Source organism: Pedobacter sp. 05T44, from assembly GCF_056395985.1.
On record NZ_JBFTKO010000013.1, the window covers coordinates 1 to 56,375 of the forward strand.

The following is a 56,375-nucleotide window of genomic DNA, read 5'->3' on the forward strand; positions in this document are numbered from 1 at the left end:
GAGTTAGCACAGCTAGTAAATGTATCAAGGCAAACCATTAACACCATGGAATCAGGCAAATACATCCCTTCAACTGTGCTGGCTTTGAAGATTGCCGCCATCTTCGGAGTTTCTGTGGAACAGGTATTTGAATTGGAAGAAGGAGATTGAGATAGTCCTCACTTTCAAAATAGCGTTTAATATGAAATTTTTGTAGGTTGTGCAAAACCTCTTAATTAGAAAACAACAATGGTTAGGTTTAGGATAATGTTAATATTTTCTCTCGTATTATTTAGTACTCTTGGATGCATAAATAACAATAAACCATATGTGATAAGTAAGGAAGATAGTCTTTATAAAGCTTCCTTTAAAAAGCATGATGGGGCATTAGTTATTCCACCACGCGGAAAATATGGAAGAAATACCTTTTTGATAGATTCAAATTCATCAGTATATTATTATTCTTTTCAAGAACCTTCAATAGGCAAAGGGGTTTCGGATGATCGAGAGTCAGATACCATTGGTTTAATGCCAAATCATATTTTCAAAATCCCAGCAGGAATGGAACGCGCATTTTTCAAGAAGAATGTGCTAGATCAGGAAAGTAAACTTGGTTGGAAGTCTATAATTGTAGCTTCCTTTAAAGATTCTGTGACGAATGATTTTGTTCAATATCTGCTTAAGATGAGCAAAGATGAGCCAAAGAAAATATCATTTCGAATACGACTTGCACTGCCAGAGGAAAGAGAAGTTTTGAGATATAAATTGAATGGTGAACATTACGATCCTTTTATCAAATAGCATATTAGATATGCAGGTCTATTTTTATCTTTAACCTATTGCTCCAACATTACAATATCTTTTAAAGTATGCTTAGTCAAAAGTAAGCTAGCCTCGGGGCCAATGAAGGACTATGTTAGTCAATGGGGAATCAATTGGAGCATTGAAAAATATAAAAAAGGATTAGAAATGTAAATATCTAGAATAAAAACCTTATTCTTCTTCAGAGAACGTGATCCTATTACCAAAAGGATCATAAACAGTTACCGTAATGGCTTTGGGATTCCATTCGGGTACTTCCAAACCTGGGTGGTTATATTTATATCTCTTGTCGTTTAACTCTTTATGATAAGCACGAAGACCTTTAAAGTCCTCAATAGATACGTGTGAACCAGGACTTGCATCACCATGATGTTCTGACAGGTTTAAAGTAATGTCCCTTAATGTTACCTCCAGGTATATGGGGGCATCATGGTGATTCGGGTGCTCCCAATCGATTTTAAAACCAAGCCAGTTTACATAGAACTCGATGGCTTTATCATAATCAAATATTCTTAAAATTGGTTTAACTTTACTCATAATAGCTACAACGTTTATTTGAAAATAAAGTTTATAACAGGACATAAAATATTTTATGTCGATTGGCGAAAAGATGTTATTTTTTTGCTACGATTCTCATAAAGAGTTTAACGTCGTCCGAAATAATTCCATCACAAGACTTATCAAAGTACTTTTCTGAGGCATAATCGATACCCCAATCTGTTCGATCAATGATCAGCGTGCCATTCACCACAACAGTGCCGTCCATTCCGTCCTTAAAATACATTGTGGCCGGAAAAGTAACTGCCTTCGTGATCCCCTCAATGGTCAGGTTCCCGGTAACTTTTATAGTTGCAACACCTTCAATGGTCATGTTCCCGTTCCTGCCTTCAGTTTTTCCATCATTTACTGTTTCAACCTTCGTAATTGTGAATGTAGAAACGGGGAATTTTTTGACGTCAAAAAATGCAGGCAATTTATTGTGTGGACCTGGATGATCAAATTTTTGTTCAATTGTATTCATGTCGACTTCAACTGCACCGCCCTCCAGATGACGGTTTTCGATCACCAATTCACCTTTTAATATATCGACGTCGCCTGTACCAGAACCATCACCAAGAAACGTAGAACCTTCCCATGCACCAAGTAGCATAGAACCTTTCCATATTACAACACTTTGCTTCGTATCTATGATATATTTTTTCTGACCCTTTTTATTATAAAAGTCCGTGATGGTCTTTCCATCATAACGATACACTCCGGTCGCAGATCCAAACCAAATACTTCCATCGTTTGCTTCCAAAAGCCCAAAAAAAGCATCTCCTAACATAATTTCGGCTACCGTGGGCTTGTTACTATACAAGGAGTTTGCATCATAACGGGACAGTGCCCAGACCGCCACATGAGCAGTATTTACCGGACCAGTAGCCCAGATGTTTCCTTTTTTATCCTCGATTATAGCATAAACACCCTTCTGCGATACCCAAGTAAAGGTGCTGCCGTTATAGCGCCAAAGGCCATTGGTGACGTCACCAAGCCAAATATTGCCTTTTCTATCTTCGATTATACTCCAAACGTTTGTAAAAGTTTTTCCCTTATGGATTAAGGGGGTAAATGTTTTTCCGTCAAAAACGAAAGCATCGCCTCTTGTGCCAACCCATAATTTCCCGCTTTTATCTTCAATGATTGTAGTAATATCATTGTTCCAATTTCCTTCTTTATAAACACGCGAGGGGTTCGGATTTTTAAAATTTCGAAAAGATTTCCCATCGTAACGGCTTATTCCACCTCCGGTGCCGAACCAAATAATGCCGGCCTTATCTTCATAAACAGACATCACCCGATTATTGGCAAGTCCCTCTGTGGTAGTGAAATGTTGAATGGATTTCCCGTTGTAATAATAAACGCCTGAATCAGTAGAAGTGAACCAAATATTTCCTAGGCGATCTTCAAGGACATCCCAGAATCGATGCGAACCTATTTTACTTGTAAGATTAGTAAAATATTTTCCATCATATCGAAAAACATCACCAAATGATGAGTTGTTCGGGCCAGCAATCAAAATGGTGCCATTTTTGCCTTTTTTTATATTACGAACCATTAGGTTAGGCCCTATGTCTTTAACTTCGGTTTTGATGTTATCTTTTGGTACGTTTGTTTGGTTTTGTCCACAGGAAGTGAGAAAAACAGACATTACAAACAAAGCATATACGTGTATGTATTTCATACCTTTTTATTTATTGATCCAATTAGAATTGATTCAGCGAATCTACTTTGATGTTTTTCGGCGCGACGAATTTGGATTGTAAATAAAAATGTAAACTTTGTAAATAAAATCTTGACAGTTTAATTTGCTAGATCCATTATCGCTGCTACGGACAAGCAACTTTTCTTTATTGGTTGTGTCTTCTATGTAAACCAACCAAATTTATATGAAATTATTTTTTTACAAAGTCTGCATATTAAGTTTTCTTTTGCTTTTAAGTTTAATTTACGAAAGTTCTGCACAGACTGTTTCAGGCAGGGTAATAGAAACCGGAGGTAAGGGAGTTGAAAGTGCAACCATAACAGTTTTAAATGCTGCAGACTCAACCCTGGTAAAATATGAGGCAAGTAACAAAGAAGGCTATTTCGAGATCACTAATTTAAAAAACGGCGTATTTACCGTTAAGGTTTCGTGCATAGGTTACAACGGCCAGTTATTAAACAATATCAGATTTAACGGCTCTTCTGTTAAATTAACTGATGTTGTTCTCAACAAGCAATCGAAAGAGCTCAAGGAAGTCGCCATTGAAAGTAAGCACCCCGTTCTTGAACGAAAGGTGGATCGATGGATATTTAACTTGAACAACACTATAGCGGCAAATGGTTCTTCCCTCTTTGAGGCTTTGCAGGTGGCGCCTTTTTTAAAGGTATCTGACAATGGCGTTTCTATGGCGGGCAAAGGTAGTATGGGTGTTATGGTAAATGAGAAAATAGTCTATTTAAGCGGAACAGACTTAACTAATTATCTGAAAACACTCAGATCTGAAGGTGTGGAAAAAATCGAGATCATTACCAATCCGCCAGCAAAATATGATGCCCAGGGGGATGCCGGCCTGATTAACATTGTTTTAAAGAAAAACGAATCTTTGGGCTGGCGCGGTTCATTAAGTTCAACATATCGGCAGGGCTTCTACGCCTCCTACAACAACAATCTGGCTCTTTTTTTCCGTTCAAAAAAAATCAACAGTTCTTTTACATTTGGCCAATCACGTTATCACAATATGCAGAACAATTGGCTCAATATGATTGGAAACTCTAGTCAAATTCTCAGTAACGAGCAGCGTATATCAATTACTCCCGGTTTGCAGGCTGGTTTAAGTATAGACTATGAGTTAGATAGGCACAATAACATCGGGTTTATTTATAATATTTCACTGAGTAAAGAGAATAATGCCTTTGTTAATAGTTATAGCTATGGTAAGAGTAATACTGTAGACTCGGTATTGAACACTAACGGCGAAATGTACAGACCATTATTTGCACAAACCTTAAATGTATACCACGATTTAAAGATTGATTCGGCCGGAAAGAAATTAAGTAGTTCTGTTAATTTTTTCTCGAACAGACCTGAAATAAGAAATAATTTTGTTTCAGAATCTGAAAGCACCTATGCTGCAGTTCGCAATAATAACTCGTCAAAATACAATATCTGGTCTGTTCAATCAGATTTAACATTACCTTATAAATGGGCTAAAATAGAAACAGGTATTAAGTTCGCCAATTTTGATAACAATGCTGATGTGGAGTACTATAATTATGTCCACGAAAATTTCTTGCTGGACAAAACACGTAGCAATGAATTCAACTATACCGAAAAAAACCTGGCATCCTATTTCAGTATGTCATCTGAACTTTCAAAAAGATGGACGGCCAAGGCAGGATTGCGTTATGAGTACACGATGACGGATGGTTATTCGCCTACTTTAGACCAGCGCAATAAGCGTAATTATGGTGCCCTATTCCCTACTGCCTATATCGTTTACAAAGCTGACGCAAACAATGTTTTGTCTTTAAATTATTCGAGGCGGATTAACCGACCGGGCCTCAGTTCCTTAAATCCCTTTGCCTATTATACAAACATTTATACTTATTTTATTGGAAATCCTCTCCTCTTACCTTCATACAGTAACAATTTCGAACTTAACTACCTATATAAAAGCATGGTTTCTTTTACTGTATTTACACAACATGCAAGTGATGTAAATTCATTACTTACAACGATTGACGGGCCATTAGTGGTTTCAAGTGGAGGAAACTTTATAAGCCGGGATAACGTGGGAGCCTATGTTTCCATTAACCGGGCATTTTTTAAGTGGTGGGAAAATAGCAGCTCTGCGTCTTTTTTTTATTCATCCTCAAAATCCAAAATAAAAGCTATTTCCATCCAAAACGGAACCTCTGCATCGTTTAGTTTTAATAATAATTTCAAGGCAACTAAACAGTTAAATTTCTATCTGAACTACAGCCAGAGCCTTCCTTCAACCAGCGGGAATACATACACGTACAGTGTACGTGATTTCAGGGTGGGTGCCAGATTAAAGTTGCTTAAAGATAATTTGATCATCAACCCCTCCGGCTTTCTGGGTACTGTAAACAAATATGATGTACGTTTTAACGAATTTGTGCGGACGGAAAGAACGGACTATTATTATAAGAACTTCGGTCTTGGTATTACTTATTTATTTGGAAGGTCGAAGGTTTCCGGAAACAACAAGGATATATCTTTTGATGAGAAAAGAAGAGCTCAATAGCAACGCTTCGGCCTAATTAAATTTTTTGAATATTTCTAGCATGGTCTCCTTATCAAGGCTTTCCATATCTATCAATTTGAGCGATTTGACCATTTTAAGAGTAGTGGTTTTATAGTGCTGGAAATGGGGAGTTTTCAAGTGCGATTGGTAGGTAGCTTTATCTGCGTACATTTCGATGATGCGGATTTGGGTAGGGCTTTCCTTTTGGTACATTGGAAAAATGGCGATCACACCTGGTTCCAGTTTTACCGATGCCGAGGCCTCTTCCTTTAGGATAGTATTGTAATCTTTGAGATATTCGGGCAAGATTTCGATCTCCGAAATCCGGACCATTAAGTCAGGTTTTGTTGCAGGTATTAATGGTTCCCCAATTATTTTTCTTACCGTATTTGCCTGCATGATACTGATGTTTGTATGGATCAGTTCGGCAAGCTGTTCGAGTTGTTTGTCTGTGATTCCTGTATTTTTCCCGATATTAATATGAGATTGCAGTTGGCCTTCAACACCCGGCATTGATGCCAGAGCAGCAATGGTTATCAGTTCCCTTTGCTGATAGTTTAATACATCACTTACAAAAATATCGGCAAACAAATGTTCCTTTAAAAAAGTATCAATCCGTGGTGCAAATTCTCCGAAACCGGGTGCAGGTTTTGATTGTGCTGTTCTAGTTAATTCTTCCAAAACCTTTCTACCCAATTCATATTTGTCTTTTGCACCATTTTCTACAACAATTTCTTTTCCCGTTTTGTCGGTGATGCTGTTTTCTTTTCTCTCCTTGGCTACTGTCATAAAAGTATTAATGGCATTAAGGCTTCTTGGAAAGCCACAATAGGCATAAAGCTGAACCAATGCTTCTTTGATCTCATTCTCTGAAAGTCCTGAATCCAGTCCTTTATTCAGTTCCGCTTTCAATAGCGCTAAATTTCCCGTTGCGGTAAGTGCCGAAATAATGACCAAACTCTGCTCCTGAGCGGAAAGAGAGGTATTAACTGCTTTTTTTTCTTGTGCATCCATTTTAGTAATATTTATAGTGAGCACAAGAAATAGTGCCCATTTTAGAAATTTTCTGTTGCCCATGAGCTTTATACTTTATATGACAAATCTCGGGGTTGCAGGCGACATAAGGTTTATACAGGATACGGATTCATTTACCAGTTTTACTGATATTAGATTTAGTACATTGTCTTACAGCTGGTGGTTTATTAAGTTTGTAGTATGAAAGATATCGAAAGAATTGATACGGTAAGACAGTATAACGAATCTATGGGCGTAGATACGTTGCATCCACTGGTAAGCGTGGTTAATTTTGATGAGATCCCTACTTATCAATATTTCAGGAGGTATATGGGAGTTTATGCTATTTTTTTAAAGTATATAAAGTGCGGAAATATGCGTTATGGTTGTCAACCGTATGATTACGAAGATGGGACACTTGTATTTATATCGCCAGGTCAGGTATACGGTATTGACAGCAAAGGAGAAATTATTAAGCCTTCAGGAAAGGCTCTTGTATTTCATCCAGATCTAATTGTTGGTACGCATCTGGGAAAACACATCAAAGATTACTCTTTTTTTTCCTATGATGTGAACGAAGCACTTCATTTATCAAAAAAGGAAAGAGCAAATATTAATGATTGTTTTGAGAAGATTGCGTCTGAAATTGATATGAATATTGATAAACATAGTAAGACCTTGATTGTATCTAATATTGAGCTTTTCCTTAACTACTGCATGCGTTTTTATGACCGCCAATTTATCACCCGCACCAATATCAATCACGATATTTTGGTACGGTTTGAAAATCTATTGAATGATTACTTCAAATCAGATTTGACACAGAATTTAGGCTTGCCAAGTGTAGCCTGGTGCGCAGAACAATTGCATTTGTCGCCAAATTATTTTGGGGATTTAATAAAGAAAGAAACCGGAAATACTGCATTGGACTATATTCAATCGAAATTAATAGACGAAGCTAAGATTAAAATATTTGATCCTTTTAAATCTATAAGTAATATTGCAGATGAATTAGGATTTAAATACCAACAGCATTTTACACGTCTGTTTAAACAGCGGACCGGAATGACGCCCAATGAGTATAGGAAAAGATGTTAAACTATTTAAGACTCTGCTTAAAAAACAATTCCAGTTTATCAAAAGGAATGACATCAATTTTATCATATAAATCAACATGAACTGCATCTGGAATGATCATTAGTTCCTTAGGCTCTGCAGCCATTTTATAGATGTCCTCACTGAAATAGCGTGAATGTGCATTTGCTCCTGCTATCAGCAGAATTGGTCGCGGAGAGATCTCTTTAATGTAAGATAACAATGGCATGTTCATAAATGATAATGGATTGGTGACAAGCCATGCCCCATTTGAATTGACCGAATTAGGATGAAAGCCACGAGGAGTACGGTAGTAGTTAAAATAATCTACAACGAACTGAGGCTCATCTCCCTTCAATTTCTCTGGCAAATTACGAGGCCCATCAGCTGGCGCTCCTTTTTCGGCATCTTCCCAACGCTGTTGGCCAATTTTTTCAAGCATTTGGGTACGTTGTTCAATGGTCATCGAGTCATTGTAGCCTTTCGACATCACTCTGGTCATATCATACATACTAGTTGTGGCAACAGCCTTTACTCGTTTATCAACAGCCACCGCATTTAGTGCCATCCCGCCAAAACCACAGATTCCAATAATTCCTATTTTATTCCTGTCAATAAATGGCTGTAATCCAAGATAGTCAACTGCTGCGCTGAAATCTTCGGTATTAATGTCCGGTGAGGCTACGTTTCTTGGTTCGCCACCACTCTCGCCAGTGTAAGATGGGTCGAATGCGATTACAGCAAATCCACGTTCTGCCATGATGTTGGCATATAGACCTGAAGATTGCTGTTTAACTGCACCAAATGGTCCGCTAACGGCAAGCGCAGCTAATTTTTCGTTCCCGTGGTTTTTAGGTAGGTATAGATCGCCAGATAATGTAATTCCATACCGGTTTTTGAAGCTAACTTTTTGGCGAGTAACCTTATCGCTTAATTTGAATGTATAATGTTCAGATTGTTCTGTAGTGTTCATTTTCTTTAAATTGTTATTAGATGATATTTTTTGCGCAGTTTGTGCGGTTAGTTGAGTAACAGCTATCAGCACTGCAACCATTGTTAGTTTTAAATTTTTCATTGTCATCTATTGTTATTTAGGTCATTAAATTCTATTTGTTTGAGCATTTTTGCGGGAACACCACCTACTATGGTGTTAGCAGGAACATCTTTTGAAACTACAGCACCTGCAGCAACAATTGAATTTTCGCCGATGGTTACCCCAGGAAGTATAGTTGCGCCGGCACCTATCCATGCATTTTGTTTAATTAGGATGGGTTGACACAACATTCCGCGTCGTTCGCTTGGCAGTAAAGGATGGTTTTCAGTAACAAGGTTTACTCTAGGGCCTATAAGCACATGATCTTCAATTGTAATACCGCCCATATCTAAAAAAGAACAGGCATGATTGATAAAAACATGTTTGCCTATCTTAATGGATTGACCAAAGTTGGTATGAAAAGGAACAAACACAGTTGTGCTCTTATCCAATGGATGGCCAAAAATCTCACCAAGCTTCTCCCTGATCTTATCTGTACTTGTCGAATTGTTGAGTGAAGGAGATAGCGCTAACGTACGGTTGACTACTTCATCAACCCTGTAAAATTCTGGATCATGTAGATGTACAAGCTCACCGCTCCTTAGTCTGTGGAAGATATCTTTCATACCACAAAGTTCGGTAACTGCCGCCCATGCGGTTAAAGATTATCAAACCGATACTTAAGAATTTCAAACCAATGTTTCCCGAAAGGCAGATGGATTGGTTCCCGTCATCTTTTTAAAGAAGTTATTGAAATAAGTTGGGTATTCGAAACCCAGTGCGTAGGCAATTTCAGAAATGTTCCAAGTTGTGTGCTGTAGCAGGGCTTTTGCTTCTGAGATAATGCGCTCGGTAATGTGGGCAGTAGTTGGTTTGCCTGTAAATTCCTTAACCGCCCTATTGAGATAATTAGCGTGTACATTTAAAGCAAGGGCATAGTCTTGTGCCGTTTTGAATTGTAGTGGCCTATCGGTGGTTTCGACCGGAAATTGCCTTTCTAGCAGTTCAAAGAATACTGAGGTTAAACGGCCTGCCGCATTCTTGTGTTGATCGAAGTCGGCAGATGGTTGAATCTTTAGTGCTTCATGGATAATCAGGTTGATGTAATTTCTGATCAGATCATCTTTATAGGCATAATCGCTCTTTTGTTCCTCGATCATTTTAAGGAATATGGAATTCAAAAAATCTCTCTTACCTTCATCTATCTTTATTATGGGCGTACCTCCTATTTTGAATAAAGGAGAATGTTGTAAGCTCTCGCTCCGTTCCGAAGCGCTAAAAAAATCTTCCGAAAAAAGCACGGTATAACCTGCATAGGTTGTAGAAAGCGTCTCCCAGGAATATGGAACGTGTGGGTTGCCAAAGAACAGAATTGTACCCTCGTGCTCAAAGCTCCTGTCTGCATAATGGACAATGCTTTTTCCCGTTGTCAGGCAGATTTTATAGAAGTCCTTGCGGTTATAGATTCGTGTAGCATGGCTATCTGCCTCAAGTTGCCAAACATTAAAACCTTTAAGCTTTAGTTCAGTATTGAACTCTGATACCGGACGTTCGATTTTCGCACCCATTACACAAAGCTAAGAAATTCAAATCAACTCATCTAATCCAATATTCTCTTCTTTGTTGTAGTTTAACTCATGTTACTTCATAACCTTTAGGTAACTACTAATAAATTGTAACTATATATAGCATAATTTTGCTGGCAACAAAAACGAATAAATAATTAAACGAATTATAAACGACAATATACATGGGACTAGAACAAATAATAGATTCTTCGATACTGGACATTTTTCCACTTATGCCGTCAACAGGCGCCTGGCCATTTACAATGATCCGCATTGACCGCAATGAACTTTCAGATCTTGAGATGGATAAGCCCCTGTTTGCTCCTTTTCAGTTACTTGTGCTTAAAAGGACTGATTTTAATGATAAGGACCTACTTGATTACGCAATAAAATCTAAGGAATATCACACCATCCTCCCCCCTTTCAGATCTAATTTCCTTGAAAATTATAGCATCACGATAGGAAATGAAAAGGAATTACAGGAATGGGCGGATAAGACCACTAGTTTAGCAATTGGACTAGTGATTAACACCGCTCTGCTTAAGGGAATACAGTTTATTCCGATTGCAACAGACCTTTCTGCATTGGATTTGCGCATGGGACTTGTACAAAAAAAACTTAGGTCACACCAATTATTCGACGCCTACCAGATCGACCCGTCATTTCTGGTGTAGCGGAGACAGCATTTCAGCATTAGCGCACTCTCAAAAAATAAAAATTTTATACATAAAATTAAAAATCATGACATTAGAAATTTTAAAAAACAAAGAAGAATTAAGGGACTTAATAGATGCTTATGCTTATTTAAGTGATGAAAAAAAGATCTCGGAAGTTATGGGATTATTTACGCCAGATACCACATACAAAGTTTATATGGGTGACTTCTTAGCCGCAAATGTTTCCGGAATAGAATCCATGGAAAAAGAATTTAACGGACATGCATCGTTGGTAAAGACCTATTTTACTATGAACGGGCAGCATACGGTAAAAATTGATGGAGATACTGCGACAGGTGTTTCTTTTTCTCAACTTAAGATGGTAAGAGAGGTTGAAGGCAAAAATACAATAACTGATTATAGTGTTAAATACGATGACAAGTATGTGCGTCAAAATGGAAAATGGTTAATAAAGGAGCGTATCGGCTATTTTATAATTGTAGAGGATAGACCATTGAGTAACTAGGATTATCTTATTAAAGAATGGGATTTTGTAGTCCTGTTCTTTAATAAATATTTACTGCGGCTTAACCTTATGAAGGTTTAGATGACCTTTCACTTTTGATCTTTTCACGGTGCTGAATGCCCCATTCGGTCATGGCGGCCACAACCTTTTCAAGTGTATGGCTATAGGGAAGCAATTGATATTCGATTGTTACCGGATAACCCACAGCAACTTTTTTAATTATAAATCCGTTCATTTCCAGTTCCTTCAGTTCACTGGATAGCACCCTGGCAGAAATACCTTTGACCTGTCTCTGAAGTTCAGAAAATCTATTATTTCCTCTTGCCATAGCGATTATTATCATCAGCTTCCATTTGCCACCTACGGCATATAGCGCATCTGATACGGCATTGAGCACCTTGGTACATTCATCGGTAAACTCTTTATTTACTGGTTGCTTTTCTGTTTGTTCCATAAAACCATGTTGACATTATCTGATAACCTTTAAGTAACAGGTAATAAATTATTAGCAAATATAAAGTAATTTTGGCGATAGTATCCGGGCCTTAATATATATCTTCGTATCTATGAAAATATTACGCTACTCAATTTTGCTATTAGTTCTTTTTTCTGCACTGCCAGGCTGCAAAAAAAATGGAGTGAATTTAGACCCTTGTGCTGGTATCCTGAATGAAAGTCCACCATCAAAGGTTGTGATTGCCCTTACCGATAAGCAGACAGGAGACAACCTGATTCTTAAAAATGGTCTTACTGCGGCCGATTTAAAAATAACCTTGGCAGGAATAGCTACACCGCTTACGAACTGGCGCGTTGTTAATTCCCCTGGCTCACCTATGAATGGGATGCTGGAATTGGCTGTTTTTCATGAAAAGGCTGGTGAATTCCGATACAAGATTGAAGCGAAAGGGCTAGCCGATGTTGAGTTTTCTTATGCTGTTAAACAGGTAAAGAGTGATAGTCCGTGTAAGCTGTATTATTATCCATTAGAAGGGCTTAAGGCAACAAATCAGGATTATGTAAAGTTGGAAATTGGAGATAAAATCTATCCCAATGGGATCAAAGTGCTTTACTCTTTGGAGAGGTAAACACTATCATACCTGTCTTATTCTTTCTACCAGTAAATCCAATACTGCCTGAGAGGCAACCAAATTGAAGCTCCAAATATCGTCGGTAATAAAGATGTAATTGCCGCCAAAACTATAGATATAATCTCCTCCTTCAATTCCAATAATCCAATCTTCTTTTGTTAGGTCAGGATAAGTCCGTAATACCTGCCAACAATATTCTCTTACCTCTCGCTCATCACTGAAATCATCCAGCATTGGTAGAATACTAGGCGCATTAGTTAGCCCATATTTTAATAGCATTTCATCGATCATAATTTCTCGGAGTCTATTATAAGCGCATTACGAAATTACACCTTAGCGCATTTTTAATCACAGAATTACTAACAAGAGAAGATGTCCATTTTGGAAAGATAGAAAAATAAACGTTAAGTCATTTTACATTAGACGTATTTTACGGATTTGGCCACTATATTTTATTTTCTTTTTTGGCATGGTGTTACTTACCTCTGCTACTGATTTTTTTGGATCTGTTATTCCAGGACAAGCACAATTAGCATTCACGCTATTTTCTGGGAATTGGTATATAATATTTAAGGAGTGGCAATCTTATTGCATAAATCCTTTATGGAGTGTATCTGTAGAAGAACAACTTTATATTTTACTTCCATTAGTGTTGTTTTTTGCAGGGAAAAAAGGATTAAAGATTTTCTCATTTCTTTCAATAGTTATTGCTTACGCCACGATAATTTACTACGCTCAAAGACCAACAACTGGGTTTAGTGGCCAATGGACAAATAGCTTTGTACAATTTCAGTTTTTTGCTGCAGGAATACTGCTCTCTGCCTACTTAAAGGGCTGGGAACCTAAATGGAATGCAGTCCTCCGTATTGGTTTATTTATAACAGGTGTGATTTGCTGGTTGATTGCATCAATGGTTTGCGAAATTAATGTAGATGCTCCTCACCTAGCTACAATTCCACAATCAATTACTGGATGGTTTCTGATACTTATTGGTGTTATAGCAATGTTTTTATCTCTTTACGGGGCACCCGTAAAGTATATGCCTTCTAAATTAGCTTATCTTGGTCGTATTTCATATGGCATGTATGTTTTCCATATCACTATCTACTGGATCGTTTTTAATATTTTTAAAAATGAATTAGCAACCTTTAGCGAGAGTATAGGTCTATTGGAATGGAAAAACGGAATAGGATCTGTTACTGCTTTCATCTCGACGACATTATTAGCAATGTTGTCTTACAAATGTTTTGAAAAGCCTTTTTTAAAGTTGAAGAGCCGTTTTACTTTAATACCTTCAAGGGATTAGGAAAAGCAATTCGCATCTTCATTCAAAATTTTACACTTTGGCAAATGAGATTGCTTCTTTAAAGGAGTCGATAATTTGTTGGTTATCTCTTCTCAACAGTGTTGGATTTACTTTAATTTTTACAAAACCATCTTCTCTTGGCTGGCCGAAAATAATATTATGCTCTTCCCTCAACCTTTTATTTAGTTTAACCGGATCAATTCCATTGGCTATTGATACGTTAAATTGATTTGTACCATTAGGCACCTGATTAATTTTGAAGCCTTTAAGTTGGCTAAACTGACTAAAAAGACTAGCCGATTTTACTTTAATTTTTTCCATCACCTCATCAATAGTGTTTAAGTGATACAAAGCGATAGATGCGCTGGGCCAATTGGTAAAAATTCCACCACCATGGATTTTAATAAGATGATGCATTTGGTCAATCACAACTTTATCGCCACATAAAATAGCACCACCAGTTGCACCCAAATATTTATACAAACACATGTAAACTGTGTCGAAATACCTGGCATATTCTTTTACCGTTGCATTTGTAAATGCTGTTGCCATGTGAAGTCTGGCACCATCAAGGTGCATTTTATAGCCTTGTTCTTTACAATAAGCCGAAATCTTTTTTATCTCTTCTAATGGAAAAGCCTGGTTATCGCACCTTCTTACAGGTGTTTCTATAGATACAGCTCCAACTTCGCCAACAAACGCTTCGCCATCTTTATGGTATTTAATTGCTTTTTTGAGTTCATCTAAGGTGAAATGTGCCTTTCCTTCGGCCAGCGGAATTAATCTTTTGTTGAACAAGGTTTGTGCGGCATCTCCTTCGTCCCTATAAACATGACTGGTTTCTTGCACAAATGCTTTTGTATTATTTCCACATAAAAAACTAATTGCCAGCTGGTTAGCCAAGGTGCCTGTTGGCAAATAAACAGCAGCTTCTTTTCCTGTAATTTCTACAAATTTCTTTAAAAGCTTTTCTATGGTCCCACCATCGGCATAACTATCTCTTTCTATTGGATTAGCGGTATTTATCTCTTGTAGCTTATTTATAAAATCTTCTGGCTTATAAAAAATCCCATCGTTAATAAAATAAACTGCTTCGCTATCTTTTGATGGTATTGCTTTTTCTGATGCAAATGTATTTGCTGGCATAACAGCCGATGCGATAAGTGGCAGGGCCGATAAAGAAGAAAGTTTTAAGAAATCGCGACGTTTATATGCAGACATATTGAGTTTTTTGGTTGTTTCAGGATTTAATAAAAGTGGCTTTTTGTCAAAGATACTAAATGTAAAATCACAACTGCGTTATCCCGAGAACCAGGGGATCTCTCGTATCGTCGGGATGACGGGAGGTTTTAGAAAATCTGTTAGTTGTTTAGCACGTCGTATTTCCCCCCTTAATTTGTCATTATTGCACAGTTGAACGTGCAAGGCATTGCTGTATCTTTGAGTATAACTTAAATAAAAAAATAATGGCAACTCAAATTTTTGTAAACCTCCCTATTAAGGACCTTAACAGATCTGTGGAGTTTTTTACCAAACTTGGTTATACTTTTAACCCCAAATTTACCGATGAGAAAGCTACCTGCATGATCATTAGCGATACCATTTATATTATGCTGCTAACAGAACCTTTCTTTCAGACGTTCACTAAAAAAGAAATTGTGGATGCCCACAAAGCGGTAGAGTGCTCTATTTGCCTGTCTGCAGATAGTAAAGAGGGCGTTGACGAAATGGTAAATAAAGCACAGGCCGCAGGTGCCACCATACCTAATCCGGCCACTGACTACGGCTTTATGTACCAACACAGCTTTGAGGACCTAGATGGCCACCATTGGGAGTTTGTATGGATGGATCCTAAAGGCGCACCTGAACAGTAATAAATTTGAGGAGAAAAAACATGACAAAAAGTAAGATAGTAAGGATGGATAATGTTGGCATCGTTGTAGAATCGCTGGACAATGTGATCCCCTTTTTTATAGAATTAGGATTAAAGCTTGAAGGACGGGCTACAATTGAGGGTGAATGGGCTGGTCGTGTTACCGGACTGGGCGATCAGCATGTAGAGATTGCTATGATGGTTACCCCGGATGGCCACAGTCGTTTGGAACTGTCGCAATTTCTAAGGCCAACTGTTATTTCAGACCACCGTACGGCCCCCGTGAACTCGGTGGGGTATTTACGAGTAATGTTTACTGTTGAAGATATTGATGAGGTGGTATCAAGACTTAGCAAACATGGCGCTGAACTGGTTGGCGAAATGGTTCAGTATGAGAACTCCTATAAGTTGTGCTACATTCGCGGAGTGGAAGGGATTCTGATTGGCCTAGCAGAACAACTTGGTAATAAATAAGTTTATTACGGCTGTATAATCGTCAATAAAATAATTAATTTTCTCATTTTATGGGTTACCAACTCAATTTTATCCAGGCAATCATCATCTGCGGCCATAATTCAATTTTTAGGTAATCCATTACCCCTTTTTCATCACTTGTCAAAGTCACTATTTATATGGAGTTTGATAATATTTCAACATTTTACAAGTTTTTTTAAAAAAATATAGGGCTTATACCCTTCCAGTATAGGTCTATATGGCGTATATTCTTGTAAATCTGTGCCTTCGATTAACAATACAGAGTTTTTTTACTTAATCATTTAAGGTATATGGCTCCATTTTTGTATGGGTATATATACGGGCATGGGGTCTTCACCTTGGATATTTTTTTTTTACGATGTATTATTTTCTGATGGACTTAATACGGCACGCTTTCAATTAGATGGAGAATGTATACATATAATTATTTTATAAACGATAGCGAAAAGGTATTGCTGGACGACCTTTTTGTTGATGATGCGAATAAACAAATAATTACACGGTTAATCAGTGAACATCGTTATTTTAAACAATTAAACGAATATGGTTTGCCGATTGACAACAAGATGTTACTGAATGTGAGCCAGGGATGTGGCAAAACTTACACAGTTAAGGCTATTGCCTCTGGTTTGGAAAAAAATTTAATTGTATTAAATCTGAGTAATATCCTCTCAGGATCTATTAATGATATAACACACAGCATTAAAACTGTTTTTAATATAGCAGCTAAAGAAAAAGCCGTATTATTTATTGACGAGTTTGATGAGATAAGCAAAGTAAGAAGTGTTGATGTTAAAGATGGGGATGAAATGGGCAGACTAGTTAATACAATGATTCATCTGATTGATTATTATCCGGATAATGCATTACTGATCTGTGCTACGGATTATAGTGAGTTTATTGAACCGTCGTTGCTCCGTTGTTTTGACCTTAGCGTTACGATCCGCAAACCATCACCAGATCTTCTGGATGATTATTATGATAAACTATTGTCAAGTTTTCCCGCAAGTTTACGTTCAATTGAACGTATGTACAGTATATCCTTTGCTCAGGCAAAGGATCATGCTTTGGCCGCTGTAAAAAAGGCTATGATTGATCAAATTGAATCGCGTTAAGTAGCCATAACACAAGTTTAATAAAGTGTAAGAAGGGCTATTGTTGAAGAATCGTCTTCATTTTTTCTAAATACTCTGTATTATTTATAAAGTTGTTATGCCCCTCGCCTTTCAAAATAAACAATCTATCATCTTTCTTAAAAAATGAACTAAGTTTCTTCGAAGAGCCAATATATATAGCGTCGTCTGCGTCTCCATGAAAAACTGTTACAGGTGCTTTTATTTTCTGCAAAAATTCATAAGTCTTAAATTGATATTTCATATTGGAAGTATCAATATCCGGTGCAATGTTGGATATCCAATCTGGTAGGCTATAATATGGCGCTTGTAAGATAAGCGCTTTCGGATTATTGTTTGCTGTAAGGATAGCGGCAGGCCCTGTACCTATTGATTGGCCAATCACAATAATCTTCGATTCTGGATAGATCTTTTTTAAATTGTCATATACCATTTGAATGTCACTAGACAATTGAGGTTCGCTACTCACCTTACCTTCGCTCTTCCCATAACCTCGATAGTCAAGAATAAAGATATCATAATTAAGATTATTATAAAAAGGGGCAACTTTCCCCCAGGTATCAAGTCCGTCATTGCTGCCATGCAGATAAAATATCAATCCTTCCGTCTGCTTTGCCTTGAAGAGTAATCCATTTAATTTATAACCATCTTGTGTTAAGAAAGTTAATTCAGTAAAAGGGTTTGAAAATTCGAAATGAAAATCGTTTTGTAGTTGGGAACCTGGAAATAATTGTTGTTCTAACTCTTTTTGAACTTCTTCTTTTTTTAGACTGTCAACGTTTTGCCCATAAGCAAATTGAACAAATATTAGAAACGTGAGTAAAGAAATAAATAGCTTCATTAGGTAATATGTTTCGTTAGTATTTATCTGTAAATCATAATCATTTGGCCATTTCAATAGCTTTTTCTAAAATTTCATCTTTGGGTTAACCGTTTTCTGATCCTCATGTAAGCTTTTTCCGCAACCATTTGCGAACTGGCTCATCGTACCATTTCAATGCGGCATATGCCAAAATGATGCTACTTATTAAGATGATTAACGCATATGGCCATGCCTGCACTATCGTTAAACCTTTATTGTTGCTGATCCAGGCCACGTAAAAATAGACAATCGGATAATGTACCAGGTAAAGTGGATATGATATCTCACCTAAGAATTTGCAAACGCGGTTCTCTCTTTGGGTTTGCATCCGGCCACTTGCGCCAAGGTATACGATAAGTGGAAATACGATGATAATGCAAACAGAGTCATAAACTCCGTTCATCCAAAGATGCTCTGCACCACCAATGCGAGGCATATAGAGTACTATAGCTACTAAAAGGCTACACCATAGAAAGGCATTTTTAATACGGGTGTGCTTGGCAACACGGGAAAGTAACAGACCGGCAAAGAACGGATACATGACGCGCGTTAATCCAATGCGTACCTGCTCCACGTTCAGCGTCCATCCTCCACTAACGTCGCCGTTTGTGATCGCCAGGTGTACGAGTGCGATAGCAGCGATGCCAACTAAAATACTTAATGCCGTTTTGGAGAATTTTCTGATCCAGATTGCGTAAAGAATGTTGGCAATATATTCAAAGAACAATGACCATCCCACACTATTCAAGGGGTGCATCTCTTGCCAGCCACGTATATCAAGAGATAATGGCACGGGCAGGATCGTATAACCGATCAGCAGTACCAGCAGCATCTTCCAGATAGGAATAGTATGAATGAGCGGCCATAGTGTAGAATCTGTAAAATAGAATCCGATTGCGCCGAGGGTCATCCCCAAAACCACCATTGGCTGAAGGCGTACGATGCGGCGTTTGAAAAAGCTTCCTACTGTCATTTTATGCCAGCGATCGTCGTAGGCATAGCCCATCACGAAGCCTGATAATAAAAAGAAAAAGTCGACAGCCAGATAACCGTGATTAACGAATTTATCTAAATTACTTGTTGAGAATGGTTCAGCCAGGTGAAACGTTACAACGATTATGGCTGCGACACCGCGAAGGCCGTCTAATATGGGATAGTGCGGCTTGGTGGCCAACTCACTATTTAGGTTAGTTCTCATTCATTGTGTGTGAAATCGCAATTTGTAAAAAAAAGCCAACATTTCTTTGGCTTTAATTACGAATTTTTATGGTTGATAAGGCGCACGCTGGTGTTATTTTTGGGTTGTGCCAACTAATATTAAAATAGCGATTAGCTGATATCACAGCGCATTGTTGTAAGTAATTTCTTGAAACCTACTTTTTCATATGCCTTCACAGCCGCATCATTGTCGTGGTATACATCAAGACGCAGCTCAGTTATTCCTTTTGATAAAACCCATTGCTTAAGATCGTTTATCAATAGCTTATTAATCCCCTTTCCTCTAAATTCCGGACTTACAAACATGAAGCCCAGATAACCAAAGAGCTCATGACGTTCGTAAGCTTTTGCTGATCTAATTTGGGCATAACCACATCCAACGATTTCAGCATTAAACTCGATCACTAGGATTGCTGTTTGCTCATCCTCTATAAGTGTCTTAAGGTCGTAATAGAAGATTTCGCCATCCTTTAAAGTAGGATTAAAAGGACGTTCGGCCTCAACCAACATTTGTAAAAATTTGCCAAGCTTAGGCAAGTCGGCATGTGTAGCATATCTGGTAGATATATCTATCTTATTTATTTCCATCTTAAGTTTAATTTTTGGTTTGCATGTTTTTTAAAGCCCAGTCTTGAACAGCAGCAAGGACAGATGTCAATGAAATTCCTTTTTCACTTAATGCATACTCGACAGTTGGAGGAACTGTGGCATAAGCGGTCCTGGTCAGAACCCCTGTTTTTTCCAATTGTTTGAGCTCCTTAACCAACATACGTGTATTGATACCAGGGATTGATCTTTCCAATACCTTAAACCTCATTTTACCTGCCATCAGTGTATTGATGATTGTCATGGTCCATTTGCCCGACATCAGATCCATTGCTTCCTGAAATGGACAGGTGTCAATTTTATTTTGTTGCATTGAAAATTTAAAGCACTGTAAATCAATAAAACTTTACTTTTTGTTACTATTATACAAAGAGGTAACTACTTGCAAATGTAAAGTTAGCGGCAGACATTTACAATTTAACTGCAACCAGAATTGATTATGACCATAGAGGAAATTACTGCGTATATTTTATCAAATTTTAAAAATGTGAATATAACAGAAGCGAATGGTGACCTGTTCTTTATGTATGATCAGGAAAAGATGATGCCATTTGCAACTATAGTTACCAGTGACAATGATTTCGACAGTGTATCTCAGTTGAATAGAGAGGGTTTCTTTCGACTAAATATTGGTATCGACAAAGCATCATTTATTAACACCTTTGAGGGCATAGCGCTAAAGAAAGGCATTGGTGCATATGTAGACTCGGGAATAGATTTCACTGCAGAGAACATAGTGATGCCTCACCCCTTTTATGGAGCAATGTATTGGTTATGTATCGTAAAACCACGTAAGAAAAGCTTACCAGTCTTAAAAAATCATCTTGATGTAGCCTATAGCTTAGCTGTTAAAAGGTTAAAATGATAATCTGTTATTTTACTTTAAAACTGGTTTCTATTTCGTAAATTCAGACATATAAAATTAACATACCAAGTCTCTTTGAGTACAAGAAATTAATAAAAAATGAATACCAACACAATAGATAAGTTAGCACATTCATTAGGAAGAAGGGATGAAGTACCCAATCAGGAACTAGCCAATGCTATTGTACAATGCACCAACAATGAGGCAGTTCGGGAGTTGGTTAAAAACCTCCATCATAAAAGTAAGGATATCCAGAACGATTGCATAAAGGTAATTTATGAGATTGGAACATTGAAACCGGAAATGATAGCTGATTTCAGTTCGGAACTGATAAATCTTTTAGACAGTAAGAATAACCGTTTGCAGTGGGGAGCAATGACCGCTTTAAATGCGATCACTGCAATTAAACCTGAAGCAATCTATAATGCATTGCCTAAAATAATAGCCACCGCCGACCAAGGTTCAGTTATCACCAATGACCATTGTGTAGGTATTATGATTAAACTTTGTGGTGTTAAAGAATATAACGAGAGTGTGTTCTCTTTACTAAATGAGCGACTACTGAAAAGCCCCGACAACCAATTACCCATGTATGCAGAAAATGCATTCCACGTTGTCAATACCAAAAATAAAGTGGCTTTCGTAAAGACATTGACCTCCAGAATAAGAGGTATTGAGAAAGAAAGTAAGCGGTCTAGAATTGAAAAGGTAATCCGCAAAGTGAATAAGATGTAAGATGCCCCCTATTCTTTCTTTTTAATAAGCATATGTCTGTTACTTACTACCCAACATTGCCTGTAGTAACTTCTCCGGCTCGCTTGTAATAGGCAATGATAACCCCTTTTGATGTAATATGATGTTCTGCTAATGTAAAAGCTGCCGGGATCACGGCGTTATCGAACAGTCTTTTTCCTTCACCAAGAATTATTGGGTAAATTTTTAAACGGAGCTCGTCCACAAGCTCATGTTTAAGCAACAAGTGAATGAGCTTACTACTACCCCAAACTTGAATGTCGGCACCTTCGGAATTCTTAAGTTTCTTTATATCTGCCACATTTTGGAGGAAAATAGTATTTTTCCAATCTGATTTTTCCACGGTCTGTGACAAGACATATTTGGCACCATCATTAATGCCAGGCCAAAAGTCAGCGTGATCGGGCCAGTAGGACGCAAAAATTTCATAGGTTTTTCTACCTAAAAGATATTCTGCAGGCTTCAACTCTTCCTGTATGATCTTGCCAAAAAGCTCATCTCCATATGAGGCGGTCCAGCCGCCATATTTGAAGCCACCTGATGTGTCTTCTCCGGGTCCACCTGGTGCTTGCATCACCCCATCTAGTGAAATCATCGACAATACTGTAATTTTTCTCATTTCGTTTTCTTTTTAGTTTGATGATAAAAGTATTTGATTGACAAGACAAAGATGGAGTGCATTTCAGAGTTTGATGTGGTGTAAAAACGACAACTTAGAGGTGAATTGCGTCAGAACATATAATTTATAGGTAGAACTACGTTTTTTATAATTCTTTCTTCATCATAATATCTATCTGCTCGTCGTTACCCATTTTGAATATGTGTTTGTCAAAAGCTATAAATCCGTTTTTTTCGTAGAATCTTATTGCTCGTGGATTTTTTTCCCAAACACCTAACCATAGATAAGAGTTATGCTTTTCCCGAGCAACCTCGAGCGCTTTCTCATAAAGAAGTTGACCTACCTTTTTTCCATGATGACTGCTTTTGACGTATATGCGCTCAATTTCTAAAGCTTTTTGGTCTTGTTGTTCTGTCTGTGCAGTTCCGGTATTTAATTTTAGATAACCAACAGGATTTTCATTTTCCCAAGCGATATAGAACGATGAATCTGGATTCCTCAATTCAGCAATCACGCGACTATTATTAAAACTGTCTTCAAGATACTTTTCCATATCCTCTTTCGTGTTACTATCGGCAAATGTTTCAAAGAAAGTTTCTCTACCAATGCGCTGAGTGGCACTTAAATCATCAATAGTAGCCTTTTTGACCTGTATGTATTCCATTATTTAACTTATTTTGGTTTACAAATTTACTCAATAACTAGATAAAACTATCTGATATCATTGTTGAGTTCGGCATCAAGTAAGCGGTCTGCATCATCATATCCAGTAGGCAGAATAATACCTTCCGTATTTGCCCCCGACGAAATCAACGCTGCAATCGAATCCGTTTTGCGGCAGTCCATCCAGTAGGAATCGGTACAAGCACGTATAGCGAGCAACAATGGTGTATTTCCGTTAGTATCTTTTGTATTTACGTTTGCTCCGTTATTGATGAGCATTTTTACTGCATCATGAGCTCCGCGCCAAGCTGCAATCTGCAATGCAGTACTATTTTTCGGAATTCCAAAATAACCATCTCCATTTACATAAGGCGTATCTACTTGAATATCCAAGGCAAGAATTCTTCCTATTCCTGCCGCGTTGTTATTTCCCGCAAACCCACCAAGTAGCATACCTCCATACTCAGCCGATAAAATTCCTGTTGCAGATTCATCCAGCGCACAGGCTCTGGCCAGTTCGTCCATTCCCTGCAGGGATATGTCAAATCCGTAATCCCGGAACAATTGCAATACGTCTGCCCTGCCCCTTTGTGCTGCCATCACTGTGGCAGATCTGCCGTCTTTCTGGCTTTGCAATCCAGGATTAGCATCATGCTCCAGTATCATCAATATGTTTTGTAACTGATTGTCGCGCAGGATGGCCTGGTGTAGCGCTGTAACGCCCCAAATGGTTAAACGATTAGGATCTGCCCCACTGTGCAATGCCAAGCGGATGCCTTCGGTATCATGAATATCACACTTACGCAACAGCATAGTAGCCAGGGAATCTACAGTCATCTTACCACTATCGAGCAATAGCTGGAAGGCACGGTTGTCGTAACTTTCTGGTGAATGATAAGGTATTTCGTTGTCGTTAGGATTTGCACCGTTGTTGAGAAGCAATCGGGTCAATTCCGGATGGAATGCTACCCCAGAAGCGCCATAAAGGACACTTTCCCACTCTGTATGAGGTGTATGCTGATCATCAAAGAAACCTGTATTTACATCAGCTCCGGCCCTGATCAATGTTTGAGCAGCGGAAACAAAAGATGCCGGAGGGAGACTATGCAAAAACCGGGAAAAACAGAGATAGGTTAATGCATCCCATCCTAGTGTTCCTCCTTTAGCGGTGGCAAGAGAAGGATCTTGAGCCAAAAAGTGTTTTATGGCGATGTCATTTCCAAGCAATGCAGCCGTGTAAATGCTACTTTCGGCAATGTCGGGAGAAGAAGCAAGTAAGGCTTCGGCTTCGTCTGTTGAGCCATACCATACACTGGCTTTAATAAAGGCATCTAGTGTGTTCATAAAAGGTAGCTTTTGAAATAAAGATAAATATTATTCGGATTTACCTGAACTGCTATCTTAACCTGTAAACTCAGAAACTTTACAATATGTGTTCATTATTTTCTTTTATTTGCAGTCAATATTAATCTATGAAAGTTAAAAGAATCGTTGTAGACATATCCACGCAAAACATAGATGCGGCCAAACAATTCTACCAAGTTATATTTGGGCTTGATTTATTGATGGATCATGGTTGGATTAAGACCTATGGGTCTAATGAGAATCAAAACATTCAGATAAGCTTTGCAACGGAGGGTGGTTCGGGTACACCGGTACCTGATTTATCTATCGAAGTCGATGACATTGATGAGGCGCTTAAGCGAATGAGAGATTGTGGGATATCAATTGAATATGGTCCCGTTGATGAGCCGTGGGGTGTTCGTAGATTTTTTGTGCGTGATCCTTTCAACAAATTGGTTAATATTTTGGCCCACATATAATTATCACAAATAATTACGGAGATAACTGAATTGCTAGCTATATAAGGAATAGCAAAACTACCCGCTTTTTTTTCTTACCTCCTTCTAACTGCACCATCAGTGTATAATTGCTTCAAAGGCTTGATTTGGTGAGGTAACCTTGCGATAAAAAATTATCACAAAAAATACAGGTAAACCATTAGAAAAAAATACAAATTTTCATCTATTGTTTGAAAAAGCAATAATTAGTCACTTTGAGTACATCTTAAAAATTACCGTTATGAAAAAATTTGGAATTATTTGCTTCGCCATGATATTATTTGGTGTAGCATCTGTAAATGCACAAGGCATTTTAGATAAAATAGACCGCGCGCTTGACAAGGCGGATAAAGCGGGAAAACAAGCTGATAGAGCCGGAAAAACCGGTGGTAAAATCGGTAGCTTCTTTGGCAAAAAGAAAGTTGCGGAGGAAGAAGTGGCAGCCGAAGCGCAAACTACTGTAAATATTATCGGTGTCGATTTTGCTACCCTAAAGAGCATTAATGAAAAGGCAGCAAGTACTAAGGGTGTGGCCAGTTCGAAAATGAAATTTAGCTCATCGGGCTCTACAATTAATTTGCAGCATAGTGGCACAACAGAAGATTTACTGGTTGCCTTACAACAGACCAATCCGGCCATCTTTGCCGAGAAAAATATTGAAGCCCTGGAAGACGGACAAATATCAATTAAAATTAAAAAGTAAAAGATAATACCAATGAAAAACACTTCAATTGTAATACTGGCAATAATATGCATCTCTTACCTTGCTTCATGCAAAAAAGATAAAGATGGGCCATCAAATGAAGAAATTCTTAAAAATAAAATCGAGGATGTAATTCCACAGCAATATTTAGATACCCTTAAAAGATTAAATTTTCCAGTTAATGAAGGTACAACACCCCCTAATATGGAGGGCGCATTTTATGTATCGCCACTGATTCTAAAAGCATCAAACATATCCGGAGATAAACCGGGAAATGCATTTCTGAGTTCAAAGGTGAAATTTTTTGACCAACACAATGATGATTTTGGTATAAGCTTAATTGGCGAGCATGTATTAACTTTAAGAGATACCAGCATTGTAACGGCAATATCAGGTTCGGGAAATAATTTTACCATCTACGGGAAAGTTAAATCTACTTATGGCTCCTACTCTGCCATATTTGCTACGATAATTTCGGGTGTAAAAGAAGGCAACAACATTAAAAATTACACTATTGGTTTAATAAACATTGATAACAGCAAAGGTGGTACAGGTATTTTCGTGCCTGAGGGAAAAGCCAGAATTGCTTATGATTCTGACTTAATCACCGAAAGCATTGAGTATGATGCAAAAACAGCAAATTCTGGTAATGAAAAAACCTTAAAGTTAGTAAAACCGTTAGGAGGAGATTAGATTTTTGCACTTAGCCCGGGGGCTAACCACCCCCACCCGGGCCACCTGGCATCCCCCTTGGAGGACGACCAACAAACTTTTGCAGTCTGAGTGTAATGGTGAGCAGGTAATAACGCCCTAAGCGGTTTACGCTGCTTTGCGTAATGGCATAAGCGTTTTGAGTTGAGGTAAAACCTGTATTCTCACTAAATACATCATACACAGAAAAGCGCAGCGTACCTATGTTGTTCTTTAGAAAACGCCGCTCTAGGTAGGTATTCAGAATATTTGGGTTGGTGGAACCACTGAAGCCTTCATAAATCATCTTGCTGTAGTTATAATTTAAGGTCCAATTTTTCAGGAAATAGAGGTTGCCATTCGTGCCAAGAGTAATGGTTTGAAAGTTATTGTCAATATTGGCATGTGCGACAGAATTTTTGGATTGATTAATACTATAACTGGCACTCGCCTCTGCGTCTAAAACCTCGGGAATATCTACCCTGAAACGTACTCCCTGAGAAAGCACAAAGTTTTTAGCGATATTCTTTTGGACAGTTTGATCAATACCGAGTGAATCGAGAACATCAGTGAGGTAAGAAATGTTGTTATTGTAAGTGACCTTCCCATTAAAGAATAAGCTGTATCTTCGTTTTGCCCATGGCTTGGCAAACGCATAATATGCCGAAGCATTATAAAACCCAGAAGCATTCTGATATTTCGTTAATATTGCCCCCGCTAGCCTTGGGTCAGCTTTGTAATTGCGTGGATAGGTAACGGTGTTGGCTACAATCTTATGGTCAGTTTGAGTAAAACTCAGGTTCACAAAAAAAGTTTTGCCCGTACCGTCTCCGAATTTGTTATACCTGATCTGAAAGTTGTTGTTGTACTCGGGCAGCAGATCCGCGTTACCCTGTATCGGATAGCTGGCCTCTGAAAAGTCAATCACCGGCTGCAATTGGTAATAGACTGGTGAATTGCTTGCTCCCTGGTAGTCCAAAGCCAGTGCCTGAAGGTCGGAGAAGTTATAAACATAATGCAGTACCGGTGAAAAATTAAATATGGTTTTGTGTGTCGGGGCAGTGGCAGATGATGAGCCCTTCAGCAATGTTGGTTGCGCGGTCACACCCAATGTAAAGTTATATTTCTGGTCAATTACCTGATAGTTTACGGTAAAATTGTTGGTGATGAAATTGAAATTGTAATCGTTACTTAAATTAGGATCGCGATTGACATCACCTGCGCCGGCAACCGTGTCGGTAAGCCTGTCCGCCCCTGTTTGTACGTTATGGTACTGGTAATTAAATTCCAGATATGTTTTTTTACTTATCGGCTCCAGGTATGACAAAGAAAGACCCAAGCTGTCGGTACGCCTGCTGGTATTGATCATCTGATTTACCGGCGCATTGGCATTGCCTTCCAGATAATTGTAGACAGGATTCTGATACTGTTTATTTCTTGTAGTACCACTGGCTAACAATACATTGAAATTGCGCCCGCGCTTCCGAAACCGATGGTTGTACAATGCACTAAGGCCAAAGTTGGGCGCCTTGGTGTGAGACAATAAACTTCTTGTATAATCTGAGATTAAAGTGTTACCGATATTTTGGGCTTGTAGCCTACTTGCAAAATTTTGATCGGTACGCCCCCCGCTGTACGAAAACGTTGGGATGAATTTAAAGTAATTTACTGTATCTGGCTTGTATTCTATATTGAATTTAAAACGATGGTTAAGATTCTGGGTATTCTCTGTGCTATTGCTGTTCTGGACTGAAGGTAGCTGGCCTGATATGTTATTTTGAACCGTTTTTAAAGTGGTGTATACCGAGTTGTCTGCAAGACTATAGCTGCCGTAAACTTTTACCTTTTTACTCCAATCATCACGATAATTAAACCCTAATGAGCGTGTGGTAGTAATACCTTTTGGATCCGGACCAAACACATTCGGACGGTCTCCGCCGGTAAAGGTAAACAGGCTTGTATTGGTATTGTTGACGTCACCTGATATGGTTATCTGACGCTTGTCCTGGAAACTGAATACATTGGTTGCTCCGACATAACGACCCCCATTTTTTATCCCTGCTGTTTCCCGAACAGCATCACGGCCGCTGCCCACAGTTCCCTGACCAAAATAGCCATGATTTTTATCCTTCCTGATATTAATGTTTAATACCTTTTGTGGGTCACCGATTTTGATGCCCGTAATATTGGCCTGATCACCGTAATCGTTTATGACCTGTACATTCTGCACCAGATTTGCAGGCAGGTTTCGGGTCAGGCTTTTCACATCACCTGCCATATAATCTTTCCCGTTGAGTCGCACCTTGTTTACTTGTTTACCTTGTGCTGTGATGTTACCATCGTTACTTACTTCTAAACCAGGCATTTTCTTAATGGCGTCTTCAATTACTGCACCTTCTCGCACTTTGTATGCTGATGCATTGTATTCAATTGTATCTTCCCTTATTTTAACCGCATTAGCATTAGTGACTGTAACACCTTGAAGCGTAATAGGGTCACTTTTTAATACGATTGGATCTAGTTCGGCTGTGATGTTGTTAGGAGCAAGATTATACCGCCGTTTAACACCCTGATAACCTAAAGAAGTAACCACCAGGCTGAATTGATTAACTGATACCGATGAGAAGGTAAACCTGCCAGTGGAATTAGTAGCAACAACTGAACTGTCTTTATCTGTAAACAATTTAATCGTTGCCCATGGTAGCGTTGCTCCTGTGGAATCTTTTACCACACCGGTTACCTGACGGCCGGTTTGTGCGTAAACCTGCATACTGAAAAGCAAGGCAGCAACTGAAAGAAAATGTAGACGTCTCATGATCCCTGATTTGGTGCGTTGCAAACCAAAACAGCTGTTGCAATTTTGTTGCCCTCTGCATCTGACTGGTAGGTAACTATTGTTACCTTGCTACCTATTTTTAAATCGGACACTAAGATGGCGCCTGAAGAGTTTCTGATGGTTGTCTGGCGGGTAAGTTTAATCATTACTTTCTCGCCGTCGCGCTGTTGAATAATGATAGCCTGATTTCCTGTACTTACAATCTGTCCCAGGCCACCGGTGCCCCCACAGGGGTCGTTGCCTTGAGAAGGCCCACTACCTTGACCCTCTTCAGCACGGTCAGACCTGCCGCGCTCCGGGCCCGGTTCCAAACTAAGGGGAAACTGACCCTTCTGGTAAAGAACAAGACCGTAAGATGCTGCGCCAGCAGCTACAAGCATCATTATAATTACGGCAATCCTGATATTTTTGGATTCCATCAAACGCAGCTTCTTTCCCAGAACGGTAAAGGCCCAATAGCCTATCATAACACCAAGTCCGTTTAATATAACATCATCAATATCAAATATGCCCACACGCAATAGTACCTGTAATCCCTCGATTGCAAAACCGGTGGCAATTGCAAGCACAAACATTTTTTTCCATGTGATGTCCGCAAAAACCAAAGGGCCCAGCAATCCTACCGGTACAAGCAAAATAATGTTTCCGATAAGATTAATGCCTCCGATTACCAAGCCCTTCTCCCCTAGCAGATACACCAAAATGGTTTTGAACGGAACTAAATTGGCCGGACCTGTTTGTGATCCACCAAAATAAATCATCAAGGAGCCTATCCTGATCATGGGCACATCCTTAAATACCATTACCTTGATCAGGATCGCACTATAAGCGATGAGAATAAATGTTGATATTAATTGCTTCTTCATAGACACAAAGCAAAAGCATTATTTATGCATCCTAAAATGTAATATACCGCGACAAGCAGATCATAGACGGAGGCTTCTTTTTGTTCGATTAACGAGATCTTATATATCATAAAAAAAGGTAATCCCCGTTAAAAGACGAAAAATGCCTGTTGGTCGGCACAAAATGGCTCAATAGCGCTGGAATTTGCAGGAAACCAGTTAATAAGTGATATTGCAGCTGTTTTTATTATGTTCCGGACAAATAATGAAACCAGTTTTATGAAATGAAACTATTACTATCAAAAAGCAAGCTGATAACCATATTGATACATATCCTCGTTTGGAGTGTATTCGGGCTGGCTATATTTTTTTATCTGCCTTTTTTTTCAGGGATTAATATTCATTATGCATTCTGGATAAGACAGGTAATTACGCTTGGCCTGCTGGTGATTGCATTTTATATCAATGCTTTTGTTCTGGTGCCCAGGTTTTTGTTAAAAAAACATCCTGGTTACTATTTTGCAATAATCATTGGGGTGATTATAGTCATCGTAATTTTAGATGGTTGGAGTGAACCGGCGCTTAACTTTCATCAATGGCTGTTTGATGAATCTTTTCATAAACGTTTGATGATGAAGATATTGGCACACCGAGGAGAAAATATATTGCAAGTGTTTACTTTAGTTATTTCTGTAATGGTGCTTGGTATCAGTACCAGCCTGGCCACCATTGGGAAATGGCAAAAAGATAAGCAGAAACGCGAGGAGATGGAAAAAGACAAGATCACTTCAGAGTTGTCGTTCCTTAAGGCACAGATCAACCCGCATTTCTTCTTTAATACATTGAACAATATTTATGTGCTTACCCAGGTTGACGGGGATATGGCCGGCGAGGCCATTCACCAGCTTTCTCGCATGATGCGGTATTTGCTTTATGAAACGCAGCAGGGACAAACCCAGCTGAGCCAGGAAATTGCCTTTGTGGAGGATTACATTAGTCTGATGCAATTGCGGTTAACCGACGCAGTAAAGGTGAAGATTGATACTCCCCCGCAATTAAAGGATATGCCCATGGCACCGATGATTTTATTGCCTTTCCTTGAAAATGCCTTTAAGCATGGGGTGAGTGCGACAGCGCAAAGTCATATCGATATTGTGATCCTGCAACGGGAAAGTCTGCTTGATATTACTGTAAAAAATTCGATAATGAAAGATAATAGTGTTAGCTTAGATACCAGCGGCGGCATTGGTTTGGTGAATACCCGCAGGAGGCTCGAGCTGCTTTATTCAGGTAAACATAAACTAGAGATCTGCGAGCTCAATGCCGATAATGAGTACACTGTTCACTTAATTCTGGATCTGTTATGATATTGAATTGCATTGCAGTTGATGATGAGCCCCTGGCACTTAGTCAGGTGTGCAAATTCATTGAACAAACGCCTTTTTTGCACCTGGCAGGAAAATACGCAAATGCTGTGCATGCACTAAAAGCCATTCGCACTGAGAAGATTGACCTCATATTTCTGGACATACAAATGCCCGACCTAAATGGCATTGAGCTGGCACGCGTACTGGACACGGGGCTTGATAAACCGCGCATTATATTTACTACAGCTTACAACCAGTTTGCCCTGGAGGGATACACAGTAGATGCTTTGGATTATCTGCTAAAGCCCTTTAATTACAAAGAATTTCACCGGACTGCCCAAAAGGCTTTGAACTATGCTGAATTACTAAATAAGCCTGCTGCAAAAGCCCCCGTGGCAAATGAAACAGAAAGTGCAGACGAAAATTATCTTTTTCTGAAAGTGGAATATCAACTTGTGCGCATCGCCCTGGATGATATTCTGTATATCGAAGGCTTAAAGGATTATGTAAAGGTTGAACTAAAGAATGCCGAGAAAGCAACCCTATCGCGTACCAGCTTGAAAGCATTGGAAGAAAAATTACCCCCGAAACGTTTCATGCGTGTGCATCGTTCGTTTATCGTTTCACTGGATAAGATCACATCCATGACCAAAAATTCGGTACATATTGGCAAAATGATGATCAGCGTGGGTGATCAGCATAAAGATGCTTTTGCTCAGTTTGTTGGGAAATGGACTTGAAAACCGCAACAAAACTGTAAGGCGTTTGGTCTATTGAGTAGTTTTATTTTCTGTAAAGTGGGCATCTTTTGAGCAGATATTCCAATGGGCCAGCATAAGAACCATCGGTATTACTTAAAAAAGCTTTATGGGTCTGGCTATAAATACTGGCGTTATTGTCCATATAAATATGCAGACTTACGGCCACATCGTATCGTTGAACAGCATTGCTGGATGAGGAACCGTAAGAAGAAATTCCTTTTACATCTTTGTCGCCATCGCGTTTCACCTTGGTATTTGAATTTTCGCTTGAAGAACTGGTCTGGTAGCCTTTATTTTGTGTAACTATGCCATCAACAATATACTCTACACCAAGTATATCACAAATTTCTTTCATGGTAAAACTTATCATTTTGTCTCTGGTTACCCCTGCCTTGGCTAACATAGCATTGGTTGTTCTTGAATCCAAAATGGTATAACCTGCCGAATGCTGTGAAAGGAATCCATAAGTGTCTTCCTGTGCCTTGAGGCCAATTGCATCTGCGCCAGGTTGATTGTCCATCAAATAAGTGAATGGGAGGACAGCTATTTTATTGTGATGATCAGCTGGGGAGGCAGACATGCTTACAGGATCTTTTTGGCGGTCCTGAGAAGGCTGACTCTGTTGGCTGATTATTTCAATTCTGCCACTGGAATGCACAATTTTAGCAATATCAGATTTTTTAACGACGTATTCCGCAGTTTCGCCATCATATATAAATGTAACATCGCTGTCGGTTACCTTGACAACTTTGCCTTTCATTTCTTCGCCGTTAAGTTTTTGAATAATATCTTGTTTTGCAGTATTTGTTTGTGCAAACAGATTAACAGAAATCAGACTTACAATAAGCCATAAGTAGAGCTTTTTCATAGGATTAAGATGAGTAAACAAATATAATAAATGTAACATATCTGTTTACTTCATTAACTTTTTTTTTAATATCAAATTTCAGGAGAGATTGAACCTCCTGAATATATAGTGAAGAAGTCCTTTTTATAAACCTCTCCTATTGGCAGTTCATTTATACCAAGGTAAATAGTATGGTGGTCAAAAGATTCAATATAATTCTTGTTCACCACATAGGATTTGCTTACGCGCAAAAAGGTATCCTGAGGAATTTTTTGATGGAAGGTTTTTAAGTTCATGGCTGTAATCAGCTTTTGGCCAGCCAGATGTATTACTACGTAATCCTTTAGTCCTTCTATAAATCTGATATCCTCGAATTTGATCCTGTGAAATCGTCTATCTGATTTGATTAACAAGAAATCTGCCGTATTACCTTCAAGTGTGTTCTTTTCAGGGTTGCCTGAAAGCAGGCTTTGATAAGTTTCGGCTTTTTTGATCGCTTTATCCAGCCTCCCTTTGTCTATGGGTTTGAGCAAGTAATCGATTGCGTCCAGTTCATAACTTTTTAAGGCATACTGCGGGTAGGCCGTTGTGAAGATAACCAATGTTGAGCCTGATAATTGAGTGGCAAAATCTAGCCCGGTAACCATGGGCATTTCGATGTCCAGAAAAATCAAATCGACTTTATTTGATTTCAGAAAATCAAGAGCGGTCCATGCATTTGAAAAACTGCCCAATATTTTAGCTGAGGATACTTCGTTGATCAACGCTTTCATCTCCGCTCTGGCCAAAGGTTCATCGTCTACAATGATACAGTTCATAAGGGCAATTTTAATAGAATTGAAAATTGATTTTCTGTGGAATCTATGGTTAAAAAATAGTTATTCTGGTAGAGCAGTTGCAGTCTTCGTTTAATGTTTGCCAACCCCAATCCACTATTCTTTTGATCGTTAGGTATAAACAGTGGATCTTTTGAGTTCATACAAAAGAAATGAAGTTCAGCATCAACAATTACAAATTTAATTGTGATGTGGGGCTCTCCACCACTCACATCCACACTATGTTTAACGGCATTTTCTACAAAAGTGGTAAACAAATTGGGTGGTACAAAGATCCCATCCAATATTCCGGGAGTATCGGGAATATTAATATCTACAGAAAGCTTGTCCCTCCTGAGCATCTCCAGGTTCAGGAAGTTCGACAAAAAGGTGATTTCTGATCGTAACGGCGTCTTTTCTTCATTATTATCATAAATCTGGTACCTTAAAAACTCAGAAAGTCTCATAATCACTAGATTAGCTTTCTCGGGATCTGTGCGTATCAATGCTTTTATGCCATTCAGCATATTAAAAAGGAAATGTGGATTAATCTGATTTCTTAGCTCATTGAGTTCCATCCTTAGGGTTATATTATTCAACTCGGCAATTCGCTCATTATCTTTTGTCCAGCGTTGAAATAATTTAATCATGGTGGTAATCAGGATAATCGACACTGTTATAAAAAAGCCCTCAAAAAAACCATGATCATCTTCTTTATAGCCATGTCCTAACTGCATTCCCGCTGAGTCTAGATACACTTGAAATAAACCAGATATGAAAGTAAGGCTGAGAAATACCAGGAGGGAAAAAAGAATTAGATACAACACGTACCTGCCCTTAAAAAAGTAAACGGGCACCAGTATATACATGTTGATGTAGCACATAGCAATTAATACTCCATAAACACTTAATAATCTAAAATAATTAAAAGGTCCGGAGTATTCTGCTTGCCAGTTAGAATAGGTAATAACAACCAAACTAACCACTAAAAGTACAGCGTGACGCAGGATCCTATACCGATCATCAACGATAACCTGCAAGAGATTTGTGTTCTTAAGCTCCAGATCTGCTTTCATTTAATTTTCTATTGCTGCAAAGATAAGGTTATGTCTTAGTTCACTTTGCGAAATTATACCAAATGACCTCTGTAATATACCAAATTCAGGTTTAAGGTTTGGTATGGCATTGAGGCGATCTGGTATATTATTTAGTGGATCTGGTATAATAACAAAAATGTGTCTTCGCATTATATATTCCTTTGCGTCCGGATTTACCCAATCTCTTTCGAAATTTTAACACAACATATGAACAGAATAAAAAGAACTGTGGCAACATTGAGTATACTCGCCTTAGCAATCAATAGCTTTTCTCAGACTACGGATAGTATCCCTAAAGGCAAGCAGGACAGTTTGAACTTCCCTAAAAGAGTGGCTACTTTTGCTGCCGACAAATTTGCAATAACCCGCCCGCTAAATATTGAGTTTACCCAAACTGCTCCCTTCAATTTCAAGTCAGAAAAAGACGGGAGTCTTTTACCCGTAAATAGTATAAACCGCTTTCAACAAGTTAAGGTGAGTGCTAATATTAGCCTCATTAAACGCAAGAGCTGGATTTTAGGTACAACCCTGGGATATAGATTAACTTCCGCAGAGGCAGAAATTGGAAATACAGGTACATCATACATCACCACTTCTAATGATCTTCACTATCTGTTTTCATCCCTGAATTTAACCTATTTTTCATCCTTATTCGGAAAACGGATGGTTTATAGCTCAAGTGTGATGTTGGATGGTAGCGACAAGCATTTGGAAAGAGTAAGGGGAATGCTTACGGCAACAATGGTATTGAAAGCAAATCCACGCACAAAAATGACCGTCGGAATTTTGGCCAGCATTGACCCTAGCGCACCGACTCCATTTGTCCCCACCTTCTCCTATGAACACAAATTCAACAACGGCATGATAGCAGACATTGTGCTTCCCCGAAGTTTGTATCTGAGAAAATTTGTTTTTAACCGTAACGGGAGAATTTCATTCGGCTCTGAACTGGACAGAACTGCATTTTACCTTTATAACCTGGATGGCACCGACCAAAAATATGAGTATGGCCAATTGGATGTCAATTCAGGACTGACCTACGAGCATGCGATTGGGAGACATTTTATGCTGACGGCAAAAAGTGGGATGAAATACACGCCCTCGGGGAGAGTATTTAAAAAAGAGGACTCATTTGCTGACCCCGTTTATAAAATCACTCCCGATCCCGTATTTTACTTTAATATAGGTATATCATTTAATCCATTTTCTATTCTTGGAAAGAAGAAATAACATATCAAAACAAATTATTATGGTAGCAATTTTCAAAACAAATGTTAAGCACCCTGCAGCTGCGATGAATGTTATTAGCCAGTTGTTGTGTGCATACCCGGCATTCAAAATTTCATTTGATCTGGAAGATGAGGACAAGATACTTAGGATCGAAGGAACTTTCTTTCATGTCGAAGATGTCGTTCATTCTCTTCTAAGTAATGGCTTTATCTGTATCCACCTTCCTTATGATCCGGATAGTTGCCCTGTTTTAGGGCATTACAATCATTAATGTTTCTATATTTGGATCGCAAATGGACTTTAGTATCCCATCCTTTTTTGTTAATTTGGATAAAAAAACCAAATGAAAAACCTGGGTGCACTATTCTGTATGTTGTTTGTATTTGTTTGCAGCCAAAACAGCAAGGCAGAATCAGTTAAGACCGTTATAAGCACGGCAAACACTTTTATTAAATCATTAAATACCGATCAGCAAAGGGCAGTGGTAATTGGTTATACTAAGGAAAATGCCACAAAATGGACCAATCTTCCATGTGGATTGCAATGCAGGGTTGGGGTTTTATTAGGCTCATTGACAGATATACAGCTTCAAAATGCTAAAGCAGTTGTTAAAGCAGCCATGGGAACACTACCTTCTAAGGGATATGACCAGGCTATGCAGATTTTAGCAGCCGATGGTTTTCTGGGTACAGGCCGTAAGGGATACTCACAGGGAAATTATATTATTGCATTTCTGGGTAAGCCAGAGATTACAGGCAAATGGCAACTTCAGTTAGGCGGTCACCATTTGGCGGTTAACTTAACGTTTGATAATGGTAAGGTTGTTAGCGCTTCGCCTCTCTTTATTGGCTTAGAGCCCAAAACCTGGACTACCAACGGAGTTACTTATGCCCCCCTTAAAGCCAATCACGATTTATTGACAAGTATGCTTGCTTCATTGAGTGATGAGCAATTAGAAAGTGCCAAATTAGCTAGCGGTTTTGACGATGTATCTGTAGGTCCGGGTGCTGATGGTAAATTCCCTGCCACAAAGGCCGGGCTAAAAGCAGGCTCGCTAAACAAACACCAAAAGACCTTGATAATTGAGGCCATGAAAGCTTGGGTTCAAATTGCTGATGATGCTACTGCCAAAAAACTATTGGCTTCTTATGCTGCAGAAATAGACAATACGTATATAGGATATTTTGGTGGTCCTTCACTTGCTAACAAAGGTGATTACATTCGCATTGATGGCCCATCTGTATGGATAGAGTTTATATGCCAGCCAGGTGCAGTATTTCCGGCTGAGGTGCATTACCATACTGTTTATAGAGATCACATCCGAGATTACGGGGGGAGTTTTAGTTTTTTTAATTAACTTCATCGCGCTTTGTTGCTAACTAGCAATGGGCATTAATCTTTATTAGCAATCTTAAGAATGGCCTTACCTAATATCTTCACAAAATCAGTTTCTGACGAGATAATTGCAAGAATAAACAAACTAACACCTGAAAGTCAACCTGAATGGGGCAAAATGGATGTTGCACGGATGCTTGCACATTGCAATGTTACCTACGAATTGGTGTTTGATAATATCCATAAGAATCCAAATGGCTTCTTAAAGTTTATTTTGAAGATGATGATCAAAAATAAGGTGGTGAATGAAAAACCTTATGGCAAGAACGGAGCTACAGCACCACAATTTTTAATTACTGATCCTAAGGTGTTTGAAACTGAAAAAGCACGCTTGATAAGCTATATTGAAAAAACTCAGCAATTGGGCGAAGATCATTTCGATAATAAAGAGTCACATTCTTTTGGTGTGCTTACAAAAACAGAGTGGAATAATATGTTTTACAAACACCTGAATCACCATTTGAATCAGTTTGGGGTTTAGTTAACACGACAGCCACCTCTACTTATAGCGCCAAAGTTAATTCGTAATCACTTATTGCAAAGAACAGATTTTGTATCTGATGAACATACTCTACCCTTTTCAAAGTGTGCCCGTTATACTGTACAATCCAGATTTCATGATTATTATCGTCAACTGAATTTAACAAATTGAACTCATTACTTTGACCCTGGCTATCTTCTACATAAGTGATGAATGAGCTTAGTTTAACCTGTAACCCCAGTGATGATGCCCAATATTCGTTTATTGGAACCCCCTGATATGAACCATGAAATGATTCCCAAAATTTTAGGGTTTTAAAATGATCCTCAGTTACAACAAACCAGCTTCCATCTTTAAGGCCAACAATGTTTCCAATTCTTAATTCATGTGCATCCATACGATTTATTTAAATAGCTATTACTAAATATACCAACTGGTGGGCTAACTTTTTAATTTTGTTTTTAAAAAGATTAATGGGTTGTAAAAACGTTGATCGAGCTGTTTTTGATTCATAGTTAACCAGCTGGCACAGCCATAATCGTCAAAATTTTTACGAATCTCCAGGTGAAGGTGATGGTAATCTCCTCCATACTTTTTCGACTCCTGCTTTGTAAATAGACGAGCGAGCTTTGTTTGTTCGGTTACCTGTTGGCCCTGACTCACATACACCTCTTTTAAGTGCTTGTAAGAAGTAAACATCACTTTACCATCGGCAAGTTTGTGTTTTACTACTACCGTGCGCTGGTTTTCTGCTAAATGTACTGAGCATACAACACCTTTTGCGATTGGATAAACACCTATCAAACTCGTTTTAGGTTTTAAAGGATTAATGTCTATTGCGGTATGTATGTGTCCTTTATAGAAGCTATCCCGATGATCTCCAAATATGCTGATTACTTTGATTTGTTTTATGTCTTTTCTGTTGGATACATCGAACGGCAATACCCAATTACTTGCTACAACTGCTGGAACAGCATCTACATAATAGGGTTTCCATCTGTCTTTATCAGTATCGATTGTTGGTTTTTGGAAGTTCAACAATAAAAGTACTGTAGTTAAGAGCGCTGTTTTTATCATTCTACTTTTTTAAGCTTTAAGACTTCTTTTTTAGATAACACTACCGGTTTAAAGGTTACTGTTTCTAATGGAAGATCATTTTTATCTGTTTTTACACCATTTATTGCATCAGCCACCTCCATTCCTTCAACTATTTCACCAAAAACGGTATAATCATTATCTAAATGAGGAGTTCCCCCTATTGTTTTGTAAGTGGTTCTCTGTGATGGTGAGAGCTTAATACCTTTCTTTTTTTCCAGCACATCGAGTTGTTCGTCTGTTTGCAGTTTACCTACGACCAGATATATTTGGGTAAGGTATGAGCTCTTTTCGGGATTGTCATTTCTACCTGCTCCAAGGGCACCTTTTTTATGAAATAATTTTGGTGTTATCTCTGCCGCTAAGCGTTGTATCGGTACTTCCGGATGTAGTTTTTCTCTTTCAAGAATAGTTTCGTCGAGCTCCCCTCCCTGGCTTACAAAGGATTTAATGACGCGATTAAATTGCGCGTTATTATAGAGGCCTTTTTTTATGGCTTGTAGAAACATATCTCTATGCTTAGGCGTTTGGTCATACAAGACCAGCGTAATATTTCCTTTGTTGGTGATTAACCTTACATAGGCGGATTGGGCGTTAGTAATCAACGCGAATAATAAAAGTAGCAAAGTTAGGACAGAAGTTCTCATCTGATTTTTCCAGTTTTAAGAATATCTAACGAATATAAAAGAATATTTGATTGATCCTGTCGATATATTCTTGCTCTCAGTCGATAAATTAACAGATCCGGCAGATTGGCTGTATGTTTTGATAATCTGCGGCATAAGCATTGCACTATGGCTATCAAATAAAACACATAAAATGAAAAAAATACTTTTAGCTGTAGTTTTCGGAGTAGCTTCGTTAAGCAGCATAAACACTCAGGCGCAGGTAAGCGTAAATATAAACATAGGTTCTCAGCCACAATGGGGCCCGGCCGGTTATGATCATGTTGATTATTATTATCTTCCTGATATAGACACTTATTACAACGTTCCTAATAAACAATACATTTACCTTAATAATGGGAATTGGGTGTTTAATAACAGCTTGCCCTCAAGATATAGAAACTACGATTTATACAATAGTTACAAGGTTGTAATTAACTCACCCAAACCCTATTTATCACATAAAGTGCATGTTAAAGAATATAGCAAGTATAAAGGTTACAAAGGAAAACAAAGAGTAATCAGAGATAGCAGGAGCATTAGACAGTCCAAACCTGCCGGTAACAAAAACAAATACCGTGAGGCAAAGGGCAATAGCAAATCCCGTGAAGGTAAAGGCAATGGGAAACATGGCAACGGCAGTGGTAATAATGGGAAACACTAAATAAGATTAATCAATAAAAAAGGCAGTCCACGTGCTGCCTTTTTTATTGTCCTACCCCTTTAAAGCTTTAGCGATCTGTGCTATTAAACCTGCTTCGACAAAGGGTTTGCTAACTACACCGGAGAACCCTTTGTTCAGGATTTTATTCATTTCAAATTCTTCCGGGTTTGCGCTGATAACAATTACAGGTAGCTTGCTCAATGGATCAGGTAACTTCTTTATCGCCTGAAGAAGCTCATATCCATTCATTTCCGGCATCTGAATATCAGTTAAAACTACTGTTATGTTTTCTTTTGCAAGAACATCCAGTGCTTGTTTCCCATTAGCCGCACTATAAAATTTAACGTTCCATTTTTGCGTCATCATTTTCAGGAATTTCAGATTTAATTCGTTGTCATCAACCGCAAGAATACTTATTCCATTAAACAGTGCGAGCGGATCCTCTGTAGTTTGATTTACTACTGCCTGATCATTGCTACTGTTTTCAAGATATGGAATGTAGAAGCTAAAGGTACTCCCGGTGCCTTCGGTGCTCTTTACGCTTATTTTACCACCCTGCAGCTCTACAAACTGCTTACAGATATACAGCCCCAAGCCTGTACCGGTTTTGCCTTTTGAGGAATTTGTTTGGTAATATTTAGAGAACAGGTTAGTTTGCTGATCGGCACTTATTCCCATTCCCGTATCCGTTATCCCTACCTCTAGTCTGGGTTTATCGTTTACTTTTGTTAATACCGCATTTACGGAGACCTCACCTTCTTTGGTGTATTTTATCGCATTGCTTAACAGGTTAATCATAATTTGTTTTAGCCTAAAACTATCTCCGAGTAAAACAGCCTCTTTATCACCTTTAAATTCGTATTTCAGTTTCAGCATTTTCTTGGTGGCACTGAATTCCATGTTTTCTATTAAGCCTCTGAGTATAAAATCAGGATTGAACGGATCGGTGTTGAACTTAAATTCACTGTTCTCCATTTTAGCCGCATCCAGGGTGTCGTTCAAAGTACCCAATAGCATATCCGATGACAATCGGATAGAATCTAACATATCGGATTGACGTTTTGACAACTCTGTTTGACTGAAAATATATAAGAACCCCTTAATAGCAGTTAACGGATTCCTTATTTCATGACTCATGTGCAGTAAAAGGTCCATTTTTTGCTGTGCAATGGTTACTGCCCTTTCATTTTCCTTACGCAATTGTTTTTCAGAACCGTTAAGCTTTACTATAAATATAATTAACAGCATGGCAAAAACCAGCACAAGAAAAAGGGCTGCCAAATACAGCCTGTTTAATAAATCTGTTGATTCCTGATAACTTTTAAAAGCCATTGTTTTAAATTCATCGGCCATATTGTAGTTGAGTGTCTTCACCTCATTAATGATGTTTTCCAGTTCAGTACTAATGTGATCATTCAGGCTTATCAGTTCGCGCTGCATGGTAAGCATCTTTACGTTTCTTTCTTGCAGTTTCTGCAATTTATCCAGGTATACGGCCCTATCGCTACTAAGCCCTTTCCGGGTGGCAAGAGCCGAGTTCTCGGTCTGCTCGCGATGGTTAATTTCAACCACAGCTGTGGGAGAACCGTCATTTTTGTTAGAAATGGCATCCTTTAATCTCGAAAAGAGCCCCTTTTTTTGAACAATTACTTCTTTACGAACGGTATCTGTTTTGCTTTTTACTTTGCTGCTTGATTTGATGCTGGTAACCAGCTTTTCTTCTCCCTTACTTCCTTCAGCTTCAAAAGTGGCATATACAGTGAGCAGGGAATCAAAATTATGTTTAACAGCATACAACTTGTCTGAAAGCTGCAGCTTTTTACGATACCAGTCTTTCACTTTTATGCTTTGATCAGGTGTTATCTGAAGCGTATCTGTGGTTCTTTTTAATAAGGTATCAATCTGGTTAAAGGCTTTAGACAGCTTGGATTTATAGTCCGCACTTTTTTTGCTTTTAACATTAAGTAAGGACTCTTGAAAATCGTCTTCTGCCTGGTGGAGCAGCAGCAGTATTTGCTGGGGCTTGGAGCCATCAACGTCTACATTGTTGGCCTGCTTAACTATGTTTTCTAATTTATGTGATATAGAGTTACGTACAAAAAGTGCAGCGATCGCCAAAACAATTACAATAGCCAGAAAAGCAAGAAGAATTTTCCTGGACTGAGTCTGTGTGTAGGTTACTTTCATTAAATATGTTAAACAAGTAGGATAAATTGCAACAAAAAGTTTGTCACGCTGTGCATATAGGCAAATAGCATACCAATGCATTTTCTGACCATTTATAACTACTTTGACGCACTGCCCTATTGTTTATTACCCGCTACAAGAAAATTTTTGCTCAACTTGTAGATAAAAACAGCTTTAATCTAATGTACTTTGCTCTGCCTGGTGCCCCAGGTAGGCAAGATGATTAGCTATTTCCTCGGCCTTAACCAGGTCAGTTTGTTTGTTCATTTGTTCTTGTTTGACCGTACCAGCTTTATTTTGGATAAATAAAATACCTACAACTATGCCAACTACAAGCCCAGTTATAAATCCAAAGGAGGCTTTTGTGTGTTCAACTTTTTTGAATTTCATAATATAAGGTTTTTATTTAGAACATTCTGATAATGAAAGTGTTTTAAGAAATTTTATCACCTTGTAAGTACCAAATAGATAAATAATGAAAATAGCGCTCCCAATTTCTTTATTACTCAGTATTTCTTCAATTACTTTTGCTCAGACGACTACTTCAGGAACCATAACTATGAATGGTTCTGAATAAATAAGATGATAGATCAAAGTAAGGATGTATATGATGAGCAGGGAAACAGAGTTGACTCGCTGAAAGTGGTTAACATGCTTGTGGGAAAGGAATATAGAATTGTGCTGAAGAAGAAGGAATCGGACAGCCAGTTTAGAAAAATCATTGAAAAAAGAGACCTTAAAAAGGAAGCTGAAACATATGAACTTATAAAATATCCTTACGTCCAGCAAGCCCCAGGTTGAAGGTTGGGTCTGTATTGAATCTGGATCCCCCTGGCTAAGAAAACGAATATTGACGCCTTGAAAAAAAATCAATACTAATGATTTTCTGGCACCCAAACTGCTTTGAAACAGGAGATTACAACAAAGTAAATGAGGTTATTAGATCAGTAAAAAATCCAGAAAATCTGGAAGTTTTACTGATCACGTATGAAACGGTAGATAAGGTTGCTGAAGGGTTAAAACAGACCCCTATCTTTTATACTCAACTACTTATAGATGCCTCTTCTATTACCAAAGCATATCAGACTAACAATCTGCCATTACTGATAGTGGCGGATCAGAACCATAACATTAATTTTGCTTCTATGGGATGTTCAGATGATGTTGTGCGCGGTCTGAAGCAAGCCATTTTAGAAGTCGACAAGTAGTTAATTAATCGATATGTATCTGCGTATAACAGATTTCTGACCGTCCATTCTTTTCTCTTTCCCAGGCTACCAATGCCCCGTTACTTATTCGGGTAATTACTGCGTGATGATCTCCTTGCTGCCCGTCAGTAATTGAAGTAATTCTACCCTCTTTTCCTGGGATTAAAGTTCTCAATACTATTTTAGAATTTGCAGCAGGTCCGTGGTTCATGGTCATTCCTCCATGAGAATGGTTCATTTTCATTGGTTTTTCTTCCGGCTCGTCTTTTAATTCTTCACAAACCATAACCAGTTGATCATTTGCAAGTGAAATTAACTGGGGGTGCCTGCCCTGAGCTGTGATTAGCCTACGTTTATCAAAATCAAGTGCCTTATTTGATGATGCGTTATAGATTCCCGATCCGCCCCCTGCGGTAAACCAAACTGCATTTACACCCTCTTTTGTAACTGCAAGTGACGGGCCCGAATGCGGACAACCATCTATCTCCCAGTTGTCGTTACTAATGGCTTTTACAGCACTAAAAGTTTTTCCATTGTCGGTAGATAGTTTATAGCCCATATCCCGAACCTGTTTGTCTGAAAGACCTGTTGGGAATGTAATATTTCTGTAAGCCAAATGAATATTCCCTGCTTTATCAGTGAGAATATCTGTCCTGCAGCACTCACAGGTACCTTTTTCGAGGCAAGTATCTGTACCAAAGCCATTGCCTTTGGTTGTTCTGTTAAAGAATAAAGCCGAACCTTTAATACTTTTGCCAAAACGTCCATCAAGCCAAACAGCGGCAAGCTCTCCGTTTTTTAAGGTTGTAATGTCAAAAAAGCTGCGACCATAATTGTGCGTTGTATCTGAGTGCAAAAACTGCGATGCAGACCAGGTTTTACCATTGTTACTTGAGGAACTGTAATAAATCAAACCTGCGTAAGGATTTTTTTCATTAGGAAACCGTTTTGAATACACTGCTATCACGGTGCCATCAGCCTTAAAACCTACTTTACCCATACTCTCGGCAGATGTACTGATCCCGCTGGAAGCGGGAACAGTAACTGGGTTGCCAAATGTATTGGTTTGTTCGTTATAACTTGCATATTTTAAGCGATAAAGAGAATCTTCACCATCTTGCTCTGACCAGCAAAGAACCGGATTACCTTTGTTATCTTGAGTTAGGTAAGCCCCTACTGCTACCCCCTGGGTACTTAAAGTTCCAATTGTAGCTTTGTCGTGCTTTTGCTTACATGCAGTAAGAAAAATGAGTCCTGTCAACAATACTGTTATTATTCTTTTCATTTTAGTAATTGTTAGAATATGTATTTTACATTTAATCCACCATAGCCATTTCGTTTTGGCGAGGGATTAAAATATGCTGGCTGTCCTCCGTTAAAACTAGCTGCATTTAATGAAACAATTGAGCTGTAGTTTTTATCGAGAATATTATCCAGACCTGCATAAACGTTTAGTTCAAGATGCTTCACTACTTGTTTCTTGTAACCTAATTTGGCATTTACAACATTGTAAGATGGATTGTAGCTTGTATTCGCATCGTTAAGAGGTAGTTTATCACTATAAAAATAGCTTCCATAGAAATACAATCCGCTTTTGGTTTCAAGATCTATTCCTGCATTTACCATCCAAGGCGCAATACCGGTTAATTCATTTCCATCATAAGTGGCTGTGACCTCATTTTGGGCATTTAAAGTCTTATAGTCTTTAAATTTAAAATCTGAATAGGTTATCGCTGCAAAAGGGCGTAAGCTAAGAATCTGGCTATCGTCTTCTGGTTTAAATAACTGATAGGATAACGACAGTTCTACACCATTATGGCTGGTTTTACCTGAATTATTATAGATAGTGATGCCTTGCTGAATAGATTGGGCAATAAGCTCACCCTTCATGTCCATTTTAAATAAGGCAAGATCGTATTCCAGACGAGATTTTAAGAGGTTACCCTTTGCATTAAACTCATAATTCAGCCCCTTTTCTGCCTGTAGATTCGGATTGATAGAGCCATCTACGTTCTTTATTTCGGAACTCGAAGGCGGAGAAAACCCTGAGCTTACACTTGCATGTAAACTAATCGCATCACTGAAAGTGTGGCTAAGGGCTATGCGTGGTGTTGCTTGTGGATCAAACTTTTTAACTCCGCTCTGGTTGGGTTTCAAGTAATCCCGAACATCATAATTCAGACTGTTGTAGCTAATACCTAAAGTTAAGGTAGTCTTTGCAGTCAGCTCTGTTTCAGACTGATAAAATAAGGAATACTGAGTGTTTCGATAATCAATATTAGCGTTTATTGTTCCTTCTTTACCCTGGTTGTTAACATACTGCGTTCCCTTGGTTAGACCACTGTTAAATTCAGCACCAACAGTAAATTTAGTAGGTAAAACACTAAAGCCGGGATCGTAGGCAAAGCGGGTTCTGCCACCGTAACTTTGGTATGTATTACGGATATACGCATAAGGAAGTGGGTGATTCAAATCGTAGAAATATGTAAAAACACTTGTGGTGTTAGAGAACTGATCGTTAAAGCGATATTGCTGTCCCAGGCCTACCCTTGTCCAGTTCTGATATCTACCTGCCGCTTTATCTAGATTTGTAGCGTTTGCTTGCTTTGGATTTGCAGCCACCTGATCCTGAGTTAACGACCCCGGAATTTGCGAATACTGTGTAGTTCTGTTCAGCATTAAAGTAACAATGCGCTTATCACTTGGAAAAAGCTGGAAATTACCAGTTAAAAACCTACGCATATCTTTGCTATGCTCACGATAACCATCGTATTCCTGCCAGCCATATGAAGCATAGCTATTCACTTTATCTCCTCCGCTTCTGTAGGTGGTAGCTAAACGGTGTAAGCCATAAGAACCAACAAGTGCAGAAGCTTCTATGCTTTGTTCCTGGTATGGCGATCGCTGTAATTGAAAGTTAATAACCCCAGCTGTTCCCGCACCATATATACTTGAAGCAGGGCCTTTTATCACCTCCGCTCTACCAATGCTGTTTACATCAAGTGCTTCAATTCTGGTGGTGCCATCGGCTTCTGTAACAGGGATTTCATTTACATAAACCTTTACGTTACGAATGCCGTAAGATGCACGCACGCCATTACCTCTTATTGAAATTCGGGCTTCCGAGAGCGTGCTTTGATCCATTCGGACCCCAGGAATTGAATTTAAAGCAGGTTGCAATGAAACTGCACTTCCACGGTTGATATCTCTTGATGTGATCAACGATAATCCTCCTGCCGTTTCCTTGTTGGTCTTGTTTTCACTGTAGCCTGCAACCCTAACCTCATTGAGGCTTACTCCATCTGCTTCTAGCTGAACATTCAGATCGTTTTGATAGGCGTTGATTTTAATGGTCTGTGATTTGTAACCAGGTAAGGTCGCTTTTAGTTGTCCATCTAGCTGAGAGCCATCGATTTCAAAGTATCCTTTTACATCAGACTTACCTACTTGTTGAGCAGTATTTGTTGTTAAAATAACACCAGCTAATGGCTGACGTGTTTGAGAGTCGTAGATACGACCTTTAATAAGCCGTGTTTGAGCTTGCGTATGACAAAATATCATAGCCAGCCCCATAGATATATATAAGTATCTGAATAGGTGCATTGTAAAAAATTAAAGTATAATTGTTATTCCATGAAAATAGCAGAATGTAACATTCTGCGGTAAGCATTGACTATGCCTGAGGTGGATGGAATATAGCAGCTGAATGCCTTGGAAGTGCAAAAGGCAGTTCAAAAGGGTTAATTACTTTAATCAGTTGGGGTAAAAAATTGAAATTTGTTTTATGTATGATAAGTGCTTCCTGAAAATGACCTTTTTGTGCAGCCCGACTTTGGTTCTTTTCTTTCTCTTCGGCCTGCTTAAGCTTTTTCATCAGGTAACACTTCCCATTGCAATGCATCATTGGTTTGTCTCTGTTCTCACAAAGTTCCGAAGCAATGTAATTCTTGTTCAGCTCAAATCCGGCATAGATGAAGAATCTGCTGAAATTAGCAGTCAACATCATGAAGATTAAAGAAAAAGCGATTAGGCCTCTGAACATAATTGCTGCAAAGGTAATGCTTATACGATATTAAACAACATATTTATTTCTTTGTACCAAAAGATAATGCTATAAATTTTATTTCTAAAGTCGTTTGATCTGAATGGATCTAAAATGTAACATTTCTTTTCTCAGTTCTTCTAATAGGTTAGTCTGGCGCTACAAAATGTAAAAAATCATCAATCACAATTTAAGTATCCTGAATGCTACAATTTACCAACTTCCGAAAATCATATGGTTATCATCCGATTTTACAAATAGAAAGCCTAAGGATTGAGCCTGGCATCTATTGGATAAAAGGTGTTAATGGTTCCGGAAAAAGCACTTTATTAAAGTCCATTGGCGGATTTCTCTTCTTTGAGGGTGAAATATTATTGAACAATGTGAGCGTTAAAAAGGATAGCGTTCCTTATCGAAAAATGGTAAATTTTGCTGATGCAGAACCTATTTATCCTGAATTTTTAACCGGATGGGAAATGATTGCCTTATTTGCAAAAGCAAAACAGGCAACCCCTGGTCAGGAATTGTATTTCATAAAAAGCATGAAAATGGAAAGCTATCTGAGCAATGCAGTGGGCTCTTATTCTAGTGGAATGCTTAAAAAGCTCTCCTTAGTGCTTGCTTTTTTAGGTAGGCCTAAAGTAATTCTGCTTGATGAGCCCTTGATTACTATTGATACGGAATCATTGGACATATTATGCCGGTGGATACTGAAAAAGCATGAAGAAGAAAACACTACTTTTCTTTTGTCGTCTCATCAGCCATTAAGTGAAGTGTTATTAACGAAAGCCCGGGTACTGCTGGTAGATAAACAAACACTTACAATGGAGAAATGAGACAATCGCCGTTAACTAATGTATTGATGAAAATTTTCTCGTCTGGTTTTTACCGGATGCATTCTGGAATGTTGATTTTCCTTTTTGGTACAATACTCTGTTATTGTTTTTTTATAAATACACTGGGGAGTGTTCCTATATGGGCATTTACGGTTTGGAATCTGATGATTACGCTATCATTGGTAAGCAGTCCGGTAATAATGGGTTTTTTCTGTTTGGCTGCTTTTATTTACACAATTAAAAGCTGGCAATATGTTACCACACAATTGATGGCAAAAAATAACGAATTCCTATATCACAGCATTTCCTCATTTGGCAAATGGCAACAATTTAAGAGTTGGTTTTATGTGCAGTTTAACATATTTTTTCCCCTGATAATCTACGTCTTATTTGCCATCATAATTGGCTTTAATTTTGGACATTACCTTATTCCTGTTGCTATTTTACTTTATATTTTGGCGCTAATAATTGTTAGTGCATGGATATATGTGATACGCTCAAATAGATTGATAGATATCGATAGGCAAACTGTCCTGATCAGGTTACTGAGGAACTGGAATAAGCCCTTTTTTCTTTTGTATACATTCTTTGTTTTTGACAAACTTAAAATCACCTATCTAATTACAAAATCGATCTCCTGGGCACTTATTGTTGGAGTATTTGCTGTTTTCTCAGATATTAAGGATAGATCTCCCGTTCCCAACTTAGTTGTATTAATGATCGTAACTGCGCATACTTTACTTATCTACAGTGAATTTCGTTTTAACGAGAAGTATCTTTATTTCTCGCGGAATTTCCCTTACAGCATATCAAAGCAGTTTTTAGGATCTTTTTTAAACCATGCAATATTAATGCTCCCCGAGCTACTTTGGTTTATAGGTAATTTCGGAATACATTCAATTAATCTTCTTCTACAGGCTTTTAGCATCCTTATCTTATTTAGAAGCTTACTTTGTTGGATTGGTTTAAACATAAAAAATTATCTGATTTGGATTTTCGTACTGTTTAACATCGTGTTTCTTATAATCCTATACAGAATAACCTGGTTGCTACCTCCAGTCTTTGTTTCCATGGCATACTTTGTTTTTCAGAAAAACTATCTTAATAAAAATCTAATTGATTAAATATTTATCTTGAGGCAAGATTTAACTCTTTAATTTAACATCTGTTAACAAATACAAGCAATGAATAAAATAGCTATCATCCTAATATTATTGACATCTGTTTTATGTGGATTCGTATTGGTCAAATCGCCAGCAAACATTCTGAAAAAGGGATTAATTGTTGATCTGGATGCTGACAAGGGAGTGGTTGCAAATAAAGACAACAGAGTTGAGAAATGGATTAACCAGGCTTCAGCGCCCGCGGTTAAGGAATTTGTGAAAAGAGATGAAGGTCGAAAAGTTACGGGTTCCGGGATGCCATCTTTAAGAAATAAGCTTTCTGAGCTAAACGGCCACAATGCAATTATTTTTAATAAACAGGAACTTGTTGCGCATAACGAGGATGCGTTTGACCATTTACTTACAGGGAGTGGATACACTTGGTTTTGCATTTTAAAGGCTGGAAAACAATCTGGAGAGCTAAAAGATGTAAATTCCTTTTTTGGCAATTTAAAGAATGGTGGAAATTATGAAGGTATCTGGGCAGGACTTAATGACAACAATAGCATTTGGATGGGCAGCAGAAATGGAATAACCTTTGGCCGCTGGGATAACAACAACCCTAAAGTTACAGCCAACGCTGTGCTTGAATTTGACAAATATTATCTTTTAATGGGCCGAATGGGTAAAGGAACTGATACTGTTACGCTTTCATTGTACTTAAACAATGGTGCTTTGCCTGTTGTTAGCCACCCCTTCCCTGTTAACAAATTGGCAAACCCTTCAAAGCTTTCTATTGGCCAGGAACGCGATGCTATTGAGCATCCCGGCACAGAATCCTTTATTGGCGAAATCTCAAGATTTCTGCTTTATGATCGTCCCTTAAGTAATCAGGAGTTAAACAGAATGGCAAAAGGACTCAAAAAAATGTACGGTATTATTGATTCGCCAAATTAAACATTACGCAAACGTTTTCGCTGAAAAGCGAAGCATTTTCGTTGGCCGAAGTTTGAACTACATGAATTTAAACACTAAATTCGGAAACTAGTGAAATCATTATGACTACAAGAAGAAGCTTTTTGCACAAAGGAATATTAGGGGTAGCTGCAACTACCCTGGCCAGTATACCATCTGTTTATGCCGAGCCATTTAAACTGAAATCTGATAAAGGAAAGCCTGATCCATTTAAACTGGGTATTGCCGGTTATAGCTTTATTAATTTCAATCTGGATGAATCACTTAAAATGATGAAAAAGGTTGATGTGCATTACCTGTGTATTAAAGACTTTCATCTGCCTTATAAAAGTACTGCAGAAGAAATTGCTGCATTTCACGCTAAGCTTAAAGAGAACGGCGTAACAGGCTATGCAGTAGGGCCTATATACACTAAAACGAAGCAGGAAATTGACGATGCATTTGATTACGCCAAAAGAGTCGGCGTTGATTTGGTCGTAGGCATCCCCTTACATGCCGACCTGGGATACGTTGCCCAAAAAACAAAAGAATATAACATTCGATACGCCATCCATAACCATGGCCCAGAAGATAAATTATACCCAAGCGCTGAAAGTATATACAACCTCATCAAAAACCTTGATGAGCGCGTAGGAATATGCTTTGATATGGGGCACAACAAAAGAGACGGGCGCGATTCGGTGGCTGATTTCCAGAAGTTTTCTAAACGCATTTTTGATATGCATTTAAAAAACGTAACTGCCGCCGCAAAAGATGGCAGCACCTGTGAGCTTGGTCGTGGTGTAATTGACATTCCTGCATATGTAAAAATGCTAAGAAAGGTAAATTATACAGGCTCTTGTAGTTTAAAGTACGAAAAAGATATGAAAGACCCATTGGCCGGAATAGCGGAATCGGTTGGATATTTCAAAGGTGTTTGTGACGGTACTCGCTAATATTACTTTTTAGGTAAAGCGTGGTTATCAATTGCCCATTTATGCCATCTTTCACTTAAATCCTTTACTTTTTCGGGGAACTTAGCAGCCAGATCGTTTAGCTCTGTTTCATCATCCTTTATCTTATAAAGGTGCCATGTAGTGTCATTGGATAAGGAAACCAGTTTCCACTGCTTGGAACGTGCGTATCGTGCTTTAAAATGCTCATTGAATAGAAATTCATGTCCACCATTTTCTTGGCCTTTAAATGAAGAAGTTAAGCTTAAACCCTGAATCGGTTTAATTGATTTTCCTTTATACACAGACGGATATTTTGCCTTGGCAATCTCGATGAAGGTTGCCATAAAATCCATTACATGCCCTACGTGATTACTCATAGCACCTCTCTTTGCGGTTATTCCTTTAGGCCAAAAAGCAATCATTGGGGTACGGACACCACCTTCATATGATTGCTCTTTGGCATACTGATAAGGTGTATTGGCTACATTGGCCCATCTTTGCCCTATTGACGCAAAGGTTGTCTGTGGCCCGGGAAATACCTTTTTATTTACAGGGTAGATGATCTCCTTTCCGTCTCTTGTTTGACCCGGTCTATCGAACCCTTTACCGTATTTTGAACAATCTTCAGGGCTTGCCCCGTTATCACTTAAAAAGATTATAAGGGTATTATCCAATTCTCCCGACTTTTTTAATGCGTCTATTATGCTTCCGATGCCCTGATCCATTTCGTCTACCATTGCAGCATGTACCGCCATTGCTCTTGCTCCCCACTCCTTATCTGGATTATTTCCCCACTTAAGTTCATTGTTGATACGGGGAGACAGCTTTGTCGTTTCAGGGTCAATAATCCCCATTTTAACCATTCTGTTATACCTGGCTTCTCTTATTGCGTCCCACCCACCTTTATAAGTATCTTTATATTTTTCAATATCCTCAGGCTTTGCCTGTAAAGGCCAGTGAGGTGCGTTTTGTGCCACATATAGGAAAAATGGCTGGTCTCCCTTACTGAAATCTTCAATGTAGGTAGCGGCGCTATCATTAATAGCATCAGTGTGATAATAATTTTTAGGTACACTTTTAATTGGCGTTGTTCCACTAACCAAACTGAATGGATCAAAATAATCTACGACCCCCCAAAGTGTGCCGAAATACTTTTCGAATCCCCTGTTTGTGGGGTACTGTTCAAGAGGTGAAAATAGCGGATGTTCAGTTTTATGATTAAGCCAGTCGAGCTGTGCTTCTGGTGTGTCTTGCTCAACGGTATTGGATACATGCCATTTTCCGGACATTGCAGTCCTGTAACCCGCATCTTTTAATACTTCGGCAAGAGTAACCACATCGGTACCCAGTGCACCGCGATAGCCATCCACATGCCTATCTGTAGTCATTTCACCTATGCCTGCATTATGATTATACACTCCAGTAAGTAATGCGGCTCTTGAAGGGCAGCAGCGGGATGTGTTATAGAATCGCTTATATCTGATTCCCTGGGATGCCAGATAATCGAGATTTGGGGTTTTTATTTCGCCTCCATATGCACCTATATCCGAATAACCGAGGTCATCGGCCATGATCAATACGATGTTTGGTCTGTTATCTTTTTTAGGCTTAACACTTATTTTTTTAGTAGCCGAGTAGGTAAATGCCGTGATGACTGCCGATGTTAAAAGGCCAAAAATAACGAATGATTTCTTTAAAAACATGGTTGATAAATTAGGTCGGTTGCAGCACTAATATATCAACGAATAAGTAAAATGTCATCTCTTTTATTTAAAATCATGTAAAGAATCTGATAGACAAAGCATTAAATGTGGGTCACTTTTTATATTATAATTTTATTGATATAAAACTTGTAAATATATTGATTTACATCCATTTGTCATCAAATAAAAAAGTTAAACTTTAGCGTTGTTTATTTGACCAAATATAATTTTGACCAAGGTTTATAAGGATAAATGAAATTACTAATAATAATAGTAAAAAAATCATAGGTATTAATTGGTTATCTTCGTTGTAGAAAATCATACAATAAGCTAATCTGAAAAAACCAACGACGACTACTTAGTTCCGAGTGGTGTTTGTAAAAATGAACATAGTTAATTTTAAAAAAGTATTCCATTTATTTACCCCTGCCTATAGTGGCAAAGGAACCCTCCTCTTATTGACACTCATTATTGGACTTTCCTGCAGTCAGGCAAATAAATCTGAAAATGTGAAGACCGCTGATGAATCTTGTTCAGACAATTTACCTAGCAAGTATGGCGTATCGGTACAAGGCAAACAAGACTCATTGTTATCATCAAATCCAAGCAGATCAGTTAAGGGTATGAAGTGGATTCCAGGGGGTACATTTTTAATGGGTGCCGTCGACAAGGAAGGGCGTGCCGATGAATATCCTTCACACCAGGTTAAACTTGATGGCTACTGGATGGACGAGAGAGAAGTTACCAACGCGCAGTTTGCTGCTTTTATTAAAGCGACGGGTTACAAAACCGTTGCTGAGCGAAAGCCAGATTGGGAAGAAATCAAAAAACAATTACCTGAAGGTACTCCAAAACCATCAGACGATTTATTAGTAGCGGCCTCTCTTACGTTTAATCCGCCCTCTAGCCCCGTTTCTTTACACGATGCATCACAATGGTGGGCATGGACACCCGGAGCCGACTGGAGGCATCCTGAGGGGCCTAAAAGTAATTTGAAAGGAAAAGACAATTATCCGGTTACCCAAGTTTGCTGGGAAGACGCAAATGCTTATGCTAAATGGGCTGGTAAACGACTACCGACTGAGGCTGAATGGGAATATGCCGCACGTGGTGGCCAGAAGAACGCAATATATCCTTGGGGAAATGAACAAATTGAGAGTCGAAAACCAAAAGCGAATACCTGGCAAGGAAGTTTTCCGGACACAAATACGGATTGGGATGGCTTTCATGGTTTAGCCCCTACCGGATCTTTCCCTGCTAATGGATACGGCTTATTCGATATGGCCGGAAATGTTTGGGAATGGGTGTCGGACTGGTATACCAATGATTATTATGATACTCAGAAAGGTAAAACAGTTACCAATCCTAAAGGTCCGGATAAAAGTTTTGACCCGGATGAGCCTACCGTTCCAAAAAAAGTAACTCGCGGAGGCTCATTTATGTGTAACAGTTCTTATTGTAAGGGATACAGAGTAGCAGCCAGAATGAAATCATCGCCTGATACAGGCTTGCAAAATACTGGTTTCAGATGTGTAAGGTCTGAACCTGCGTCAAAAAAATAAAAGATCAGCGGAGTTCAAAGATAACTCCGCTGATCTTATAACGTACTATCTCTTATACATTCCTATCTCAGTTATAGCTGTAAATAGTCCGTTTTTATAACCTGATTTAAATATCATCTTAAAGTGTCTAATGTTACGGGGTTCAAAAAACTCGAGGTATTGCTTTGTCCCTGAGTTTTCCATAGTAAACGCAGCTAAGGAATTCAATGTTACTTTATCTGTACTGGCGGGCATTTGCTGTGTTATTTCATCACTACTCAGCTAAAATTTACAGCACTGTTTATTATTCCTATATAAGGGACTCAGTTGTTTGTGAGCAAATTGTTCATGATATATTTATCACCATTTTGTCTGGTTGACACACTTCAGATACCATCCTTTAACGCCTGCCTAACCTCTGCGCACCGATACAGGGTATAGAGGTATATGGCCTCCGGTAAAGTATACCCGATTGATTATAAAGAAAGTATGGAGGAGGGGGTTTACAGCGACTGCACTTCCCAAAACGAGGGATATAACAGCCTAATCAACAAGCAGATGGAATTGGCGGCGGATTCTTATCTGGCTCATCTGGCCCAAAGGTGCAGACAGATCTTTTTGATGAACCGCGGACAGTTACTGGCCAATGAGGAGATCGCAAACGAATTATGGATTTCTAAACGTACCGTAGAAAATCAGATTCCTACGCACTTAGACATTTACGTTTTTCATTAAAAGACGTAAATGTCATCCTGACTATCCTTGAAGGATTAACACGTTGCACCACTAAATCTAAACATCTGTTTTAGCTCAAAAGTGATACATATCATAAATAGGTAGGATTTCTGTCACTTTTTCGTCTTGCTTAAATACTCAACTTTGAAGCATACTTTAAATATAGATGTTAAAAGAAAACGTAATTTCATCAGAGAAGCATTGTTTTCATTGCGGAGACGACATTATAGCCCAGCAATACATACAGAATAATAAGCGGTTTTGTTGTTCCGGATGTAAAACCATCTATGAGATCTTAACAGCGCATAACCTGTCAAACTATTATGTTTACAATAAGATTCCCGGAAAAACACAAAGTAAGGCTACCTCAAATTTTGACTACCTGGAGGTTCCACAGGTTGTCAGTAAACTTGTTGATTTTGAAGATGAAATCAAAACAATTGTAACGTTATATATACCTGCCATCCATTGCAGTTCGTGTATTTGGTTATTAGAACACCTTCATCTTTTGCAATCAGGAATATTGCAGTCAAGAGTTGATTTCCTTAAAAAACAGGTTTCTATAACATTTAAAAATGATGAAACTAATTTAAAACAGCTGGCACAATTGCTCTCTTCAATAGGTTATGAGCCTTTAATAAGCTTGCAGGATATTGTAAAAAAAGGACAATCAAGTAAAACAGAAAGAAGCCTCATTACCAAAATTGCTGTGGCAGGATTCTGTTTTGGTAATGTAATGCTTTTAAGTTTTCCTGATTATTTTGGTCTTGGCGATTTTGAACGCGAATTTAAGAATTTCTTTGGATGGCTT

61 protein-coding genes (1 of these 61 running past the window's edge) are annotated in these 56,375 nt (G+C 38.5%); 31 read left to right on the plus strand and 30 right to left on the minus strand.

The window, feature by feature from the left end; translation table 11 throughout:
- Both AC1DDK_RS18570 and AC1DDK_RS18575 read left to right on the plus strand, forming a co-directional pair.
- The coding region (locus AC1DDK_RS18570; protein ID WP_477634020.1) for a helix-turn-helix transcriptional regulator at positions 1–150 on the plus strand (150 nt) is incomplete at its 5' end.
- A gap of 159 nt (positions 151–309) precedes the next feature.
- Positions 310–780, plus strand: coding sequence for a hypothetical protein (locus AC1DDK_RS18575; RefSeq protein ID WP_172662689.1), 471 nt, complete (start codon positions 310–312; stop codon positions 778–780).
- A 192-nt stretch (positions 781–972) separates the two neighbouring features.
- On the opposite strand, the gene AC1DDK_RS18580 is transcribed toward AC1DDK_RS18575, so the two are convergent.
- A complete protein-coding gene (locus AC1DDK_RS18580; protein ID WP_172662688.1) occupies positions 973–1,338 on the minus strand; it encodes a glyoxalase superfamily protein in 366 nt (121 codons plus the stop codon).
- Between the two features lie 76 nt (positions 1,339–1,414).
- Entirely contained in the window at positions 1,415–3,025 is a 1,611-nt protein-coding gene (locus AC1DDK_RS18585) for a two-component regulator propeller domain-containing protein (RefSeq protein WP_337716022.1), read from the minus strand.
- A 205-nt stretch (positions 3,026–3,230) separates the two neighbouring features.
- Between AC1DDK_RS18585 and AC1DDK_RS18590 the strand changes: the two genes are divergently transcribed.
- On the plus strand, positions 3,231–5,594 hold the full coding sequence (locus tag AC1DDK_RS18590; RefSeq protein WP_337716020.1) for an outer membrane beta-barrel family protein: 2,364 nt from the start codon (positions 3,231–3,233) through the stop codon (positions 5,592–5,594).
- Positions 5,595–5,606: 12 nt separating this feature from the next.
- Here AC1DDK_RS18590 and AC1DDK_RS18595 read toward each other — a convergent pair whose 3' ends face one another.
- Positions 5,607–6,671 (minus strand): carboxymuconolactone decarboxylase family protein, encoded by a 1,065-nt coding sequence (locus AC1DDK_RS18595; protein ID WP_216854464.1) that lies wholly within the window; start codon positions 6,669–6,671, stop codon positions 5,607–5,609.
- Positions 6,672–6,809: 138 nt separating this feature from the next.
- On the opposite strand from AC1DDK_RS18595, the gene AC1DDK_RS18600 reads away from it, so the two are divergent.
- Complete coding sequence (locus AC1DDK_RS18600) at positions 6,810–7,706, plus strand: helix-turn-helix domain-containing protein (RefSeq protein ID WP_172662685.1); 897 nt, start codon at positions 6,810–6,812, stop codon at positions 7,704–7,706.
- Position 7,707: 1 nt separating this feature from the next.
- Here the strand turns inward: AC1DDK_RS18600 and AC1DDK_RS18605 are convergent, their stop codons facing one another.
- The 3 genes from AC1DDK_RS18605 to AC1DDK_RS18615 form a co-directional block, all read right to left on the minus strand.
- On the minus strand, positions 7,708–8,778 hold the full coding sequence (locus tag AC1DDK_RS18605; protein WP_172662684.1) for an alpha/beta hydrolase: 1,071 nt from the start codon (positions 8,776–8,778) through the stop codon (positions 7,708–7,710).
- A 2-nt stretch (positions 8,779–8,780) separates the two neighbouring features.
- Positions 8,781–9,362 (minus strand): sugar O-acetyltransferase, encoded by a 582-nt coding sequence (locus AC1DDK_RS18610; protein ID WP_172662683.1) that lies wholly within the window; start codon positions 9,360–9,362, stop codon positions 8,781–8,783.
- A 63-nt stretch (positions 9,363–9,425) separates the two neighbouring features.
- On the minus strand, positions 9,426–10,304 hold the full coding sequence (locus AC1DDK_RS18615; RefSeq protein WP_337716018.1) for a helix-turn-helix domain-containing protein: 879 nt from the start codon (positions 10,302–10,304) through the stop codon (positions 9,426–9,428).
- A 182-nt stretch (positions 10,305–10,486) separates the two neighbouring features.
- On the opposite strand from AC1DDK_RS18615, the gene AC1DDK_RS18620 reads away from it, so the two are divergent.
- Both AC1DDK_RS18620 and AC1DDK_RS18625 read left to right on the plus strand, forming a co-directional pair.
- Positions 10,487–10,978, plus strand: a complete 492-nt coding sequence (locus AC1DDK_RS18620) for a hypothetical protein (RefSeq protein ID WP_172662681.1) — start codon at positions 10,487–10,489, stop codon at positions 10,976–10,978.
- A gap of 67 nt (positions 10,979–11,045) precedes the next feature.
- The gene (locus tag AC1DDK_RS18625) at positions 11,046–11,486 is read left to right on the plus strand and encodes a nuclear transport factor 2 family protein (RefSeq protein WP_172662680.1); all 441 of its coding nucleotides are present in this window, start codon (positions 11,046–11,048) and stop codon (positions 11,484–11,486) included.
- A gap of 67 nt (positions 11,487–11,553) precedes the next feature.
- Here the strand turns inward: AC1DDK_RS18625 and AC1DDK_RS18630 are convergent, their stop codons facing one another.
- Positions 11,554–11,940 (minus strand): winged helix-turn-helix transcriptional regulator, encoded by a 387-nt coding sequence (locus AC1DDK_RS18630; protein WP_172662679.1) that lies wholly within the window; start codon positions 11,938–11,940, stop codon positions 11,554–11,556.
- Positions 11,941–12,052: 112 nt separating this feature from the next.
- Here AC1DDK_RS18630 and AC1DDK_RS18635 point away from each other — a divergent pair, with 112 nt between their 5' ends.
- Positions 12,053–12,571: a hypothetical protein gene (locus AC1DDK_RS18635; protein WP_172662678.1), complete on the plus strand. Its 519-nt coding sequence runs from the start codon at positions 12,053–12,055 to the stop codon at positions 12,569–12,571.
- Between the two features lie 6 nt (positions 12,572–12,577).
- Here AC1DDK_RS18635 and AC1DDK_RS18640 read toward each other — a convergent pair whose 3' ends face one another.
- The gene (locus AC1DDK_RS18640) at positions 12,578–12,865 is read right to left on the minus strand and encodes a hypothetical protein (RefSeq protein WP_172662677.1); all 288 of its coding nucleotides are present in this window, start codon (positions 12,863–12,865) and stop codon (positions 12,578–12,580) included.
- 106 nt (positions 12,866–12,971) lie between these two features.
- On the opposite strand from AC1DDK_RS18640, the gene AC1DDK_RS18645 reads away from it, so the two are divergent.
- Complete coding sequence (locus AC1DDK_RS18645; RefSeq protein ID WP_477612118.1) at positions 12,972–13,880, plus strand: acyltransferase family protein; 909 nt, start codon at positions 12,972–12,974, stop codon at positions 13,878–13,880.
- A 30-nt stretch (positions 13,881–13,910) separates the two neighbouring features.
- Here AC1DDK_RS18645 and AC1DDK_RS18650 read toward each other — a convergent pair whose 3' ends face one another.
- Positions 13,911–15,101: a threonine aldolase family protein gene (locus AC1DDK_RS18650; protein WP_172662676.1), complete on the minus strand. Its 1,191-nt coding sequence runs from the start codon at positions 15,099–15,101 to the stop codon at positions 13,911–13,913.
- A 245-nt stretch (positions 15,102–15,346) separates the two neighbouring features.
- Here AC1DDK_RS18650 and AC1DDK_RS18655 point away from each other — a divergent pair, with 245 nt between their 5' ends.
- The 3 genes from AC1DDK_RS18655 (at position 15,347) to AC1DDK_RS18665 (ending at position 17,363) form a co-directional block, all read left to right on the plus strand.
- A complete protein-coding gene (locus tag AC1DDK_RS18655) occupies positions 15,347–15,754 on the plus strand; it encodes a VOC family protein (protein WP_172662675.1) in 408 nt (135 codons plus the stop codon).
- Positions 15,755–15,774: 20 nt separating this feature from the next.
- Positions 15,775–16,227 (plus strand): VOC family protein, encoded by a 453-nt coding sequence (locus AC1DDK_RS18660; protein ID WP_172662674.1) that lies wholly within the window; start codon positions 15,775–15,777, stop codon positions 16,225–16,227.
- A gap of 431 nt (positions 16,228–16,658) precedes the next feature.
- Positions 16,659–17,363 (plus strand): ATP-binding protein, encoded by a 705-nt coding sequence (locus AC1DDK_RS18665; RefSeq protein WP_288881564.1) that lies wholly within the window; start codon positions 16,659–16,661, stop codon positions 17,361–17,363.
- Positions 17,364–17,400: 37 nt separating this feature from the next.
- Here AC1DDK_RS18665 and AC1DDK_RS18670 read toward each other — a convergent pair whose 3' ends face one another.
- The 4 genes from AC1DDK_RS18670 to AC1DDK_RS18685 all read right to left on the minus strand — a co-directional run bounded on the left by AC1DDK_RS18670 (position 17,401) and on the right by AC1DDK_RS18685 (position 20,380).
- Positions 17,401–18,222: an alpha/beta hydrolase gene (locus AC1DDK_RS18670; RefSeq protein ID WP_337716014.1), complete on the minus strand. Its 822-nt coding sequence runs from the start codon at positions 18,220–18,222 to the stop codon at positions 17,401–17,403.
- A 103-nt stretch (positions 18,223–18,325) separates the two neighbouring features.
- Positions 18,326–19,441: an acyltransferase family protein gene (locus AC1DDK_RS18675; protein ID WP_337716013.1), complete on the minus strand. Its 1,116-nt coding sequence runs from the start codon at positions 19,439–19,441 to the stop codon at positions 18,326–18,328.
- 131 nt (positions 19,442–19,572) lie between these two features.
- A complete protein-coding gene (locus tag AC1DDK_RS18680) occupies positions 19,573–20,049 on the minus strand; it encodes a GNAT family N-acetyltransferase (RefSeq protein WP_172662670.1) in 477 nt (158 codons plus the stop codon).
- A gap of 7 nt (positions 20,050–20,056) precedes the next feature.
- A complete protein-coding gene (locus AC1DDK_RS18685; protein ID WP_172662669.1) occupies positions 20,057–20,380 on the minus strand; it encodes a winged helix-turn-helix transcriptional regulator in 324 nt (107 codons plus the stop codon).
- Between the two features lie 126 nt (positions 20,381–20,506).
- Between AC1DDK_RS18685 and AC1DDK_RS18690 the strand changes: the two genes are divergently transcribed.
- Both AC1DDK_RS18690 and AC1DDK_RS18695 read left to right on the plus strand, forming a co-directional pair.
- Positions 20,507–20,932, plus strand: a complete 426-nt coding sequence (locus AC1DDK_RS18690) for a DUF6194 family protein (protein WP_216854463.1) — start codon at positions 20,507–20,509, stop codon at positions 20,930–20,932.
- A 99-nt stretch (positions 20,933–21,031) separates the two neighbouring features.
- On the plus strand, positions 21,032–21,667 hold the full coding sequence (locus tag AC1DDK_RS18695; RefSeq protein ID WP_172662667.1) for a HEAT repeat domain-containing protein: 636 nt from the start codon (positions 21,032–21,034) through the stop codon (positions 21,665–21,667).
- A gap of 46 nt (positions 21,668–21,713) precedes the next feature.
- Here AC1DDK_RS18695 and AC1DDK_RS18700 read toward each other — a convergent pair whose 3' ends face one another.
- From AC1DDK_RS18700 to AC1DDK_RS18710, 3 genes are all read right to left on the minus strand, one after another.
- Positions 21,714–22,304, minus strand: coding sequence for a dihydrofolate reductase family protein (locus AC1DDK_RS18700; RefSeq protein ID WP_172662666.1), 591 nt, complete (start codon positions 22,302–22,304; stop codon positions 21,714–21,716).
- A gap of 145 nt (positions 22,305–22,449) precedes the next feature.
- Positions 22,450–22,968 carry a GNAT family N-acetyltransferase gene (locus AC1DDK_RS18705; RefSeq protein WP_172662665.1) on the minus strand — a complete coding sequence of 173 codons (519 nt, stop codon included), beginning with the start codon at positions 22,966–22,968 and terminating at the stop codon, positions 22,450–22,452.
- Positions 22,969–23,015: 47 nt separating this feature from the next.
- The gene (locus tag AC1DDK_RS18710; RefSeq protein WP_172662664.1) at positions 23,016–24,311 is read right to left on the minus strand and encodes an ankyrin repeat domain-containing protein; all 1,296 of its coding nucleotides are present in this window, start codon (positions 24,309–24,311) and stop codon (positions 23,016–23,018) included.
- A gap of 128 nt (positions 24,312–24,439) precedes the next feature.
- Here AC1DDK_RS18710 and AC1DDK_RS18715 point away from each other — a divergent pair, with 128 nt between their 5' ends.
- The 3 genes from AC1DDK_RS18715 to AC1DDK_RS18725 all read left to right on the plus strand — a co-directional run bounded on the left by AC1DDK_RS18715 (position 24,440) and on the right by AC1DDK_RS18725 (position 26,204).
- Complete coding sequence (locus AC1DDK_RS18715; protein ID WP_337716011.1) at positions 24,440–24,790, plus strand: VOC family protein; 351 nt, start codon at positions 24,440–24,442, stop codon at positions 24,788–24,790.
- Positions 24,791–25,049: 259 nt separating this feature from the next.
- Positions 25,050–25,511: a hypothetical protein gene (locus AC1DDK_RS18720; protein WP_172662662.1), complete on the plus strand. Its 462-nt coding sequence runs from the start codon at positions 25,050–25,052 to the stop codon at positions 25,509–25,511.
- A 12-nt stretch (positions 25,512–25,523) separates the two neighbouring features.
- Positions 25,524–26,204: a hypothetical protein gene (locus AC1DDK_RS18725; protein WP_288881549.1), complete on the plus strand. Its 681-nt coding sequence runs from the start codon at positions 25,524–25,526 to the stop codon at positions 26,202–26,204.
- A gap of 22 nt (positions 26,205–26,226) precedes the next feature.
- Here AC1DDK_RS18725 and AC1DDK_RS18730 read toward each other — a convergent pair whose 3' ends face one another.
- Positions 26,227–29,016: a TonB-dependent receptor gene (locus tag AC1DDK_RS18730; protein ID WP_337716009.1), complete on the minus strand. Its 2,790-nt coding sequence runs from the start codon at positions 29,014–29,016 to the stop codon at positions 26,227–26,229.
- On the minus strand, positions 29,013–29,903 hold the full coding sequence (locus tag AC1DDK_RS18735; protein WP_337716007.1) for a VanZ family protein: 891 nt from the start codon (positions 29,901–29,903) through the stop codon (positions 29,013–29,015). The genes AC1DDK_RS18730 and AC1DDK_RS18735 overlap by 4 nt, the downstream gene beginning before the upstream one ends.
- 263 nt (positions 29,904–30,166) lie before the next feature.
- Here AC1DDK_RS18735 and AC1DDK_RS18740 point away from each other — a divergent pair, with 263 nt between their 5' ends.
- A complete protein-coding gene (locus tag AC1DDK_RS18740; protein WP_288881542.1) occupies positions 30,167–31,249 on the plus strand; it encodes a sensor histidine kinase in 1,083 nt (360 codons plus the stop codon).
- Positions 31,246–31,989, plus strand: a complete 744-nt coding sequence (locus AC1DDK_RS18745; RefSeq protein WP_288881540.1) for a LytR/AlgR family response regulator transcription factor — start codon at positions 31,246–31,248, stop codon at positions 31,987–31,989. The genes AC1DDK_RS18740 and AC1DDK_RS18745 overlap by 4 nt, the downstream gene beginning before the upstream one ends.
- A 43-nt stretch (positions 31,990–32,032) precedes the next feature.
- Here AC1DDK_RS18745 and AC1DDK_RS18750 read toward each other — a convergent pair whose 3' ends face one another.
- The 3 genes from AC1DDK_RS18750 to AC1DDK_RS18760 form a co-directional block, all read right to left on the minus strand.
- Positions 32,033–32,878, minus strand: a complete 846-nt coding sequence (locus AC1DDK_RS18750) for a hypothetical protein (RefSeq protein WP_288881538.1) — start codon at positions 32,876–32,878, stop codon at positions 32,033–32,035.
- A gap of 71 nt (positions 32,879–32,949) precedes the next feature.
- Complete coding sequence (locus AC1DDK_RS18755) at positions 32,950–33,675, minus strand: LytR/AlgR family response regulator transcription factor (RefSeq protein WP_337716005.1); 726 nt, start codon at positions 33,673–33,675, stop codon at positions 32,950–32,952.
- A complete protein-coding gene (locus AC1DDK_RS18760) occupies positions 33,672–34,748 on the minus strand; it encodes a sensor histidine kinase (protein WP_337716003.1) in 1,077 nt (358 codons plus the stop codon). The genes AC1DDK_RS18755 and AC1DDK_RS18760 overlap by 4 nt, the downstream gene beginning before the upstream one ends.
- Before the next feature lie 228 nt (positions 34,749–34,976).
- Here AC1DDK_RS18760 and AC1DDK_RS18765 point away from each other — a divergent pair, with 228 nt between their 5' ends.
- From AC1DDK_RS18765 to AC1DDK_RS18780, 4 genes are all read left to right on the plus strand, one after another.
- On the plus strand, positions 34,977–35,999 hold the full coding sequence (locus AC1DDK_RS18765; protein ID WP_172662650.1) for a hypothetical protein: 1,023 nt from the start codon (positions 34,977–34,979) through the stop codon (positions 35,997–35,999).
- A gap of 19 nt (positions 36,000–36,018) precedes the next feature.
- Positions 36,019–36,270, plus strand: a complete 252-nt coding sequence (locus AC1DDK_RS18770) for a methyltransferase type 11 (RefSeq protein WP_172662649.1) — start codon at positions 36,019–36,021, stop codon at positions 36,268–36,270.
- A 72-nt stretch (positions 36,271–36,342) separates the two neighbouring features.
- Positions 36,343–37,356, plus strand: coding sequence for a DUF3500 domain-containing protein (locus tag AC1DDK_RS18775; RefSeq protein WP_216854462.1), 1,014 nt, complete (start codon positions 36,343–36,345; stop codon positions 37,354–37,356).
- A 60-nt stretch (positions 37,357–37,416) separates the two neighbouring features.
- Positions 37,417–37,875, plus strand: coding sequence for a DUF1569 domain-containing protein (locus AC1DDK_RS18780; RefSeq protein WP_172662648.1), 459 nt, complete (start codon positions 37,417–37,419; stop codon positions 37,873–37,875).
- 22 nt (positions 37,876–37,897) lie between these two features.
- Here AC1DDK_RS18780 and AC1DDK_RS18785 read toward each other — a convergent pair whose 3' ends face one another.
- From AC1DDK_RS18785 to AC1DDK_RS18795, 3 genes are read right to left on the minus strand one after another with little or no spacing between them, the layout of a single operon-like run.
- Entirely contained in the window at positions 37,898–38,272 is a 375-nt protein-coding gene (locus tag AC1DDK_RS18785) for a hypothetical protein (RefSeq protein ID WP_337716001.1), read from the minus strand.
- Between the two features lie 44 nt (positions 38,273–38,316).
- The gene (locus AC1DDK_RS18790; RefSeq protein ID WP_172662646.1) at positions 38,317–38,952 is read right to left on the minus strand and encodes a M23 family metallopeptidase; all 636 of its coding nucleotides are present in this window, start codon (positions 38,950–38,952) and stop codon (positions 38,317–38,319) included.
- Entirely contained in the window at positions 38,949–39,617 is a 669-nt protein-coding gene (locus AC1DDK_RS18795) for a peptidylprolyl isomerase (RefSeq protein WP_172662645.1), read from the minus strand. Before AC1DDK_RS18795 ends, AC1DDK_RS18790 begins: the two co-directional genes overlap by 4 nt.
- A 172-nt stretch (positions 39,618–39,789) precedes the next feature.
- On the opposite strand from AC1DDK_RS18795, the gene AC1DDK_RS18800 reads away from it, so the two are divergent.
- Positions 39,790–40,299, plus strand: coding sequence for a hypothetical protein (locus tag AC1DDK_RS18800; RefSeq protein WP_172662644.1), 510 nt, complete (start codon positions 39,790–39,792; stop codon positions 40,297–40,299).
- 51 nt (positions 40,300–40,350) lie between these two features.
- Here AC1DDK_RS18800 and AC1DDK_RS18805 read toward each other — a convergent pair whose 3' ends face one another.
- Together AC1DDK_RS18805 and AC1DDK_RS18810 are read right to left on the minus strand one after the other, a co-directional pair.
- A complete protein-coding gene (locus AC1DDK_RS18805) occupies positions 40,351–42,486 on the minus strand; it encodes a hybrid sensor histidine kinase/response regulator (RefSeq protein ID WP_172662643.1) in 2,136 nt (711 codons plus the stop codon).
- A 174-nt stretch (positions 42,487–42,660) separates the two neighbouring features.
- Positions 42,661–42,876: a hypothetical protein gene (locus AC1DDK_RS18810; RefSeq protein ID WP_172662642.1), complete on the minus strand. Its 216-nt coding sequence runs from the start codon at positions 42,874–42,876 to the stop codon at positions 42,661–42,663.
- A gap of 192 nt (positions 42,877–43,068) precedes the next feature.
- Here AC1DDK_RS18810 and AC1DDK_RS18815 point away from each other — a divergent pair, with 192 nt between their 5' ends.
- Entirely contained in the window at positions 43,069–43,287 is a 219-nt protein-coding gene (locus tag AC1DDK_RS18815; RefSeq protein ID WP_172662641.1) for a hypothetical protein, read from the plus strand.
- A gap of 77 nt (positions 43,288–43,364) precedes the next feature.
- The gene (locus AC1DDK_RS18820; RefSeq protein ID WP_172662640.1) at positions 43,365–43,694 is read left to right on the plus strand and encodes a hypothetical protein; all 330 of its coding nucleotides are present in this window, start codon (positions 43,365–43,367) and stop codon (positions 43,692–43,694) included.
- 4 nt (positions 43,695–43,698) lie between these two features.
- On the opposite strand, the gene AC1DDK_RS18825 is transcribed toward AC1DDK_RS18820, so the two are convergent.
- From AC1DDK_RS18825 to AC1DDK_RS18835, 3 genes are all read right to left on the minus strand, one after another.
- Positions 43,699–44,979: a sialidase family protein gene (locus AC1DDK_RS18825; RefSeq protein ID WP_337715999.1), complete on the minus strand. Its 1,281-nt coding sequence runs from the start codon at positions 44,977–44,979 to the stop codon at positions 43,699–43,701.
- 11 nt (positions 44,980–44,990) lie between these two features.
- Complete coding sequence (locus AC1DDK_RS18830; RefSeq protein WP_172662638.1) at positions 44,991–47,297, minus strand: TonB-dependent receptor domain-containing protein; 2,307 nt, start codon at positions 47,295–47,297, stop codon at positions 44,991–44,993.
- Positions 47,298–47,367: 70 nt separating this feature from the next.
- Complete coding sequence (locus tag AC1DDK_RS18835) at positions 47,368–47,736, minus strand: hypothetical protein (protein WP_172662637.1); 369 nt, start codon at positions 47,734–47,736, stop codon at positions 47,368–47,370.
- A 203-nt stretch (positions 47,737–47,939) separates the two neighbouring features.
- Between AC1DDK_RS18835 and AC1DDK_RS18840 the strand changes: the two genes are divergently transcribed.
- The 3 genes from AC1DDK_RS18840 to AC1DDK_RS18850 all read left to right on the plus strand — a co-directional run bounded on the left by AC1DDK_RS18840 (position 47,940) and on the right by AC1DDK_RS18850 (position 51,585).
- Positions 47,940–48,572 carry an ABC transporter ATP-binding protein gene (locus AC1DDK_RS18840; protein WP_172662636.1) on the plus strand — a complete coding sequence of 211 codons (633 nt, stop codon included), beginning with the start codon at positions 47,940–47,942 and terminating at the stop codon, positions 48,570–48,572.
- A gap of 1,184 nt (positions 48,573–49,756) precedes the next feature.
- Positions 49,757–50,632, plus strand: coding sequence for a LamG domain-containing protein (locus AC1DDK_RS18845; protein ID WP_172662635.1), 876 nt, complete (start codon positions 49,757–49,759; stop codon positions 50,630–50,632).
- A 101-nt stretch (positions 50,633–50,733) separates the two neighbouring features.
- A complete protein-coding gene (locus AC1DDK_RS18850; protein WP_477612384.1) occupies positions 50,734–51,585 on the plus strand; it encodes a sugar phosphate isomerase/epimerase family protein in 852 nt (283 codons plus the stop codon).
- Between the two features lie 2 nt (positions 51,586–51,587).
- Here AC1DDK_RS18850 and AC1DDK_RS18855 read toward each other — a convergent pair whose 3' ends face one another.
- Positions 51,588–53,288, minus strand: coding sequence for an arylsulfatase (locus AC1DDK_RS18855; protein ID WP_337715997.1), 1,701 nt, complete (start codon positions 53,286–53,288; stop codon positions 51,588–51,590).
- A 383-nt stretch (positions 53,289–53,671) separates the two neighbouring features.
- Between AC1DDK_RS18855 and AC1DDK_RS18860 the strand changes: the two genes are divergently transcribed.
- From AC1DDK_RS18860 to AC1DDK_RS18870, 3 genes are all read left to right on the plus strand, one after another.
- Positions 53,672–54,850: a formylglycine-generating enzyme family protein gene (locus AC1DDK_RS18860; RefSeq protein ID WP_288883695.1), complete on the plus strand. Its 1,179-nt coding sequence runs from the start codon at positions 53,672–53,674 to the stop codon at positions 54,848–54,850.
- A 426-nt stretch (positions 54,851–55,276) separates the two neighbouring features.
- Entirely contained in the window at positions 55,277–55,564 is a 288-nt protein-coding gene (locus tag AC1DDK_RS18865) for a sigma factor-like helix-turn-helix DNA-binding protein (RefSeq protein WP_288883693.1), read from the plus strand.
- Positions 55,565–55,730: 166 nt separating this feature from the next.
- Positions 55,731–56,375: the beginning of a heavy metal translocating P-type ATPase gene (locus AC1DDK_RS18870; protein WP_337715995.1), read on the plus strand. 1,752 nt of this gene lie beyond the right edge of the window; only the first 645 of its 2,397 coding nucleotides appear in the window; the start codon lies at positions 55,731–55,733; its stop codon lies beyond the right edge, outside the window.

Bases quoted from the DNA above. Each gene is read 5' to 3' on its own strand.
- AC1DDK_RS18675 (WP_337716013.1), bottom strand. From the start codon at position 19,441: ATGAGAACTAACCTAAATAGTGAGTTGGCCACCAAGCCGCACTATCCC.
- AC1DDK_RS18640 (WP_172662677.1), bottom strand. From the start codon at position 12,865: ATGATCGATGAAATGCTATTAAAATATGGGCTAACTAATGCGCCTAGT.
- AC1DDK_RS18690 (WP_216854463.1), top strand. From the start codon at position 20,507: ATGACCATAGAGGAAATTACTGCGTATATTTTATCAAATTTTAAAAAT.
- AC1DDK_RS18630 (WP_172662679.1), bottom strand. From the start codon at position 11,940: ATGGAACAAACAGAAAAGCAACCAGTAAATAAAGAGTTTACCGATGAA.
- AC1DDK_RS18660 (WP_172662674.1), top strand. From the start codon at position 15,775: ATGACAAAAAGTAAGATAGTAAGGATGGATAATGTTGGCATCGTTGTA.
- AC1DDK_RS18595 (WP_216854464.1), bottom strand. From the start codon at position 6,671: ATGGGCAACAGAAAATTTCTAAAATGGGCACTATTTCTTGTGCTCACT.
- AC1DDK_RS18740 (WP_288881542.1), top strand. From the start codon at position 30,167: ATGAAACTATTACTATCAAAAAGCAAGCTGATAACCATATTGATACAT.
- AC1DDK_RS18685 (WP_172662669.1), bottom strand. From the start codon at position 20,380: ATGCAACAAAATAAAATTGACACCTGTCCATTTCAGGAAGCAATGGAT.
- AC1DDK_RS18780 (WP_172662648.1), top strand. From the start codon at position 37,417: ATGGCCTTACCTAATATCTTCACAAAATCAGTTTCTGACGAGATAATT.
- AC1DDK_RS18705 (WP_172662665.1), bottom strand. From the start codon at position 22,968: ATGGAATACATACAGGTCAAAAAGGCTACTATTGATGATTTAAGTGCC.
- AC1DDK_RS18580 (WP_172662688.1), bottom strand. From the start codon at position 1,338: ATGAGTAAAGTTAAACCAATTTTAAGAATATTTGATTATGATAAAGCC.
- AC1DDK_RS18700 (WP_172662666.1), bottom strand. From the start codon at position 22,304: ATGAGAAAAATTACAGTATTGTCGATGATTTCACTAGATGGGGTGATG.
- AC1DDK_RS18585 (WP_337716022.1), bottom strand. From the start codon at position 3,025: ATGAAATACATACACGTATATGCTTTGTTTGTAATGTCTGTTTTTCTC.
- AC1DDK_RS18610 (WP_172662683.1), bottom strand. From the start codon at position 9,362: ATGAAAGATATCTTCCACAGACTAAGGAGCGGTGAGCTTGTACATCTA.
- AC1DDK_RS18715 (WP_337716011.1), top strand. From the start codon at position 24,440: ATGAAAGTTAAAAGAATCGTTGTAGACATATCCACGCAAAACATAGAT.
- AC1DDK_RS18810 (WP_172662642.1), bottom strand. From the start codon at position 42,876: ATGAAATTCAAAAAAGTTGAACACACAAAAGCCTCCTTTGGATTTATA.
- AC1DDK_RS18655 (WP_172662675.1), top strand. From the start codon at position 15,347: ATGGCAACTCAAATTTTTGTAAACCTCCCTATTAAGGACCTTAACAGA.
- AC1DDK_RS18850 (WP_477612384.1), top strand. From the start codon at position 50,734: ATGACTACAAGAAGAAGCTTTTTGCACAAAGGAATATTAGGGGTAGCT.
- AC1DDK_RS18635 (WP_172662678.1), top strand. From the start codon at position 12,053: ATGAAAATATTACGCTACTCAATTTTGCTATTAGTTCTTTTTTCTGCA.
- AC1DDK_RS18730 (WP_337716009.1), bottom strand. From the start codon at position 29,016: ATGAGACGTCTACATTTTCTTTCAGTTGCTGCCTTGCTTTTCAGTATG.
- AC1DDK_RS18775 (WP_216854462.1), top strand. From the start codon at position 36,343: ATGAAAAACCTGGGTGCACTATTCTGTATGTTGTTTGTATTTGTTTGC.
- AC1DDK_RS18795 (WP_172662645.1), bottom strand. From the start codon at position 39,617: ATGAGAACTTCTGTCCTAACTTTGCTACTTTTATTATTCGCGTTGATT.
- AC1DDK_RS18620 (WP_172662681.1), top strand. From the start codon at position 10,487: ATGGGACTAGAACAAATAATAGATTCTTCGATACTGGACATTTTTCCA.
- AC1DDK_RS18825 (WP_337715999.1), bottom strand. From the start codon at position 44,979: ATGAAAAGAATAATAACAGTATTGTTGACAGGACTCATTTTTCTTACT.
- AC1DDK_RS18725 (WP_288881549.1), top strand. From the start codon at position 25,524: ATGAAAAACACTTCAATTGTAATACTGGCAATAATATGCATCTCTTAC.
- AC1DDK_RS18760 (WP_337716003.1), bottom strand. From the start codon at position 34,748: ATGAAAGCAGATCTGGAGCTTAAGAACACAAATCTCTTGCAGGTTATC.
- AC1DDK_RS18695 (WP_172662667.1), top strand. From the start codon at position 21,032: ATGAATACCAACACAATAGATAAGTTAGCACATTCATTAGGAAGAAGG.
- AC1DDK_RS18835 (WP_172662637.1), bottom strand. From the start codon at position 47,736: ATGTTCAGAGGCCTAATCGCTTTTTCTTTAATCTTCATGATGTTGACT.
- AC1DDK_RS18735 (WP_337716007.1), bottom strand. From the start codon at position 29,903: ATGAAGAAGCAATTAATATCAACATTTATTCTCATCGCTTATAGTGCG.
- AC1DDK_RS18860 (WP_288883695.1), top strand. From the start codon at position 53,672: ATGAACATAGTTAATTTTAAAAAAGTATTCCATTTATTTACCCCTGCC.
- AC1DDK_RS18625 (WP_172662680.1), top strand. From the start codon at position 11,046: ATGACATTAGAAATTTTAAAAAACAAAGAAGAATTAAGGGACTTAATA.
- AC1DDK_RS18615 (WP_337716018.1), bottom strand. From the start codon at position 10,304: ATGGGTGCGAAAATCGAACGTCCGGTATCAGAGTTCAATACTGAACTA.
- AC1DDK_RS18805 (WP_172662643.1), bottom strand. From the start codon at position 42,486: ATGAAAGTAACCTACACACAGACTCAGTCCAGGAAAATTCTTCTTGCT.
- AC1DDK_RS18720 (WP_172662662.1), top strand. From the start codon at position 25,050: ATGAAAAAATTTGGAATTATTTGCTTCGCCATGATATTATTTGGTGTA.
- AC1DDK_RS18845 (WP_172662635.1), top strand. From the start codon at position 49,757: ATGAATAAAATAGCTATCATCCTAATATTATTGACATCTGTTTTATGT.
- AC1DDK_RS18770 (WP_172662649.1), top strand. From the start codon at position 36,019: ATGGTAGCAATTTTCAAAACAAATGTTAAGCACCCTGCAGCTGCGATG.
- AC1DDK_RS18785 (WP_337716001.1), bottom strand. From the start codon at position 38,272: ATGGATGCACATGAATTAAGAATTGGAAACATTGTTGGCCTTAAAGAT.
- AC1DDK_RS18710 (WP_172662664.1), bottom strand. From the start codon at position 24,311: ATGAACACACTAGATGCCTTTATTAAAGCCAGTGTATGGTATGGCTCA.
- AC1DDK_RS18800 (WP_172662644.1), top strand. From the start codon at position 39,790: ATGAAAAAAATACTTTTAGCTGTAGTTTTCGGAGTAGCTTCGTTAAGC.
- AC1DDK_RS18790 (WP_172662646.1), bottom strand. From the start codon at position 38,952: ATGATAAAAACAGCGCTCTTAACTACAGTACTTTTATTGTTGAACTTC.
- AC1DDK_RS18750 (WP_288881538.1), bottom strand. From the start codon at position 32,878: ATGAAAAAGCTCTACTTATGGCTTATTGTAAGTCTGATTTCTGTTAAT.
- AC1DDK_RS18765 (WP_172662650.1), top strand. From the start codon at position 34,977: ATGAACAGAATAAAAAGAACTGTGGCAACATTGAGTATACTCGCCTTA.
- AC1DDK_RS18745 (WP_288881540.1), top strand. From the start codon at position 31,246: ATGATATTGAATTGCATTGCAGTTGATGATGAGCCCCTGGCACTTAGT.
- AC1DDK_RS18755 (WP_337716005.1), bottom strand. From the start codon at position 33,675: ATGAACTGTATCATTGTAGACGATGAACCTTTGGCCAGAGCGGAGATG.
- AC1DDK_RS18650 (WP_172662676.1), bottom strand. From the start codon at position 15,101: ATGTCTGCATATAAACGTCGCGATTTCTTAAAACTTTCTTCTTTATCG.
- AC1DDK_RS18605 (WP_172662684.1), bottom strand. From the start codon at position 8,778: ATGAAAAATTTAAAACTAACAATGGTTGCAGTGCTGATAGCTGTTACT.
- AC1DDK_RS18855 (WP_337715997.1), bottom strand. From the start codon at position 53,288: ATGTTTTTAAAGAAATCATTCGTTATTTTTGGCCTTTTAACATCGGCA.
- AC1DDK_RS18840 (WP_172662636.1), top strand. From the start codon at position 47,940: ATGCTACAATTTACCAACTTCCGAAAATCATATGGTTATCATCCGATT.
- AC1DDK_RS18815 (WP_172662641.1), top strand. From the start codon at position 43,069: ATGATAGATCAAAGTAAGGATGTATATGATGAGCAGGGAAACAGAGTT.
- AC1DDK_RS18590 (WP_337716020.1), top strand. From the start codon at position 3,231: ATGAAATTATTTTTTTACAAAGTCTGCATATTAAGTTTTCTTTTGCTT.
- AC1DDK_RS18865 (WP_288883693.1), top strand. From the start codon at position 55,277: ATGGCCTCCGGTAAAGTATACCCGATTGATTATAAAGAAAGTATGGAG.
- AC1DDK_RS18670 (WP_337716014.1), bottom strand. From the start codon at position 18,222: ATGAAGCTATTTATTTCTTTACTCACGTTTCTAATATTTGTTCAATTT.
- AC1DDK_RS18680 (WP_172662670.1), bottom strand. From the start codon at position 20,049: ATGGAAATAAATAAGATAGATATATCTACCAGATATGCTACACATGCC.
- AC1DDK_RS18600 (WP_172662685.1), top strand. From the start codon at position 6,810: ATGAAAGATATCGAAAGAATTGATACGGTAAGACAGTATAACGAATCT.
- AC1DDK_RS18830 (WP_172662638.1), bottom strand. From the start codon at position 47,297: ATGCACCTATTCAGATACTTATATATATCTATGGGGCTGGCTATGATA.
- AC1DDK_RS18820 (WP_172662640.1), top strand. From the start codon at position 43,365: ATGATTTTCTGGCACCCAAACTGCTTTGAAACAGGAGATTACAACAAA.
- AC1DDK_RS18665 (WP_288881564.1), top strand. From the start codon at position 16,659: ATGTATACATATAATTATTTTATAAACGATAGCGAAAAGGTATTGCTG.